The sequence below is a fragment of the Agrobacterium sp. 33MFTa1.1 genome (assembly GCF_004328495.1).
Lineage (GTDB): Bacteria > Pseudomonadota > Alphaproteobacteria > Rhizobiales > Rhizobiaceae > Agrobacterium > Agrobacterium pusense.
This window is the reverse complement of the sequence record NZ_CP036359.1, coordinates 857352-914651: the sequence shown is the minus strand read 5'-3', so window position 1 is coordinate 914651 and position 57300 is coordinate 857352. Positions and strand designations below refer to the sequence as shown.

The 57300-nt window shown below is 59.2% G+C and carries 53 protein-coding genes and 1 pseudogene (1 of these 54 cut by a window edge); 30 read left to right on the top strand and 24 right to left on the bottom strand.

From position 1 onward, the window contains the following. Nucleotides 1–366, top strand: partial view of an MFS transporter gene (locus tag EYD00_RS26190; RefSeq protein ID WP_286084888.1) — the 3' portion only. It extends 168 nt beyond the left edge of the window; 366 of the gene's 534 nt are visible here — the last part of the coding sequence; its start codon lies beyond the left edge, outside the window; its stop codon occupies nt 364–366. Nucleotides 367–455: 89 nt separating this feature from the next. On the opposite strand, the gene EYD00_RS18005 is transcribed toward EYD00_RS26190, so the two are convergent. Continuing rightward, nucleotides 456–1040: a pyridoxamine 5'-phosphate oxidase family protein gene (locus EYD00_RS18005; protein WP_004446044.1), complete on the bottom strand. Its 585-nt coding sequence runs from the start codon at nt 1038–1040 to the stop codon at nt 456–458. A 34-nt stretch (nt 1041–1074) separates the two neighbouring features. Continuing rightward, the gene (locus tag EYD00_RS18000) at nt 1075–2046 is read right to left on the bottom strand and encodes an MBL fold metallo-hydrolase (RefSeq protein ID WP_034497490.1); all 972 of its coding nucleotides are present in this window, start codon (nt 2044–2046) and stop codon (nt 1075–1077) included. A gap of 124 nt (nt 2047–2170) precedes the next feature. On the opposite strand from EYD00_RS18000, the gene EYD00_RS17995 reads away from it, so the two are divergent. Further along, complete coding sequence (locus EYD00_RS17995; RefSeq protein WP_022563188.1) at nt 2171–3067, top strand: LysR family transcriptional regulator; 897 nt, start codon at nt 2171–2173, stop codon at nt 3065–3067. A 64-nt stretch (nt 3068–3131) separates the two neighbouring features. On the opposite strand, the gene EYD00_RS17990 is transcribed toward EYD00_RS17995, so the two are convergent. Beyond that, nucleotides 3132–3506: a VOC family protein gene (locus EYD00_RS17990; RefSeq protein WP_022563187.1), complete on the bottom strand. Its 375-nt coding sequence runs from the start codon at nt 3504–3506 to the stop codon at nt 3132–3134. Nucleotides 3507–3545: 39 nt separating this feature from the next. Beyond that, nucleotides 3546–4352 (bottom strand): AraC family transcriptional regulator, encoded by an 807-nt coding sequence (locus EYD00_RS17985; RefSeq protein ID WP_022563186.1) that lies wholly within the window; start codon nt 4350–4352, stop codon nt 3546–3548. Nucleotides 4353–4407: 55 nt separating this feature from the next. On the opposite strand from EYD00_RS17985, the gene EYD00_RS17980 reads away from it, so the two are divergent. From EYD00_RS17980 to EYD00_RS17960, 5 genes are all read left to right on the top strand, one after another. Further along, nucleotides 4408–4797: a hypothetical protein gene (locus EYD00_RS17980; protein WP_223216964.1), complete on the top strand. Its 390-nt coding sequence runs from the start codon at nt 4408–4410 to the stop codon at nt 4795–4797. Further along, a complete protein-coding gene (locus tag EYD00_RS17975; protein ID WP_022563184.1) occupies nt 4794–6797 on the top strand; it encodes an FUSC family protein in 2004 nt (667 codons plus the stop codon). The genes EYD00_RS17980 and EYD00_RS17975 overlap by 4 nt, the downstream gene beginning before the upstream one ends. After that, nucleotides 6794–7000 carry a DUF1656 domain-containing protein gene (locus EYD00_RS17970; RefSeq protein ID WP_022563183.1) on the top strand — a complete coding sequence of 69 codons (207 nt, stop codon included), beginning with the start codon at nt 6794–6796 and terminating at the stop codon, nt 6998–7000. Before EYD00_RS17975 ends, EYD00_RS17970 begins: the two co-directional genes overlap by 4 nt. Before the next feature lie 2 nt (nt 7001–7002). Continuing rightward, nucleotides 7003–7923 carry an efflux RND transporter periplasmic adaptor subunit gene (locus EYD00_RS17965; protein WP_034497688.1) on the top strand — a complete coding sequence of 307 codons (921 nt, stop codon included), beginning with the start codon at nt 7003–7005 and terminating at the stop codon, nt 7921–7923. A gap of 109 nt (nt 7924–8032) precedes the next feature. Further along, the gene (locus EYD00_RS17960; RefSeq protein WP_022563181.1) at nt 8033–8893 is read left to right on the top strand and encodes an alpha/beta fold hydrolase; all 861 of its coding nucleotides are present in this window, start codon (nt 8033–8035) and stop codon (nt 8891–8893) included. Between the two features lie 111 nt (nt 8894–9004). On the opposite strand, the gene EYD00_RS17955 is transcribed toward EYD00_RS17960, so the two are convergent. The 3 genes from EYD00_RS17955 to EYD00_RS17945 are packed head-to-tail and all read right to left on the bottom strand — an operon-like array spanning nt 9005 to nt 12578. After that, the gene (locus EYD00_RS17955) at nt 9005–10921 is read right to left on the bottom strand and encodes an iron ABC transporter permease (RefSeq protein ID WP_245292698.1); all 1917 of its coding nucleotides are present in this window, start codon (nt 10919–10921) and stop codon (nt 9005–9007) included. A 56-nt stretch (nt 10922–10977) separates the two neighbouring features. Next, nucleotides 10978–11835 carry an ABC transporter ATP-binding protein gene (locus tag EYD00_RS17950; RefSeq protein ID WP_022563179.1) on the bottom strand — a complete coding sequence of 286 codons (858 nt, stop codon included), beginning with the start codon at nt 11833–11835 and terminating at the stop codon, nt 10978–10980. After that, nucleotides 11832–12578: an AraC family transcriptional regulator gene (locus EYD00_RS17945; RefSeq protein ID WP_022563178.1), complete on the bottom strand. Its 747-nt coding sequence runs from the start codon at nt 12576–12578 to the stop codon at nt 11832–11834. Before EYD00_RS17945 ends, EYD00_RS17950 begins: the two co-directional genes overlap by 4 nt. 285 nt (nt 12579–12863) lie before the next feature. Here EYD00_RS17945 and EYD00_RS17940 point away from each other — a divergent pair, with 285 nt between their 5' ends. From EYD00_RS17940 to EYD00_RS17915, 6 genes are all read left to right on the top strand, one after another. Next, the gene (locus EYD00_RS17940; RefSeq protein WP_022563177.1) at nt 12864–15059 is read left to right on the top strand and encodes a TonB-dependent siderophore receptor; all 2196 of its coding nucleotides are present in this window, start codon (nt 12864–12866) and stop codon (nt 15057–15059) included. Nucleotides 15060–15094: 35 nt separating this feature from the next. Beyond that, nucleotides 15095–15928: an ABC transporter substrate-binding protein gene (locus tag EYD00_RS17935; protein ID WP_234704082.1), complete on the top strand. Its 834-nt coding sequence runs from the start codon at nt 15095–15097 to the stop codon at nt 15926–15928. A 235-nt stretch (nt 15929–16163) separates the two neighbouring features. Further along, nucleotides 16164–16682: a siderophore-iron reductase FhuF gene (gene fhuF / locus EYD00_RS17930; RefSeq protein WP_234905445.1), complete on the top strand. Its 519-nt coding sequence runs from the start codon at nt 16164–16166 to the stop codon at nt 16680–16682. Nucleotides 16683–16990: 308 nt separating this feature from the next. Then, nucleotides 16991–17452, top strand: a complete 462-nt coding sequence (locus EYD00_RS17925; RefSeq protein ID WP_022563174.1) for a DUF4126 family protein — start codon at nt 16991–16993, stop codon at nt 17450–17452. After that, nucleotides 17449–18810 (top strand): FAD-containing oxidoreductase, encoded by a 1362-nt coding sequence (locus EYD00_RS17920; protein WP_022563173.1) that lies wholly within the window; start codon nt 17449–17451, stop codon nt 18808–18810. The genes EYD00_RS17925 and EYD00_RS17920 overlap by 4 nt, the downstream gene beginning before the upstream one ends. A gap of 345 nt (nt 18811–19155) precedes the next feature. Beyond that, nucleotides 19156–22074: an autotransporter outer membrane beta-barrel domain-containing protein gene (locus EYD00_RS17915; RefSeq protein ID WP_051674180.1), complete on the top strand. Its 2919-nt coding sequence runs from the start codon at nt 19156–19158 to the stop codon at nt 22072–22074. Nucleotides 22075–22132: 58 nt separating this feature from the next. Here the strand turns inward: EYD00_RS17915 and EYD00_RS17910 are convergent, their stop codons facing one another. The 5 genes and pseudogenes from EYD00_RS17910 to EYD00_RS17890 all read right to left on the bottom strand — a co-directional run bounded on the left by EYD00_RS17910 (nt 22133) and on the right by EYD00_RS17890 (nt 27786). Continuing rightward, complete coding sequence (locus EYD00_RS17910; protein ID WP_051674179.1) at nt 22133–22504, bottom strand: TetR/AcrR family transcriptional regulator C-terminal domain-containing protein; 372 nt, start codon at nt 22502–22504, stop codon at nt 22133–22135. Continuing rightward, a pseudogene (locus EYD00_RS26365) lies at nt 22476–22649 on the bottom strand (TetR family transcriptional regulator); the annotation flags it as partial. The pseudogene EYD00_RS26365 and the gene EYD00_RS17910, both read right to left, overlap by 29 nt. A 91-nt stretch (nt 22650–22740) precedes the next feature. After that, nucleotides 22741–24543, bottom strand: a complete 1803-nt coding sequence (locus tag EYD00_RS17900) for an NAD(P)/FAD-dependent oxidoreductase (RefSeq protein ID WP_034497486.1) — start codon at nt 24541–24543, stop codon at nt 22741–22743. Nucleotides 24544–24661: 118 nt separating this feature from the next. Then, complete coding sequence (locus EYD00_RS17895) at nt 24662–25735, bottom strand: 2,3-butanediol dehydrogenase (protein WP_034497485.1); 1074 nt, start codon at nt 25733–25735, stop codon at nt 24662–24664. 164 nt (nt 25736–25899) lie between these two features. Next, on the bottom strand, nt 25900–27786 hold the full coding sequence (locus EYD00_RS17890) for a sigma-54-dependent Fis family transcriptional regulator (protein ID WP_034497483.1): 1887 nt from the start codon (nt 27784–27786) through the stop codon (nt 25900–25902). A gap of 285 nt (nt 27787–28071) precedes the next feature. Here EYD00_RS17890 and EYD00_RS17885 point away from each other — a divergent pair, with 285 nt between their 5' ends. After that, nucleotides 28072–29838 carry a diguanylate cyclase gene (locus EYD00_RS17885; protein WP_034497481.1) on the top strand — a complete coding sequence of 589 codons (1767 nt, stop codon included), beginning with the start codon at nt 28072–28074 and terminating at the stop codon, nt 29836–29838. Between the two features lie 239 nt (nt 29839–30077). Here EYD00_RS17885 and EYD00_RS17880 read toward each other — a convergent pair whose 3' ends face one another. Continuing rightward, nucleotides 30078–31151 carry an NAD/NADP octopine/nopaline dehydrogenase family protein gene (locus tag EYD00_RS17880; RefSeq protein WP_034497479.1) on the bottom strand — a complete coding sequence of 358 codons (1074 nt, stop codon included), beginning with the start codon at nt 31149–31151 and terminating at the stop codon, nt 30078–30080. Between the two features lie 387 nt (nt 31152–31538). Here EYD00_RS17880 and EYD00_RS17875 point away from each other — a divergent pair, with 387 nt between their 5' ends. From EYD00_RS17875 to EYD00_RS17830, 10 genes are all read left to right on the top strand, one after another. Beyond that, nucleotides 31539–32519, top strand: a complete 981-nt coding sequence (locus EYD00_RS17875) for a LysR family transcriptional regulator (RefSeq protein ID WP_034497477.1) — start codon at nt 31539–31541, stop codon at nt 32517–32519. A 53-nt stretch (nt 32520–32572) separates the two neighbouring features. Then, nucleotides 32573–33673 carry an extracellular solute-binding protein gene (locus tag EYD00_RS17870; protein WP_034497474.1) on the top strand — a complete coding sequence of 367 codons (1101 nt, stop codon included), beginning with the start codon at nt 32573–32575 and terminating at the stop codon, nt 33671–33673. A 79-nt stretch (nt 33674–33752) separates the two neighbouring features. Further along, on the top strand, nt 33753–34736 hold the full coding sequence (locus EYD00_RS17865) for an ABC transporter permease (protein WP_004446007.1): 984 nt from the start codon (nt 33753–33755) through the stop codon (nt 34734–34736). A gap of 9 nt (nt 34737–34745) precedes the next feature. Continuing rightward, nucleotides 34746–35537, top strand: coding sequence for an ABC transporter permease (locus EYD00_RS17860; protein WP_034497471.1), 792 nt, complete (start codon nt 34746–34748; stop codon nt 35535–35537). A 3-nt stretch (nt 35538–35540) separates the two neighbouring features. Further along, entirely contained in the window at nt 35541–36611 is a 1071-nt protein-coding gene (locus tag EYD00_RS17855; RefSeq protein WP_034497468.1) for an ABC transporter ATP-binding protein, read from the top strand. Between the two features lie 53 nt (nt 36612–36664). Further along, a complete protein-coding gene (locus tag EYD00_RS17850; protein ID WP_034497465.1) occupies nt 36665–38146 on the top strand; it encodes an NAD(P)-binding domain-containing protein in 1482 nt (493 codons plus the stop codon). A 10-nt stretch (nt 38147–38156) separates the two neighbouring features. Beyond that, nucleotides 38157–38750, top strand: a complete 594-nt coding sequence (locus tag EYD00_RS17845; protein ID WP_004446002.1) for a 2-hydroxychromene-2-carboxylate isomerase — start codon at nt 38157–38159, stop codon at nt 38748–38750. Nucleotides 38751–38757: 7 nt separating this feature from the next. Beyond that, nucleotides 38758–39264 carry a CMD domain-containing protein gene (locus tag EYD00_RS17840; RefSeq protein WP_004446001.1) on the top strand — a complete coding sequence of 169 codons (507 nt, stop codon included), beginning with the start codon at nt 38758–38760 and terminating at the stop codon, nt 39262–39264. Nucleotide 39265: 1 nt separating this feature from the next. Next, on the top strand, nt 39266–39844 hold the full coding sequence (locus EYD00_RS17835) for a peroxidase-related enzyme (RefSeq protein ID WP_004445999.1): 579 nt from the start codon (nt 39266–39268) through the stop codon (nt 39842–39844). Then, nucleotides 39845–41182: an MATE family efflux transporter gene (locus tag EYD00_RS17830; protein WP_006697836.1), complete on the top strand. Its 1338-nt coding sequence runs from the start codon at nt 39845–39847 to the stop codon at nt 41180–41182. A 24-nt stretch (nt 41183–41206) separates the two neighbouring features. Here the strand turns inward: EYD00_RS17830 and EYD00_RS17825 are convergent, their stop codons facing one another. Continuing rightward, entirely contained in the window at nt 41207–41470 is a 264-nt protein-coding gene (locus tag EYD00_RS17825; protein ID WP_034497464.1) for a hypothetical protein, read from the bottom strand. Nucleotides 41471–41634: 164 nt separating this feature from the next. On the opposite strand from EYD00_RS17825, the gene EYD00_RS17820 reads away from it, so the two are divergent. Together EYD00_RS17820 and EYD00_RS17815 are read left to right on the top strand one after the other, a co-directional pair. Next, nucleotides 41635–42384, top strand: a complete 750-nt coding sequence (locus EYD00_RS17820; RefSeq protein ID WP_034497463.1) for a cytochrome c oxidase assembly protein — start codon at nt 41635–41637, stop codon at nt 42382–42384. Continuing rightward, the gene (locus EYD00_RS17815; RefSeq protein WP_034497460.1) at nt 42381–42881 is read left to right on the top strand and encodes a CopD family protein; all 501 of its coding nucleotides are present in this window, start codon (nt 42381–42383) and stop codon (nt 42879–42881) included. The genes EYD00_RS17820 and EYD00_RS17815 overlap by 4 nt, the downstream gene beginning before the upstream one ends. Here EYD00_RS17815 and EYD00_RS17810 read toward each other — a convergent pair. Next, entirely contained in the window at nt 42859–43356 is a 498-nt protein-coding gene (locus EYD00_RS17810) for a DUF2231 domain-containing protein (protein ID WP_004445991.1), read from the bottom strand. The two genes, EYD00_RS17815 and EYD00_RS17810, sit on opposite strands and share 23 nt — an antisense overlap. A 51-nt stretch (nt 43357–43407) precedes the next feature. Here EYD00_RS17810 and coxB point away from each other — a divergent pair, with 51 nt between their 5' ends. The 3 genes from coxB to EYD00_RS25955 are packed head-to-tail and all read left to right on the top strand — an operon-like array spanning nt 43408 to nt 46899. Next, nucleotides 43408–44076, top strand: a complete 669-nt coding sequence (gene coxB / locus EYD00_RS17805) for a cytochrome c oxidase subunit II (RefSeq protein ID WP_022563152.1) — start codon at nt 43408–43410, stop codon at nt 44074–44076. Beyond that, nucleotides 44076–46574: a cytochrome c oxidase subunit I gene (ctaD, locus tag EYD00_RS17800; protein ID WP_034497457.1), complete on the top strand. Its 2499-nt coding sequence runs from the start codon at nt 44076–44078 to the stop codon at nt 46572–46574. Before coxB ends, ctaD begins: the two co-directional genes overlap by 1 nt. Before the next feature lies 1 nt (nt 46575). Continuing rightward, nucleotides 46576–46899: a hypothetical protein gene (locus tag EYD00_RS25955; RefSeq protein WP_034497455.1), complete on the top strand. Its 324-nt coding sequence runs from the start codon at nt 46576–46578 to the stop codon at nt 46897–46899. A 77-nt stretch (nt 46900–46976) separates the two neighbouring features. On the opposite strand, the gene EYD00_RS17795 is transcribed toward EYD00_RS25955, so the two are convergent. The 7 genes from EYD00_RS17795 to EYD00_RS17765 form a co-directional block, all read right to left on the bottom strand. Continuing rightward, nucleotides 46977–48098: a DmpA family aminopeptidase gene (locus EYD00_RS17795; RefSeq protein WP_034497453.1), complete on the bottom strand. Its 1122-nt coding sequence runs from the start codon at nt 48096–48098 to the stop codon at nt 46977–46979. A 26-nt stretch (nt 48099–48124) separates the two neighbouring features. Next, complete coding sequence (locus EYD00_RS17790) at nt 48125–48886, bottom strand: DeoR/GlpR family DNA-binding transcription regulator (protein WP_004445980.1); 762 nt, start codon at nt 48884–48886, stop codon at nt 48125–48127. 141 nt (nt 48887–49027) lie between these two features. Continuing rightward, nucleotides 49028–49780: a cysteine hydrolase family protein gene (locus EYD00_RS17785; RefSeq protein ID WP_045531317.1), complete on the bottom strand. Its 753-nt coding sequence runs from the start codon at nt 49778–49780 to the stop codon at nt 49028–49030. Between the two features lie 10 nt (nt 49781–49790). Then, a complete protein-coding gene (locus EYD00_RS17780) occupies nt 49791–50597 on the bottom strand; it encodes an ABC transporter permease (protein ID WP_004445974.1) in 807 nt (268 codons plus the stop codon). 3 nt (nt 50598–50600) lie between these two features. Then, nucleotides 50601–51497, bottom strand: coding sequence for an ABC transporter permease (locus tag EYD00_RS17775; protein ID WP_034497450.1), 897 nt, complete (start codon nt 51495–51497; stop codon nt 50601–50603). A gap of 1 nt (nt 51498) precedes the next feature. Further along, the gene (locus EYD00_RS17770) at nt 51499–52629 is read right to left on the bottom strand and encodes an ABC transporter ATP-binding protein (protein WP_081859437.1); all 1131 of its coding nucleotides are present in this window, start codon (nt 52627–52629) and stop codon (nt 51499–51501) included. A gap of 29 nt (nt 52630–52658) precedes the next feature. Then, entirely contained in the window at nt 52659–53798 is a 1140-nt protein-coding gene (locus EYD00_RS17765; RefSeq protein WP_034497448.1) for an ABC transporter substrate-binding protein, read from the bottom strand. Between the two features lie 305 nt (nt 53799–54103). Here EYD00_RS17765 and fabG point away from each other — a divergent pair, with 305 nt between their 5' ends. Continuing rightward, nucleotides 54104–54877, top strand: a complete 774-nt coding sequence (fabG, locus tag EYD00_RS17760) for a 3-oxoacyl-ACP reductase FabG (RefSeq protein ID WP_004445966.1) — start codon at nt 54104–54106, stop codon at nt 54875–54877. Nucleotides 54878–54935: 58 nt separating this feature from the next. Here fabG and EYD00_RS17755 read toward each other — a convergent pair whose 3' ends face one another. Beyond that, on the bottom strand, nt 54936–56264 hold the full coding sequence (locus EYD00_RS17755) for an aspartate aminotransferase family protein (RefSeq protein WP_004445965.1): 1329 nt from the start codon (nt 56262–56264) through the stop codon (nt 54936–54938). 10 nt (nt 56265–56274) lie between these two features. Continuing rightward, nucleotides 56275–57264, bottom strand: a complete 990-nt coding sequence (locus tag EYD00_RS17750) for a phosphotransferase enzyme family protein (protein WP_004445964.1) — start codon at nt 57262–57264, stop codon at nt 56275–56277. Nucleotides 57265–57300: the final 36 nt, after the last annotated feature.

Sequence of the window (57300 nt, the reverse complement as noted above, 5' to 3'; positions counted from 1 at the left end):
CGCGAACTTGTGCTGGCAAGCATCATGCTCTTCGCTGGCGCCGCCTTGACCTTCGGCCTCGGAGGAAACGTGCCTGAATTCTTCTGGCTGGCAACCGGTGTATGGGGATTGGCTTTCGGTGGCGCAGCCACACTGTTTCAGACCGCTGCCGCCAAAACCTCGGGAAAGGCGTCGGAGGTAGCGCAAGCCATGATCGTGACCGCCTGGAACCTTGCGATTGCGGGCGGCGGCATCATTGGTGGCCTGTTGCTCGAACACTCCGGCATCAACTGGCTCGCCTGGTCGGTTTTGGCGCTGCTGTCTCTCGCTTTTGTTATTGCTTACCTGGAAAAGGAGAGGGCATTTCCGTCGAAGCAGTCTACTTGATGACAGACGTGAGCCGAATGCAAACATGATTTCCGCAAACGGCTCACATCGTTCATAAAAGCCGTCATCGCGGGCGCCTCGGACCAACTTCAAGGCGCCGCGCCTGGTGTCTGTCGCCATCGTTGCAGCTCAGCAAGTGTAAAGCGCGGCGTTATGTGCTGGGGGCAGTTCCAGTCGAAAGCCTCTACGCCGATGAGGACAAGACGTTCCACCCGAGCGGAATAGTCTGGCATGGTCAGCCTCTCCGCCAGCGACGGGTCATCTGCTGCGTCGATGATCCGGATGCGTCCAAAGATTTTCAGGCGTTGCCGGTGCGCGTAGTCCATCAGGAACAGTGACACACGGTCATTTGCCGTCACATTACCTGTCGTAATGTATTGCCGGTTGCCGCGAAAATCTCCAAAGCCCAGGAGTGCCGGCTCGAGAACGGTGAGAAAACCGGCTGGTCCGCCCCTGTACTGGACGTAAGGCCAGCCCGTTTCCGAGACACTGGCAAGATAAAAACCGTCACGCTCCCCAATGAAGCCTGCCTCTGCGGGGCCAAGGCGCTGGCCCCGGGTCGTTTCATCCACGCCACCGCGCGCGGCAATCCGCGCCCATTGCTCCGCGCTTCCATACTTATCCTGCGCGGCCGCGACGGAAGGAGTCGTGGCAATATCGAGATATCTGCTCATTTTCGATCTGCCTTTCCAGAGGCCTGAACCGGCCTCAGTCTTGCAAAGCCCAGTCCGCAACCTGCCAGCGGATTTGTCCCCGATCGGCAACGACGTGGCCCAGCCCCGGGAACGGCATGTGCGTCGCCGCTATGAGTGTGCCTTCCGAAGCGGCGCGGGGAAAGAAGCGGTCGCGCATTGCCTTGGCCGCTGCCCGGTCCTGTTCGAACAGAAAGAACACGTCAGTCGCTGCCGGGTGTACGACCGGGAAGATCATGTCTGAAACCATGATAAGGCTCTTTCCCTCATCTTCCACGCGAACACCGATATGGCCGGGTGTATGTCCGCTCAGGTCGACAATCGAGACGCCCCGCACGATTTCGCGCTCCCCGTCGATCGCCTGAAGTCTGGGGTAGAGACGCACGACCTCTTCCGCCATCTGAAAGCTGGTCTGAAGGTAATCCGGTGCGCCACTACGCTTGGCCGGGTCGGTCCAATGCTTGACGTCGCGCCGATCAATATAGACTTCCGCGTTCGGATAGTTGTTCCTGCCACCGGCGATCAGGCCGCCCATGTGGTCCTGATGCATGTGCGTCACGATCACCGCGTCAATCTGATCAAGCCGCAGACCGAGCCTGGCGAGGGACTGCGGCAGGTTGCCGGTTTGCCCGATGGAGCCCGCTGCGCCGGCATCAATCAGGATGCGGCGTTGGCCATCATCGACGAGATACTGATTGAACAGAAATCGCACTCCGCTTGGCCTGGCGGTGAACTGGGCGGCAGCCGCCTGTTCCACCTCGGCCGGATCCCGCCCCGGGAAGAAGTTATAAGGCATATCCGCATAACCATCCGTCAGCGCCGTCACCGTAAAGCGGCCGATGCGGATCTGCGCCAGCGGGGTTACGCTGGCCAGCGTCGCGACCGGTTCCGGCGTTGCGGCGATGGCCTGCGCACTATGGATCAGTCCTCCCCCGAGGAGGCCAAAAGGAAGGGCGCTGGCAAAGGCACGACGCGAAAGATCGGGCATGATGTCTTTCTCCTTATTGTGGCAATGGGGGAAGATCCCCGACGTCATGAAAGCTAGGATATCCAAAACCGATAGGGTATCCTGCGATTTCAGGAGATTACCTCTCAATTTATGGAAGGATGGAATGGATCGGTTCGAAGCGATGTCAGTGCTGCTCGCGGTGGTCGATGCCGGCAGCCTCTCGGCCGGCGCACGTCGACTGCAGGCCCCGCTCGCCACGGTCAGCCGCAAGGTCGCCGACCTCGAAAAGCATCTTGGTGCCCGTCTGGTACTGCGTACCCGCCGCGGGCTGACCTTGACGGAGGAAGGGCGAAATTACGTCGCCGCTTCCCGGCGTATTCTGGGGGAACTGGACGCGGCTGAGCGGCAGGCAAGCGGCGATTACGGCGCGCTGCGCGGAGGGCTGCATATGACGGCTCCGATCGCGTTCGGGGAGCGCCACGTTCTGCCCATAGTGCTCGGATTCCTGAGGGAACAACCCGAAATCGACATGCGGCTGACGCTGACGGACCGTCAGATAAGTCTGGCGGATGAACCCGTTGACGTAGCGCTGCGTATCGGCCATCTGGCCGATAGCGCGCTGATCGCAACCCGTGTCGGTTCGGTCCGTCGGGTCGTCTGCGCCAGTCCTGACTATATCGCGCGACGAGGCGTTCCGCTTGATCCCGATGACCTCGCCCGGCACGACGGTATAAGCTTCCAGGGCTTCGCGACCGCGCCCGAAGTTCGTTACCGCCGCGACGGGACGACCTTCAATGTCGAACCCCGCCCCAGGCTTGCGGTCAACACGACAGAGGCCGCAATTCAGGCAGCCATGTCCGGTATTGGCATCATCCGGGTGCTCTCCTACCAGGTCGCCGATCAACTGCGTTCCGGCGCCTTACAGGAAATTTTGACCGAGTTCGCACCTGAACCGCTGCCTGTTAATGTCATTCATGGGCCGGCCGAGCCCTTGTCGATGAAAGTGCGGTGCTTTCTCGACTGGCTCACACCCCGCCTGCGCGAGCGGATGGCTCAATGAGTTCCGCTCCGGAGCCACGACCGAGCTTCATTTCTGCAGCCAACCGAGCGCAAGGTTGCCTGCCTCATGTCGTCGGAGGCGTCCGAGCGGTCAGTTTATTTCCATCGGGATCGCGAAGATATGCGACGAACGCCCCGTTCGGACGCGCCGTCGGCGGGCTCTCGATTGCCGTGCCGCCATGCGCGACGCCGGCGGCATGCCAGGCTAAAACATGATCGGGGGTCGCCGCCGCAATACCGATCGTTCCGCCGTTGGCGGCAGTCGCCGGCTTGCCATCGATCGGTTTCGTGATCATGAGCCGCCCACCCTCATGGGCGTAAATCAGTCGGCCTCTTGCATCCATTTCGCCGGGCTTGCCGCCCAGTGCGACAAAGACGGCATCGTAGAATTTCCTGGCCCGCTCCAGGTCGTTGCTGCCGATCATGACGTGGGTGAACATGTTTTATCTCCTCTCAGATGTTGCGGTGTTTTCTGACGTTCAGCGGTCGAAATTTCCCAGATATCGGGCAGGTGATGTGCCAAGCGCTTTCTTGAACATGGTTATGAACGCAGACACGGATTGATATCCAAGATCGCCCGAAACCTGCTGCACCGTTGCCCCCGCGGCAAGGCTTCGGATCGCGACAATCACCTGCAATTGTTGTCGCCAGCGGCCGAAGGTCAGGCCCGTCTCGTTTTGGACGAGGCGGGCAAGCGAATTCTCGCTCATCGCCATTCGTTTTGCCCATTGTGCCATCGTACTACGGTCGGATGGATCTTCCGCCAGTTCCGATGCAATGCGTGCAAGCCGGGGCTCATCCGTCAGCGGCAGATGAAGATGCTCAACCGGCATCCGCGACAAGGCCGACAGAAGCAGCGTTGCCATGACTTCCGAGTCAGCAGTCGCCACAGCGGACTGGTCGGCCATCTCGATGATCAACTCCCTGACGAGCGGGGACAGGGAAAGCGTGCAACACCGGTTCGGCAGATCGGCGGCCCCCGGCTCGATGAACAGGAAGAACAAACGCGCGTTGGCGGTCGCCACGTTGCTGTGACGCATGCCTCCTGGAACCCAGACGCCACAATGAGGCGGAACCATCCACATGCCGCTTGGGACGCGACATGTCACGCCTCCCCGCAGGGGCATGACAAGCTGGCCTTTGCGGTGCTGGTGTTCCGGAGCCTCGCGTTCGTTCTGCGACACGTCGATCCTCACAGCGCGAACGCGCGACGAGGAGCTTTCGAGATCATGGTCGGCGAGGGCGCCGGACAGGGATATCGGCGTCTGGTGGTATTTAGTGATCATTAGAGAGAATATCTAAATTCTTCTTCTGGTTTTGTCGATAGGGTCATCCGGAAAGATGCTGGAGAAGAAGATTATGGCACTTCAAAAATACGACGACCGCTGGTGGTCGGATATTATCCGGACTGAAATTCGTCTTCCCCTGAAAGGACCTCGCAGGTTCTGCGTCCTTCTCCCGTTACGACCGGGAGCAAGGTTGGCCCGCGCTACGGTGCTGAAAAAGATGACAGACGGGCTCGTTTCGAAAGCCCGAGCGCTCGTTGCCCGCCATCTACCGGCCATGTCGCCCGGTGAGTCCGCCGACCCGGCCGAAGCCTATCTGCACGCCTGCCTCGCCATACCCTTCTTTTGTTATGTGTCGCCAGCGACTTATGGCCTCGCAGACGAGATCACCAGCAATAAACAAGGCATTGAGCGCAGCGCCCCCGCGCCGGAGGATGCGGTGTGAGCAGCCGGCCAGTTGTCACCAGCGGGAACGTCATCTTTTCGCTAAAATCATTCCTTGCGGCCATGCTGGCATATCTTGTTGCCATCAGCTTCGATTTGAACCGACCGTCCTGGGCAGTTGCAACCGTCTATATTGTCGCTCATCCCCTCTCCGGTGCGATATCGTCGAAATCGGTATATCGGCTTCTGGGCACGGTCATCGGCGGCGGTGCGACGATCCTCATGGTCCCGAACCTTGTGAACGAACCGATATTGCTTTCCGGCGCGATCATCGTATGGGTCTCCGGGTGCACCTTTGTCAGTCTTCTTGATCGCACACCACGCAGTTATGTTTTCCTGTTAGCCGGCTATACCGTTCTTCTCGCAGGACTGCCGCTCGTCAACGCCCCGGCAAACACCTTCGATATTGTCGTTTCCCGCACCGAAGAGATCGGGCTCGCGATCATATGCGCGTCGATTGTCAGTCACGTTGTTTTTCCGGTTCACGTGGGGACAGCGCTTCTCAACCGGATCGATGGATGGATGGCCAGGGCGCAGAAGCTTTTCGAAGTCACAGCAACCGGCAAAATGGACGAAACCCAAAATCGGATGGAACGCCACGCCCTGGCGGGGGAGGCGGCCGATCTGCGGTCGTTCGCGGTGCATCTTCAGTATGACGGATCCAGATACCGAAGCAGAGTGGCGCTGGTGAAGTCGCTGCAGCACCGGATGGTTTCCTTCCTGCCCCTACTGAGCGAACTGGAGGATTTGCGACGATCGCTGGGAAGGTTGGACCCTGCCGGCCGGGACAAGGCATTGGCGATAGTCGCGGAGGCGGATTCGCGTCCGGGAGGCTCCTTCTCCACGATCGATGCGCTTGCCTTCCCCGCCTCGCTGCCGACATGGGAAAAACTCCTCCTTGTCAATTTCGCCCGAGACTTGCGGACTGTTTCTCGGCTCTCTGACGAGTGCCTTACTCTTCGAAAATCCATTGAAGATGAAAACGGAGCAAGAGGCGCCCGCGCGCCCGACAGAGCGCCCGCACCGCATCGCGATATCGGAATGGCGTGGCTGTCGTCGGTGGCGGTTGCAGTATGCCTCGTAACATCGCTCTTCTTCTGGATCGCCACCGGCTGGTCCGACGGAGTTACCTTCGCCCAGATATCTGGCGTCCTTTGCTGCCTCCTTGCCACCATGGACGACCCGGTTCCTGCCATGCGCAAGTTTGTTAATGTGACGATCGGTGCAGCCATTGCGGCATTCGTCTACGGCTTTGCAGTCCTTCCGGTAATCGACGGGTTTGCATCGCTCTCTGCTGCTTTGGGGTTGTTTCTGATACCGGCGGGCATATGTCTTGCAGTGCCTTCACTCGCCATTGTCGGCATGGGGCTTTGCATAAACTTTCCCCTTCTTCTCACCCTTCAGGCATATCCCGCGACAGACTTCGGCACATTCGTGAATGCCGCGGGGGCGACCATACTCGCAATGGTCTGGACGATCACGGTTTGCGGTCTCTTTCGATCCGTGCGAGTTGAGACAAATGCGAGAAGGCTTCTTTCTGTTGTCCGGAAACACGTCGCGAACATCGCCGTTGGTAAACAGACCGACGTTCTCGCCGCCCATTATCGCATGATTGACGTTGCCGGCCTGTTCGCCTCAAGACTGGCGAAACTGCCTCCGGTGTCGGAGGTCGGCGGCTATGACCCGTTAAGGGATATCCGGGCAGGGCTGCATCTGATTGCAATGCAGGAGCTTTTACCCAAGGTTTCGAACGGTATTCACCTTGCTGCACAACCGGTCTTTCAGGCGGTCACAATTCTATACCGCGGCCGTGCCGGTAAAGGTGGAAAAATCCTGGAAAGCGCCGTCCGGGCGCTGGATGATCTGATCCTTTCCCCTGCGGCCATCACCGTGATGGATAACGAACTTCTGCTGCGCGCCGCTGCTCTTCGCCTGTGCATTGCTCCGGACGCTGACGCGCCCGTTCCCCAGATACCCGGGTCTTGGAGGAAAGCCGCTTGAAGGAACAGCTCGATCTCTATGGCATTTTTCTGCCCTCGTTCGCAGCGCTCGCATTGTTTGCGTATGCAGGATTTCGTCTTCTCACATCACTTCTCGAAAAGATGGGGTTTTACCGGATGGTATGGCACCGCTCCCTGTTCAACCTTGCGCTTTACATTACCCTTGTCGGCGGATTTTCTGCCGCTATCGACTGGTTTCCATGATCATGAAAAATCTGATGTTTACCGCGGGTCGAGTGCTTCTCACCTTCTCCATGACGGGATGCGCTGCGGTGCTGGGCTGGCACCTATGGTCTTTCTACATGGAGGCACCATGGACGCGTGATGCCCATGTCCGGGCGGATATCATCCGATTGGCACCAGATGTTTCCGGGCCTGTCGCCGAGGTTCTGGTGTCGGACAATGCACAGGTGGAGAAAGGAACGCCGCTGTTTCGCATCGAAACAGATCGCTTCGAGCTCGCGCTGCGCGAGGCAGAAGCGCAGGTTACAGCGACAAGGGCGGCGGCGGAGCTGGCGAAAACCGATTTCGAACGGTATCAACTGCTTGCATCAAAGGAGGCGGCAAGCCTCAAGGAGCGTCAGTACGCGGAAAGCCGGATGTATCAGGCAGAGGCCGCCTATCAATCTGCGCTGGTTGCCCGGGATCTGGCAAGGCTCAACCTGGAGCGCACAACGGTCAGGGCACCGGCATCCGGTGCAATCACCAACTTTTCCCTGCGCAGGGGTAACTATGTCGTTTCCGGCAACGCCGTGGGAGCCCTGGTGGAAGAAGAATCCGTCTATGTCGCAGGATATTTTGAAGAAACGAAGCTCCCCCGGATCCACATTGGCGATCCGGTAACGATCAGTATCATGGGCGAAGCTCAGTCGGTCACCGGACGTGTCGCAGGCATTGCCGCGGGCATTGAGGATCGGGAGCGAAGCGATAATGCGGGTTCTCTGGCAAGCGTCGCCCCGACATTCTCATGGGTCCGACTTGCCCAGAGAATCCCGGTGCGGATCGAGATCGATGACGCCCCAAAGACGGTTCGGCTCGTTGCGGGAAGGACCGCAACCGTTTCGATCGAGCAGAGGAGTAACCGGGTGGCACTTCGTCATCCGTTACCCTCCGCCATCACACCCTGATCGCTACCGAAGCAGAGTTTTGAGCGGACCCACGGTTCCAAGCCACGGCAGGCCGAGATGGAACCGCTGGTGGCAGAGACCGTTCGTTCCATGATCCAAGGGGAGCGCGATGTTTGAAAATTTCAGGCTGGAAATGATCAATGTCCCGGAAACGACACTTCGGGTTCGCCATGGCGGCAAGGGCCCGCCGCTTCTTCTGCTTCACGGACATCCGAGAACACACACAACCTGGTACAAGGTGGCTCCCATTCTGGCCGAAAAGTTCACGGTTGTTTGCCCCGATCTGCGAGGTTTTGGCAAGTCTGGCAAGCCGTCCGACCCCTATGATCATGAGGCGTCGTCAAAGCGGGCCAAGGCTCGTGACTGTGTCGCGCTCATGGAACATCTCGGTTTCGACCGGTTCTTTCTGGCCGGCCACGACCGTGGAAGTTACACGGCATTTCGCACCGCGATGGACCACCCGGCAAGAGTTGAGAAGCTCGCGATCCTCGACGGTGTTCCGATCCTCGAAGCGCTGGAGCGATGCAATCTTCGCTTTGCACAGCAATGGTGGCACTGGTTCTTTTTTGCTCAACACGACAAACCCGAGCGGGCCATCCTTTCCGATCCCTTGGCATGGTATGGCGGGAGCGAGGCTTCGATGGGAAAAGAAAACTTCGCGGACTTCCGCTCGTCCGTCGAAGACCCCAGGACTGTTCAGGGCATGCTGGGTGATTATCGCGCGGGTATGCACATAGACCATCTCCACGATCTTGATGATCGAAATTGCGGAAGAAAGCTGACATGCCCACTTCATGTCCTTTGGTCGCTGCAGGACGATCTGGAAATGTTGTACGGAGATGTCCTGTCGGTATGGCAGCCCTGGTCAACCCTTCCCGTTTCGGGTCTGGGAATAGACAGCGGACATCACATGGCAGAAGAGGCTCCAGCGGAACTGGCGCATGAGCTCATCTCGTTTTTCACCGCATGAGGCTATCGATTTCGTCCGCCCCTTGCTGTGTAGGCGATGGGCGTTGTCGCCGGATTTTACCGCCCCGCAGTCGAACACCCGAGACCATAGAGTTGCACCTCTTCCATTCGATCAGGACCGCGACCTCAATCCGGAACGGAGCAGCAGCATAAAGGCGGGCGCACCTATAATTGCGGTGATGATGCCCGCCGGAAGTTCAAGTGGCGCTATAATGCTGCGACCGATCGTGTCGGCGAAAGCGAGCATCACAGCGCCGAGCGCCATCGCGACAGGAAGGCTTTTGGCATGGCGCGCTCCGGCAAGGAGCCGAGCCGCGTGGGGCGCGAGCAAGCCAACGAAACTGACGGCTCCGATGGAAGAAACGGCGATTGCCACCGCGACGGCGGCATAGAGCATCGCGTATTTGCTCGCATTTTCCGTCGCGAGGCCCAGTGAGCGGGCTTTTTCGTCCCCAAGCAAAAACGCATCAAGATGACGGCTGAACAACAGGCCGATGGCCGACAGGGCGAAGACCCATGGCATCAATACGACTGCGTCGGCGTAACCACGGGCGTGCGTGGAGCCGATGAGCCATGAAAGTGCCTGAGCCGTTTGCAGGCGAGCCTCCACGACGATGATCGTTGCGGCCGCGCCCAGGCTTGCTGCGATTGCGACACCGGCCAGAACGAATTTCTCGGGAGAATATTTTGGCGCCAGCAACCGGAGCAGCAAGAGCACGGTAATGGCCCCGACCAGAGCGACCGCCTGGAAAGTTGGCGTTGCGGGCGCAAATCCCAACAGGAGCGCGACGAGGCTAAACAGCGCTGCTCCCTGTGTAAGGCCCAGCGTCTCCGGCCCGCACAGCGGATTGCGCGCCACCGCCTGAAGGACGGTGCCGGCAGTAGCCAGCAATGCACCACAGCCAAGTGCCACAAGAAGGCGAGGCGCGCGCAGGTCGAGGTTTCCCGTCACCTCGGCAATCGTCAGTGAAAGTCCGTCGCCTGTCGCGAGACTTGCCGCGATGACTATCAGGCCCAAGGCGGCAAGTGCTGTCGCGGCAAGGGGCAGGGGCGGGGGCGCTATCCCTACGGGCAAGCCGATTCGGCGCTCTCCCCCGATCTTTGCCTTCCGGAGCAGGAGCAGCATGGCCGGTGCACCAAGGCAGGCAACCGTAACGCCTGTGGGTATGCTCGTGCCATTGCGCGCGAGGGACTGCGTGACGATATCTGCGAGGAGCAGGGTGTTTGCTCCCCAAACCATCGAAAGCGGCAGATGGCGATGATGCCGCATTATACCCAATGCGCGCAAAACATTCGGGACTGCAAGGCCGATGAAGCCAATCGGCCCTGCGAGGGTAACGGCGGCGCCGCAGAGAAGAACGCCGACGAGCAGACCGAAAAGTGTGACGGCCCGCGTCACCCCGAGACTAGCCGAGGCCTGATCTCCCAGTCCCAGCAAGTCAAGGGCGCGCGCCATCACCATCAGCATCAGGAAAGACAGGAGCACCAAGGGGATCGCCGTGGCGACCCTGGCCCATCCGGTCTGGTCCAGGATACCGGAGGACCAGAGCAACAGACCGGACGCCCGTTCGTCGGCGAGAAGCACGATGGCCGATGATATGGCGGAAAAACAAAGTGATACGGCGATACCCGAAAGAGCCAGCCGGCCGGGCGCGGCTTGAAAGCCGCCTGCCAGCGCGAGACATGCAGCTGCGCCGGCGAGACCGCCCGCGCTTGTCGCGATGATGGGTGGCAGAGCCAAGGGCAGCAACAAGGTTGATATGACTAGGAAAAGCTGCGCGCCGCTGGTAACGGACAGTATATCCGGAGCCGCCAAAGGGTTTCGCAAGACGGTCTGGAGAACCGAACCTGCCAGCGCGAGGGCGGCGCCAGTTGATATTGCTGCGACCATACGGGGCGCCCGGGTCGTTTCCAGAATTGCCTGCGCGAGTGTTTCCGGGGCTGTCGGAAAAAGAAACACGTCCCTCCAGCCGACCAGCCTGCTCCCCACTCTGAGTTCCAGCGCCGCCAGGAGCAGCAAAAGGATCACGCCAACGGGCCAGACAAGGGATGGAGCCAATCGATGAAGGGCGAGGCGAGACAAAGTCATGGTTGAGCCGAAGCCGGGCGGTTTTGCCGATTGCCGGTGCCGACCCAGTCGACCATGCAATAGGTTCGCCCGCTTCCGTCGGGATGTGGGACGAGATCGACGTGGCACTCAAAGGCCTGCCGCAGCAGGTCAGCCCGAAGCACCTTGTGTGTCGGCCCAGCCGCGAGAACCTCACCCTTCTGCATCAGGACGACGTCATCGGCGACATCCATAACCTGATTGAGATCGTGAAGCACCGCGATGATCGTGAGCCCTTCCTCCGAGTTGAGTTTGCGCAGGAGTGTCAGCAGCTCGGCCTGATGTCTGATGTCGAGAAAGCTCGTGGGTTCGTCAAGAAAGAGGACACGCGGTTCCTGCGCCAGAGCCATGGCCAGCCAGGCGCGCTGCCTTTCACCGCCGGAGAGGGTCGTGAGTTGACGCGCACGTAAGTCCTGGAGGCCGACGCGAAAGATGGCGCTTTCGATAATTCCGCGGTCCCGTGTCGACAGGCGTCCCAGCCAGGGGCGATGAGGATAACGGCCTTGTTCAACGAGTTCCTCGACGCTCAGACCGATCGGAACCTCCGGCGTCTGGCTCATGACGGCAACCTGACGGGCGACGGTGCGCCGTGACAAAGCGTTGAGTTGCTGCCCGGACAGGTGGACCTCGCCCTCCGTCGGTTGTTCGAGCCCGGCGAGGCATTTGAGCAGCGTGCTTTTCCCGGAACCGTTCGCGCCGCATATGACGGTAATACGGCCTTCGAATGCGATCGAATCGACCTGCCGAAGCGCTTGAGTCTGATCATAGATGACGCTGAGACCAATCGCCTGAGCGGCGATTGTCTGCGTCTTCTGTCTGCTTGCGAGCCCCGTCATCCGGCAGCCTCGCGCATGGCTTTGCGCAGAGAGGACAGGCTGCGATAACCGACGTCTGCGGCCGCCTCTTCCAGGCGCGCTCCCTCCGCCTGCCGGCGCATGACATGCGCCATGCGCAAGCGACGCCGCCATTCGGCGAAACTCATGCCCGTCTGGATTCGGAATTTCCGGGTCATGGTGCGCCGGCTCATGCCGAGATTGTCTGCCCAGCGGTCAATATCAAGATCGAGCGATGGGGTTTCGGAAAGATCCCGGCACAGCCGCTGCAATCGCCTGTCACTTGGCGTTGGAAGCGCAAACGGGCCTTCCTCCGCATTGGCAATTTCTTCGAGTATCAGAGCTGCCAGATGTCCGCCGCGCCCATTTTCGTCATAAAGAGTTGGTTCCTTCAGGAACGCTCCAACCGTGGCCGAAAGGAGCGTCGAGGTCGAGATGACACGTGGCGGCTCCCACGGCATGGCGATCCCCGGGTCCGGCTCGATATAGACCGACTGCATGGAAACCCGCCCGTGTGAATGGACGGCATGTGGTATCTCCGGCGTTATCAGCAAACCGTAACCACAGGGGATGATGAACGAGGTGTCGGGGGTGCGGGCGGTCATGAAGCCGTCGATGATCTGGAGCAATTGCCCTCGGCGATGGCTGTGCCAGCCAAAATCGACGCTTTGCTCGTAGGTCCGCGCCATGGCAGCGACAGGCCGCGGCACATTTTGAAGATCGGCTGCCCTTTGCGGCTGTTTCATCGTGTTTCCAGGCAATGGGATTCCTCACGGGGGCCTTGCCGCCGCATCCAACGGGAAGAGCCATAGTCGCGTCGCGTCCGTATTTCAAAAGGAAAAATTGGCCCGATGGAGCAGAATAATATCATCTAACAGGATCGGGCCACAAAATGGCCCGCAAGAGCTCGATTTTGACCTGACAATGCTGATAAAAAAAGTCTAGTTAAGCGGCCAAGCGTGCGGGAAAAGAAAATCACTGCGGACAGTCCGGAGTAGCCCTTACGCAGTATTCCTATCACAGGTCCTCGAATGCAGAACACCCACCTTCGCCTTCGCACATCAACCTGCCACGTCACCAGACAGCAGCTCCTGTTTCTGGTGTCAGGCGTTGCGTTGGGGGCGCTTGTCCTCCAGCCGGGAAGGGTTGAGGCGCAAGAGGCAAATGGGTCCACCGTGCTTGAGCCAATCGTCGTACAGGGAAAGACGGGCGCCAAAGGGGCGCGTGTCGAACAGCGTGGCTACGTTGCGACGCAATCGGCTTCGGCCACCAAGACGACGACGGCGATTGCCGAGACGCCGCAATCCGTCTCCGTGATTACCCGTGGCGCGATGACGGATCGAGCCGTGCAGACGGTGGCGGACAGCCTGCTCTATAGCGCGAACGTCAACGGCCAACGCTACGGTAACGACCCCCGTTCGGATTACTTCAGCATCCGCGGCTTTAGCGCCGATCTCTATCTCGACGGCTTGCGCGTGCCGCAGATTGCAAACCAGACCGGTGGCTATGCCGGCTTTCGAGTGGAACCCTACTTCCTTAATCGCGTGGAAGTGCTGCGCGGACCAAGTTCGGCGCTTTTTGGACAAACGAATGTCGGCGGCGTCGTCAACATGATCAGCAAGGATCCGTCAGAGACCGCTGGCGGAGAAGTCTACGCGCGCTTCGGAAGTTATAATCAGAAGGAAGCAGGGTTTGACGTCACGGGCCCTGTCGGTGCGGATTCAAATCTTACCTATCGCCTGGAAGGCATTATCCGCGACAGCGAAACAATGAACGATTTCGGCAAGAACGACCGTTTCGCCATCAGCCCGACAGTCAGGTGGTCGCCGGATGAAGATACCAGTCTCACGGTTTATGGCGCCTATATGAAGGATGACGCCGGCCAGGTGCCCTCGCTTATTCCAGCACTCGGGAGCATCTATTTCAATAGTCTCGGTTTGACGATACCGCGCAGCTTTTCGGACGGCGATCGCTCGTTGGCGATTTACGACAAGGAAACGGCCTATATTGGATATCGGCTCGAACACGCAATTAACGACGATCTCGTTCTACGCCAGAATTTCCGGTACTCATATCTGGACGTCAATTATCAAAACCTTTTCGGCAACGGCCTTTCCGCCAACCAGCGCACGCTTTCACGCCTCGTTTACAATGCGCAGCCAACGCTCAACGCCGTGGCGCTGGATACCAATCTTGAGTACAAGTTTGACAGTGGGCCAATCAGCCATACGCTTCTCGGCGGTATCGACGTGCAGTGGCAAAACCTTGTGAACAGGACAGGATCACGCAGTGGCCCCACACTCGACCTGTTCAATCCGGTCTACGGCATTGGCGTACAGCCGGCAGCACTGACGACACGTCTTGATCAGACGCAGCGTCAGGTCGGTTTTTATCTCCAGGATCAAATGGAACTCGGCGGGCTTCGACTGACGGTTGGCGGCCGCCAGGACCATGTCAGCAACGATTCCGACAGCACCACGCTTGCCAGCGGTCTTACCACCCGATACCGGCAGGACGATAGAGCCTTCACCGGCAGGGTCGGTGCCGCTTATGTCCTTGATAACGGCCTTGTGCCCTACGCGCTTTATTCCACGTCCTTCTCCCCGGTGCTGACATTGGCGCCAACGCCGCTGAAGCCAACCAAGGGCGAGCTGAAGGAAATCGGCGTGAAATTTGCGCCACAGGGCGAGGACTTCAGCCTTACTCTTTCCGGCTTCGAGGCGACGCAGCAGAATGTCGTCAACCGTGTTGCAGGCGTTTATTACCAGACTGACGAGGTGCGCGTCCGCGGGATCGAACTGGAGGCCAACGCCACCCTTTGGGACAGTCTCAATGTTACTGCGGCGGCGAGCTGGCAGGATCCTGTGGTAACCGAGAGCCAGACGCCCACCCAGATCGGGAAAATGCCGTATACCGTTCCAAAGCAGCAGCAGTCGCTGTTCGTGAGTTATGATCTGCCGATGCCGGACAGCTGGAACGGCAAGCTGACAGTCGGTGGTGGTGTCCGACGCATCGGCAAGACTGCCGGGGATACCGCGAACTCACTCTTCGTTCCCGGTTATACGCTGGTCGATGCCTTTGCCCGTTACGAACATGATCGCTATTCGTTCCAGCTCAACGGCTACAATCTCGGAGACAAGACCTACGTCGCCGGTTGCAACACCACCACGCAGTGCTATTACGGGCAGGGTTTGACCGTTGTCGGAACAGTGAGCGTGAAGTGGTAGCGGGTATAGGCAGACGATCGTTCTTGAGTGGCGCGGTGGCTTTGATCGCGGCGCCAGGGTCGCTTGCCGCCTCAGGAACCTCACGCCTGGTCACGCTGGATTGGACTGCTACCGAGATTGCGCTTTCCCTTGGAATATCGCCGGCTGGATGCGCGGAAATCTCCGGGTACAGAACATGGGTCGATGTCGCAAATGAAGGCCTCTCCGATGCCGTCGACGTCGGACGACGACAGCAGCCCAGCCTCGAGGCAGTCCGCAAACTTCAGCCTGACCTCATCTTGACGTCGCGGTATCGGCACGCGTCCATCGCTCATGCGCTCGGTGAGATCGCTCCGGTTCATCTGATCGATGATCAGGAAAATGGCGGTGACATGCTGGCGAGCGTCTGTCAGAGCGCCCGTCAGGCGGGCGCAGCGCTTTCGCGATCGGATGACGTCGCAAGGCTCCTCGGACGTTTTGATGATGAGATCGAAAACCTGAAATCGCGCCATGCCGGGCAGGTGGCAGGCCGCAAGCTGGTCGTGGCGCAACCGTTGCCGGGCGTTCCGCGGTTGCGCGTCTTTGCGCCCAACGCCGCAATTTCCGGCCTTCTCAGGAAGATCGGCTTTGCCGATGGCATTGAAATGTCAGCGCAACCTTTCGGTTTTACGACAATCGATCTTGAAGGACTTGCCTCCCTTGGAAGCGACAGCACCTTGTTCATCCTTGGCGAGACCGTTCCGGCTGATCTTCTCAATGCTTCGCTCTGGCCCATGTTGCCGGTCGTAGCGCAAGGAAATGTCCGTTTGACCGGCATGCCATCCTGGCCATTCGGTTCCACGGCCTCACTGCAGCATCTGGCTCGCCAGATTGTCACCCGGCTCGTTTAGGCCGCGGGAGCGTATGCGAAGGTCGGAGGTTCTTGGCGAATTGCTGCGGCAGTCGGCACATTCGCAGTGGCGGGATTGCTTCCGGCGCAGGCGGCCCACTGATCTGGCTTTCACTGAATTGCTGGAGCCCGATTGTCTTTTGGCTGTCCTCAACAGTTACGGTCGCCGCCACGGGGCGAACGCGCCCATTGCCGCCGTTGCCGGGGAGTGGTCAAAGCGGTACTTCGCAAGGGTGATGAGACCGATTGCCACCGCAGCCATGTTACTGGATTGGCGGGTAACTCTGACGCCGGCGGACTTGAGCATCGAAATAAGCGGTGAAGGGGAGGTCGTTTCGCTCGGCCTGACTGATTTCGGCCACCCGGTCCGAGCGAAGTCCGCAGAGGACCGTTTTGATTTTCTGATCAGGGGCAATATCGAAGCAGTTATCCGAGCTGTGTCCGAGGTGAGCGGGCTGTCTCGCAACGTCCTTTGGTCAAATGCGGGCAACCTATTCGAAGGTATCGCCCGCGGTTACGCCGTGGATAATGATTGCCCTGGTGCAGGCGTCGTGGATGCACTGGCATTGCTTGAACTGCCTCAGATGGCAGATGGCTCACGTAACCCGCTTTTCAGACCTATCCTTTACCCTGAAAGCGATGGCCAGCCGGAGCGGCTCCGCCGCGTCTGTTGTATCCGATATCTGATCGACGGACTGGATTACTGCAAGACGTGCCCGTGCCCGGGGCGGCACTGTTCTTCGGGAAAAAATTAAGGGCCTGCCGAAAGCAGATAGCGTGCCCCCTTTCAACAAATTTGCAGGACCTCAAACAACCGAAACGACGGGGCGCTGGCTCACGGCACCACGCAGCGGCCCTGTCGACCAAACTGGCGCGCCATGGTACGGTTGCGATCTGTCCGGTAGGTAACGGCAAGTTGAGGATCAATCCGGGACGCCGTCGCGGCCGATCTTCCGGCTTTCCTTCGGACGTGTCGACCGAGGACGGCCCAGACGGGCAAGGGAACTGTCAACTGCGCATCAGCCGGGCGCCGCGGCATGCCGATTTAGCTTAGGGGATCTGAATGCTCATTCTTCTCGCAATGCTGATAGGGCTTGTCGCCGGTCTGCGCACCATGACTGCCCCGGCCGCAGTCTCCTGGGGCGCTTATCTCGGGTGGTTCGATATTTCTCCAAGCGTTCTCTCCTTCATGGGCTCGCTCTGGGCTGCGGCGATTTCGTCTGTGCTTGCCATCGTGGAACTGATTGCCGACCAGCTTCCCGGCACGCCCTCACGCAAGGTACCCGTTCAATTCGGAGCAAGGGTTATAATGGGCGCTCTCAGCGCTGCGACGGTCGCCGCAACTGCAGGAATGGTGGTTCCCGGGCTTCTCGCGGGGGTCATCGGCGCTGTCGTCGGAACCTTCGGCGGTGCATCCGGCCGCGCTTATCTCGCCAGGCATTTCGGCCGCGACCTTCCCGCCGCCCTGATCGAGGATGCGGTAGCCATCCTGCTCGCGCTGATCGTCGTGGTGTCCGTGTCATGAGGGAGTATGACGCGATCTTCATCGGGGCCGGTCAGGCCGGACCATTCCTTGCCGCCCGCATGGCGGCGATGGGCCGCAAGGTGGTCCTGATCGAACGCAAATATCTTGGCGGCACCTGTGTCAACGCCGGGTGCATGCCGACCAAGGCATTGGTCGCCAGCGCCAAGACCGCGGAGGTTGCGCGGCGCGCATCCGAATTCGGCGTCACCATCAGCGGTGAGCCGATAGTGAACATGCCGGCCGTAGCGGCCCGCGCCAGGAAGGTGACCCTTGATGCGAGAAACGGTTTGGCATCCTGGTTTGACAGTCTCGAGACGATGGATGTGATCCACGGCCAGGCCAAATTCGTCGGTGCGAAGGCCGTGTCCGTGGACGGGACAGACTATACTGCGCCGCAGATTTTTATAAATGTCGGCGCGCGGCCACACATCCCCGACATTCCTGGCCTTGAGGACGTGCCATACCTCACGAGCACGTCGGTGATCGCGCTCGAGAAATTGCCGAAACATCTGATTGTTCTTGGTGGCAGTTACATCGGACTGGAATTCGCCCAGATGTATCGGCGCTTCGGCGCCGAGGTTACGGTCATTGAGCGTGGGCAGCAACTGGCGCCCAGGGAGGATACCGATATCTCGCAAGCCATTGCGGAGATTCTGAGTAGGGATGGCATCGAGGTTCTTTTGAACCGCAGACTCCTGTCCTTCACCAAGGAAGATGTGGGCGTCGTCGTGCGGACCGATCAGGGCGAAGTCAGTGGGAGCCATGTCCTGGTCGCCCTCGGACGGCGGCCGAACACCGATGATCTCGGTCTCGATCTTGCTGGCATCGAGGCTGATCAACGCGGCTTCATCACGGTGGATGAGCGCTTGCAGACCACCGCAGAAGGCATTTGGGCCCTTGGTGACTGCAACGGGCGAGGCGCATTCACGCATACGTCCTACAATGATTTCGAGATCGTCGCGGCGAACCTCCTTGATGGCGGCAACCGAAAAGTGTCAGACCGCACCCTCGGTTACGGCCTCTACATTGATCCGCCGCTCGGACGCGTTGGCATGACGGAGCGTCAGGCGAAGGAGGCCGGTCACCGGATCAAGGTCTCGACCCGACCGATGAGCCGCGTCGGCCGGGCCGTTGAGAAAGGTGAAACGCTTGGCCTCATGAAACTCGTCGCCGACGCCGAAACCGACCGGATACTCGGTGCCGCTTTCCTGGGGGTCGGAGGTGACGAGGCGGTCTATGGGGTGCTCGACGCCATCAACCTGGGGGCCACAACTGAAGAACTGCGCTGGGCGGTGCCAATCCATCCAACGGTCGGAGAGCTGGTGCCGACACTGATTGGCGACCTCAGGGAAACCTGACATCCAGCCGGCCCGGCGAGGAGCGCAAAGGCTTTTCCGGATCGATGAGGCGACTGTCGCTCGTTTCGTTGGTTCAACGTCGGCCTTACGCTCCACACGTGTCCGGCTGAGCTGCTCACTCGATTTCGGGAATGGCTTCTGCAGTATCCATAAACCGCAATCAGGAGCTGATATTTTCAGAAATAGCGATTTCTTTGCAACTTGCCAATCGGCGAGAAGTGAAGTTAGTGATTTGTTAAGCATAATCCTCCCACCATCGCAGTTGCTTGGTTCAATTTTTCAACTAGGTCTGCGATGCAGAACAGCCGTTTCCTCCATAACGTTCTTGCATCCCGCCAATGCCTCATGTCGACGGCACTGTTGGTCGTGGCGCAGGCGACGCTTTCGCCCGCCTGGGCACAGGTATCGATTGGCGGCGACAGCACACCATCGGATCCCGCGCTCGTCGATGGCAGTGTCGACCTGGACATCGGTTTTACCAGTTTCGGCAGCTTGACCGTTTTCAATGGCAGCATATTGACGAACAACGCAGGCTACGTCGGCGGCGATGCGGGAGGATTTGGCGTCGTAACGGTCTCGGGCCAGGATTCGCGATGGGACAATCTGGAGAATGTCGTCATCGGGCAATATGGCCGAGGAACCCTCGACATCCTGGCAGGTGGGCTCGTGACCGGGGAAACCGGCTACATCGGCGCCAGCACCGGCGGCATCGGCATCGTGACGGTTTCGGGCGATGACGGTTCCGGCACTGCATCCAGCTGGTCTCTCCGGCAGGACCTGAATATCGGAGAGGAGGGGGCCGGTACTCTGAACGTCACGCAGGGTGGTCATGTTTCTATCGCCGGGCGGGTCAGCGTCGGTTCCTGGGGGCAAGGCAATGTTGAGCTTTCCGATAGTGCCACAATCTCAAGCTATGACGCCATTATCGGTATCAGCGGATACGGAGAGGCCCTTCTAACGTCGGGCTCGTCCTGGATCGTCACGGATCAGTTCACGGTGGGGTTGTTCAGCCAAGGCGATCTGCGGATCGAAGACGGCGCCAGCCTGACCAGCAGCCAGGGCTATGTGGGCGCCAATTCCGGCGGCAATGGCAACGTCACCGTCACCGGCGCGGGATCGAACTGGGAAATGACCAGCTTCAACCTTAACCTGGGCAATTACGGAACCGGCGTCATGACCATCGACGATGGCGCGAGGGTCTACGCGAACAGCGGCGTCTATCTTGGCATATCGGACACCACGGCCAGCGGCACGCTGAATGTGCTGGGTGCGCCGGGCGCGCGCGGGGTTCTGGAAACCAGCGGTTTCCGAGGCGGGCTGGGCACGGCGAACGTAACGGTCGATGGCGGCATTGTCCGCGCCATCCGAGGCAATACGAATTTTTTCAGCAATTATGGCACGCAGCAGGTCACCCTGGGTTCTGGCGGCGGTATCATCGATACCAACGGTCACAACATCCGCGTCGCTCCGGTAATGACCGGACCGGGTAGTCTTACGAAGGACGGCCCAGGCACGCTGACGCTCACGGGTGCCAATAGTTATGGTGGCGGTACGACGATTGCAGCCGGCGTCCTGCAGCTGGGCGATGGCGGGACGCGCGGCAGCATCCTCGGAAATGTCGACAACAGCGGCGTCCTGGCTTTCAATCGCTCCGACATAGTGACCTTCGGCGGGACGATTACCGGGACGGGTGGCGTTTGGCAGGTGGGTCCCGGGCAGACCATTCTCAGTGCCGATAGTTCAGGCCTCTCGGGTGTCTCTAGGGTGTATGGTGGCATCCTTTCGGTTAATGGTGTGCTTGGTGGGTCGATCGAAGTCATAGGCGGACGGTTGCAGGGCGTTGGTCAGGTAGGGACGACGACGAATTTTGCCGGCGGAACCATCGCGCCGGGCAATTCGATCGGCACCCTTACAGTCGCCGGCGATTATGCCGGCAATGGCGGCGTGCTGGAAATCGAAACGGTTCTGGGCGGCGACAATTCGGCCACGGATTTGCTGGTGGTAACCGGTGGTACGTCGGGCAGCACAAATGTTCGCGTCATCAATCTCGGCGGCGTCGGTGCGCAGACCAGCGAAGGCATCAAAATCGTCGATGTCGGCGGCGTATCCACGGGCGATTTCCACCTGCTTGGGAACTATACCTTCGAGGGGGACGCTGCCGTCGTTGCCGGAGCCTATGCCTATCGTCTCTACCAGGAGGGCATAAGCTCACCCGCCGACGGTGACTGGTATCTGCGGTCGGCATTGCTCAATGGCAGCGTTCCGACTGGTCCGCTATACCAGGCGGGAGCCCCGGTCTACGAGGTCTACGCCGCGGCGCTGCAGGGGCTCAACGAGCCTGAAACATTGCAGCAGCGCGTCGGCAACCGTTCATGGATGACCGGCACGAGCGAGACAGGCGCGTTGACCGAAGCAGCTGAGGACAAAACCGGCATATGGGGCCGCATTGTCGGCCGCCACGCCAGCATGGATTCCCGGTTCTCCACCACCGGCGCCAACCTCGACATCGACACATGGCAATTGCAGGCCGGCCTCGACCAGCAGCTGTTTTCAGGCGAGGCAGGCAATCTTTTCGGAGGGCTATCGGTACGGTATGGCACCATTGCAGGTGACGTGACGTCGATTTTCGGGAACGGTTCAATCAGCAGCGACGGCTATGGTGTGGGTGGATCGTTGACTTGGTACGGGTCTGGCGGCTTTTACCTTGATGCCCAGGCCAGCCTGACCTGGTATGACAGCAGACTTAATTCCTCAACTGCGGCAACCCGTCTGGCATCGGACAATGGCGGCTTTGGCTATGCGATTGGCGTCGAGGCCGGCCAGCAGATCGCACTTGCCGACAATTGGTCGATGACTCCGCAGGCGCAACTTACTTATTCCAACGTTACGTATGATCGTTTTACCGACGTCTATGGCGCCGCCGTTTCGCTGGACGAGGGTGACGATCTTACTATCCGGCTGGGCCTTTCGACCGACTACCAGAACAGCTGGAAGGATGAGGGCGGCGACACCAGCCGTATTCATGCTTATGGCATTGCCAATTTCTACTACAACAGTCTGCCGGATAGCAGGACCGAGGTCGCCGGCACGGCGCTCGTCAACACCCAGGACAACCTTTGGGGTGGTCTCGGGATCGGCGGGACATATGCCTGGGGTAACGAAAAATACGCCATCCACGGGCAAGTGGGCGTCAACACAAGTCTCGTCAGTTTCGGCAGCAGCTACAATCTTGTCGGCACGGCAGGACTGACCGTCAGGTTTTAAGACGGGCCAGGGAATTGCCGACACTCGGTTCAATTTTCCGGGAGTGACTTGGTCTTGCTCAGCGTGAAACCGTGTCTGAAGGTCCGTAGATCTTGAGAAAGAGGTCCACGCCCCTTGCATCCTTGTGCTGGATCTCGGCGTCCGTCAGAGGCTGGCGGGCTCCGAGCTTTATCTCCAGATTGACAAAACCCAGCCACAATCCGGTCAGGTCTTCCGCAGCGACGCCGGGATCAAGAGCACACAGTTCATCTTTGGACAAAGCCTTTGCGATAATCTCGGTGAGCATTTTTTGGCCGCGGCCGGGGCCAGCGTCGAAAAATTTGCGCGGTAGATCGGGATGGGCCGTTGATGCCGATGCGATCAATCTGTCCCATCCGTGCAGTTCACGTCCATTGATGAAATTAAGATAGCGCGTGCCGAAAGCGATCAAAGCTTCCTTGATCGACAGTGACTCGGACGCTCGAAACTGCCCGCCGGTGATCGTGAGGTCGGATTACCGCTTCGATGAGTTCTTCCTTGTTTGCAACGCGCGAATAGATTGTCGCCCTTGATACGTTTGCATGGCGGGCAATTTCTTCAAGCGTGAAGGATGGGGCCGGCCATTTAACTCAACAACGGAGGATGCTTACAAAAAGAGCGCCAGTAAAGCCGACGCTCTTTTTGTGCTTAGGCCAGGTGATGCGGCTTGGTCATTCCGTATATGGGTGTCTCGATGCCCACTTGGCGGGCTTTCAACTGCAGCGACAGATATTGGGAGTAATGGCGTGACTGATGCAGGTTGCCGCCGTGAAACCACAGCGCTTCCTGCTGTGTCGGTTTCCACATGTTGCGCTGCTCGCCTTCCCAGGGGCCTGGATCCTTGGTGGTGTTGGAGCCGAGGCCCCAGCATTTTCCGACCTTGTCCGCCACGTCGCGCGAGATGAGATCGGCGGCCCAGCCGTTCATTGAACCGTAGCCGGTGGCGTAGACCACGAGGTCAGCCGGCAGCTCCGTCCCATCCTTCAGGACGACTGCGTTCTCTGTCAGATGCGAGACGTCGACGCCAGACTTCAGTTTGATCGAACCGTCGATGACCAGATCGCAGGCCCCCACGTCGATGTAATATCCCGATCCCCTCCGGAGGTATTTCATGAACAGGCCCGAATCGTCGTCGCCGAAGTCGAGCATGAAACCGGCCTTTTCGAGCGCTTGGTAAAACTCGGCATCCCTTTCCCGAATCCTGTTGTAGATCGGGATCTGGAACTCATGCATGATCCGGTAGGGCAGCGACGCAAAGATCAGGTCGGCCTTGCGCGTCGTCATGCCGCCCTGAACCGCCCGCTCGGAATAAAGATCGCCAAGGCCGATCTCCATCAGCGAGTCCGACTTGACGATATGGGTAGACGAGCGCTGCAGCATGGTGACATCGGCGCCGGCTTCCCAGAGCGCTGCGCAGATATCGTGGGCCGAGTTGTTGGAGCCGATGACGACCACCTTCTTGCCGGCATAGGCATCCGGACCCGGATGCTGGGAAGAATGCTGCTGCTCGCCCTTGAAAATGTCCTGACCGGGGATTTTCGGCACATTGGCCTTGCCCGACATGCCGGTTGCCAGCACGAGCTGCTTCGGCTTGAGGACGACCTCTCTGCCGTCGCGATCGACGACGACGGTCCATTCGCCGGTCTTCTCGTCGTATTGGGCGGATTTGCAGGTCGTGGAGCCCCAGTAATTCAGTTCCATCACCTTGGTGTACATTTCCAGCCAGTCGCCCACCTTGTCTTTTGGGGTGAATACCGGCCAGTTTTCCGGGAAGGGAATGTAAGGAAGGTGGTCGTACCACACAGGGTCGTGCAGGCAGAGTGACTTGTAGCGTTTGCGCCAGCTGTCACCGGGCCGCTCGTTCTTCTCTATGATGATCGTCGGAACGCCGAGCTGGCGAAGGCGTGCGCCGAGCGCGATGCCGCCTTGGCCGCCACCGATGATGACGACATAGGGCTGGGACGTGTAACCGAGTTCCGCCGCCTCGCTTTCGCGCTTTTCCTTCCAGGTCGTGCGGTTTCTGTCATGGCCGTGCTCCGCCCCCCTCGGGCGGCGGAAGCCCTTCGGCTCCTCATGGCCCTTCAGTTCGGTCATGGTGGTCAAGAGGGTCCAGATCAGACCATCCTTCAAACGGATATGGCCATAGCCGCGGGCAACCCCCGTTTCGAATTCGAACCAGCCTTCGGTAACGCCGCCCGCTTCGGAGGCGGCCTCCCTGGTGTCCTGCACAAAGTTGGACGGTTTGGTTGCGGCAAGCTGGCTGGAAAGCATGTCGCGGACCTGCTCGCGGCCTTCGAGGGTCTTCAGGTTCCAGGTAAAGGTCACCAGATCTCGCCAGTAGCAATCCGCCTGAAACAGGTTGGCGGCGGCGTCCACGTCGCCTTTCGCCAGCGCTCCTTCGAGCTTCGCAAGGGCCGTGTCGATCTTGGTTCCGGGGCTGATATCGAGCATTTATTCTCCTCCATGATTGCTTGGTGAGGGTCACGGAACGCCGCTGCCGGGCGTTCCGTCAAAGCCTCCAAACCGCCGCCTTCAGGGCTCCTCTCCCTTCAGGCCTTGGCCGAGATGCTTATTTCGAGAGATCGATCAGGATCTTCAGGTGGGTGCCAGCCGGATCGAGGAGGGCGTCGAAGCCCTCTTTCACGGCCGTTTCAAGCGTGACGCGCTTGGTGACAATCTTCGTTGCCGGCAGGAGGCCGGATGAGATCAGGCTGATGACACGCGGCCAGTAATGGGTCGGATAGGCCCACGAGCCTTTGACCTCGAGATCGCGGAACGTGACCTGGAACCAGTCGATCGGATTCTCATGCGGATGCAGACCTGTCTGAACGACGACGCCCTGCTTGCGCACAGCATCCACGCATGCCTTCAGGGCGTGTTCGTTGCCGACGCATTCGATCGCAACGTCGCATCCCACCTGGCCCTCGGTCTGGGCGCGGACGACATCGCCAACCTTCTCGCGCTTCGGATTGATGGCGACAAGGTCGGGCAGGACTTTCTTGGCAAGCTCGAGGCGGGCATCGTTCAGGTCCGAGACGAACAGCTTGGTGGCACCGGCCGCTCGGGCCGCCAGCAGCGTCAGCATGCCGATCGGGCCGGCACCCGTAACGAGAACGCTGTTACCGGCGGTGACGCCGCCACGGTCGCAGGCATAGACGGCAACCGCCGTCGGCTCGACGAGTGCGGCCTCTTCATCGGTCATCTCGTCTGGGATCTTCTGGACATTATATTCGTGAACCAGCGCGGCTTCAGCCATGCCTCCGCTATTCCAGCTGAGACCCACGAGTGCGAGTTGCGGGCTGAGATGGAAAAGGCCGCGGTCCGCGAAGTAGTCGCCGGAGCGCGGCATGACGAGAGGCTGGATCGAGACGCGGTCGCCGATGGCGACCGAGGTCACGCCTTCACCGATGGCTTCGACAACGCCACCGAACTCGTGGCCGAGGACCTGCGGGCCGTGGGCGCCGGTAAACGGATGCGGCTCGGTCGGGATGAAGATCGGGCCATAGCTGTATTCGTGAAGATCCGTTCCGCAAATTCCGACGAAGCGGTTGCGGACGATGACCTGGCCCGGTCCCGCCTGTTTCGGCTCGGGAATGTCCTCGAGCCGCAAGTCCTTTGCGGCGTGAAATCTGAGGGCGCGCATGTTTCCTCCTTAAGGCTGCTTTTCATGCCATCAGGAGGAGCAACCGCCGTGCCAGCCGAGCCGACCGTCGAGAGGGCTGGAAATCACAGCGTTTTCAGGGAAGGTGACGACGATTGCGCCACAGCTGTGGCGCAACAGGTGTGGCGGATGCCGCAATGAATGGCTCAGTGCGGACGCTCTATACCGAACCGCCTCATCCGGCGATGGAGCGTTGTGCGATCGATACCAAGACGGCGGGCGGCTTCGGAGACGTTGCCCTTGCAACTCGTGAGGACGGCACGCAGGTCTGCTTCGACGCTGTCGCCGATGCGCACGCTGGCAGGCTGCGACAAATGATCCGGCAGGTCCGTGATCTCGATCACACCATCGTCGCACAGTGCTGCGGCAAAGGCGATGGCATTGTCGAGTTCGCGGATATTGCCTGGCCAGCGATGGTTGAGAAGCAGCAGCCTCGCTGCGCCCGATAACGTCAGGTGGCCGTCCTTCGTATTGTGTTTATGGAGCAGCTGCTCGAGGAGCCACGGCAGATCCTCGCGTTCATGGAGCGGCTGTAGCGACAGGACGGCGGCGTTGAGCCGATAATAGAGGTCTTCGCGGAACCCGCCTGCCGCGACCATGTTGGCCAGCGATCGATGCGAAGCGGAGACGACACGGAAACCGACCTTGCGCGCGACCGAGCCGCCGACGGGAAGCACCTCGCCCTCGGCGAGAACCCTGAGCAACCGGCTCTGGGCGGCATAGGACATGTCGCCGATCTCGTCGAGGAACAGCGTTCCGCCCTTGGCCTCCTCAATCAAGCCCTTTTTCCCCTTGGCCAGCGCCCCGGTAAAAGCCCCCGGGACGTAACCGAAAAGTTCACTCTCGATCAGCTGCTCCGGAATGGCCGCGCAATTGACTGCCACGAAGCGGCCAGAAAGCCCACTCATCTCATGAATGATGCGGGCAAGATATTCCTTGCCCGTCCCGGTCTCTCCCTGCAGCAATATCGGCAGTCTGCTGGGTGCAAGTTTGACTACCTTGCGCCTGAGGTCGTCGATCGCCGGCACATTGCCGCCGAGCCTGTTGATCGCCGGCGATCGGCCGGAAGTGCGGGCAGAGGGCACGTTGCCTGTGCGTTGCTGCGGTTCTATGGCATGGGCAAAGAGCAGCGAGCCGTCTCGAACGGCGATCCGCCGTTCCTGGGGCAGGCTGGCCCGGGTCAGCGAGGCTAACTCGTCGAGCCCCGCATGGAAGAAGTCCGTAACGGGCTGGCCGATCAGAAGCTCGGGCGTGCGCCAGTCGAGACCGCGCGACGCGGCAAGAAGCCGGGCGCCGCCGTGGGTCATGCCGGTGATGCGCCCCGCACCGTCTACGGATATCGCCGCTTCCGGATCGACGTCGAGAAACTCCGGCGCTCCCGCAAAGCGCAGGACCAGATCGTGACGGCTGTTTGCCATGAGATTGGCAAGCTCAATCCGCCGCACCGTCGACGAGACGAGATGACGCGCCATGTTCTGGCTGGCTTTCAGGATTGGCGAACTGAGGAGTGAAATGTCGAGAACGGCCGCCAATGATCCTTGCGTATCATAGATAGGGGCTGCCGTGCAGGACAGGGGTGTGTGGGTGATGTCAAAATGGTCGGTCTGGTGGATCGTCAGGGCCTCGCCCGTGGCAATGCAGGCGCCCACCGCGCAGGTGCCGGCCCGGGGCTCGGACCACTCGGAACCGAGATAGAGCCCCGCTTTGCGCAGATTGTTGTTGAAGGAGGGGTCACCCAGGAATTCAACGGTGACACCAAGCCGATCCGACAACAGCAACACATAATTCTGTTCGGCAACCTGCCGGTAGAGCCGCTCCAGGCCGGAGCGGGCGATGTGTACCAGATCTTCCGCCTGCTGACGGTGTTCCCGCAGCCGTGTTTCCGAAACGATCACTGCCTCGCGCGCCTGCGCCGGATCGAGCTGGTAGGCGTCCAGACAGCGCCGCCAGGACTCCAGGACAACGGCGTCGCGGCCCGTGTTGGTTCCCTGTCCGACCCGCTCGATTTCCTTAACGTGGTCCGTAAAACCCATCAATCACCGGCCCTCGAAGGCCGCCTCCCGTGATCTGCCACAATAACATAGCCGCAATTGTTCAGTGTGACCAATGCTTCGGCGAATGCCGGACATCATTTGGAACCTCGATCTCCGCGCGGGACGGAATGAATGATTTCCGTGGCGCTCTCGTTGACTGTCCAGTCAACTTCAGCCAGCTTGCTGAACTCTGGGCCTGCCGGCGCCGGCAATGTCGAGCAGGCACCATGCAATCGCAACCGGCGTCTTAATCCTCCCGCAAGCAGCGGTGTGTAGTATTAGAGAATGAGAATAAGCGCGATCACCAACTGGGCTTACGGAGTGACAGTCGTCTTGACGGCTTTGTCTGGCGCGGCCTTCATCATGTCGTCTCGCAGCGCCGTCGAAGAGCGTGTCGCGGTGGAAGAGCATCTGACGCTGGATAGTCTGGCGGAAGACCTCGCACTTGGCGCAGAGGTCCGGTCCGACGAGGCTAGGCTGTTTGTTATGCGTGGCGAAGAACGTCATCTCAACGCGTTCCGGGCCGAAGATGGAAGCGAGCGAAGCCGGGAAGCCGCAGTTGACCAGCTCTTGTCGAAGGCGCTGCCGAAGGCCGAGGTCGATGCGCTGCGAAAGATCGAAACGGATGCGGACGCACTCGACAAGTTCGAGATCGCGGCGGTCGAAGCATTTCAGCGCGGTGAGAGGAGCGCTGCCCAGTCCACGTTGTTCGGCCCCGAGCATGAAAGACTGCAAGAGGATCTTCTGGCGACTGTCGCGCATTTTCGCGATTTGACAGCCGCAAGAACCGGATCGCAGTTGGCCGCGGCGCGAGCGCGTAGCGACTGGTGGAGCGTGATCGCCAAGATCATGCTGGGGCTGACGGGGGGGCTATTCTTGGCGGTGCTCTATTTCATCCTGAGACGCCGGATCGCCATGCCATTGGTGCGAATGAGCGGGATCATCGATCGGCTTGCAAAGCAGGATTATTCCGTCGAGGTGCTGCCCGACAGTCGCCGGGACGAGATCGGCGAGATGAACACCGCGATTGAAATCTTCCGGGCGAGCGGCATCGAGCGCGATCGGCTCGACGCGGAACGACGGGCAGACCAACAGACCAAGGACCTCATCCTGCAGATGATGCACCGCCTGCAGGCCTGCCAGAACCAGGGGGAGCTCGCCAGCATCGTCGCGCGCTTTGCGCCGCAAATCTTTCCCGGCATTGCCGGCGGCCTTTATATCCTGAACGAAAGCAAGAATATCCTCAACCGCAGTTCGGACTGGCTAGCGCCTGACAATGCCGGAGACAGTTTTCCTGCGTCTGCGTGCTGGGGGATGCGCCGCGGGCGGGCGCACGCCAACGGGTTCTCCGACACCGATGTGCCGTGTCAGCATCTGGATGATCCGGATGCTATCGCTCTTTGCGTCCCGTTGACCGCGCAAGGCGACATGATCGGGCTTTTTTACCTGGAAGAAAAAGAAGGGCAGGCGCTGCACCTCGATGCGTCACGGCTTTATCTCGAACTGATTGCCGAAAATGTCGGGCTTGCTATCGCCAATCTGCAGCTGCGTGAGAAGTTGACGCTGATGGCTATCGAAGACCCTTTGACCGGGTTGTTCAATCGCCGGCATCTGGATGAAAGGGTGCAACGTTTCGCGAGCGACGAATTAAAGACACCACTTGCCTGCCTGATGATCGATATCGACCACTTCAAGCGCTTTAATGACGAATATGGTCATGATGCCGGCGACAAGGTCATGCAGTATGTGGGCCGAACGCTTCGTGACACGCTGGGCGATCACGGTGAGGCTTACCGTTATGGGGGAGAGGAATTTACCGCGCTCTTGCCGGGGATGCTCAAGGGCGACGCTGCTGGCTTGGCCGAAAAAGTCAGAACGGCAGTAAGTGCTACAGCCATCTCCCATGCTGGGAAACTTCTTGGAACCGTAACAATTTCCGTGGGTGTGGCAACCTCGCCGGAGGCCGGGCCGCTGGACACGCTGCTGGCACGGGCCGATGCGGCCCTTCTGCTCGCCAAGGCACAAGGACGCAATAGAGTTGTGGCCTCGTGAATAACCGGCAACATCCGCGTCGGGCCAATTACAGCCATGACGGAAAGCGCTCACTTAGCTATGCCGTAACGATGACTGAGCCTGCCCAGCTGCTCATGTAATCGATCCAGGACTGCGGTTCGCGTGCCAGCCCGCCGTTGCAGGAAGCCGATCTCTCTCAGGATCTGTGGATTGCCAAAGGCCCGCTGAAAGGCCCTCGGCTCCTGCCGCTCGGGATCACGGGCGGCTCCTCTGCTCCGTTAAAATCCGCTCTCGCAAAGCTCCCGCAGCTCGCTCGGACCGAGATGATCAAGTGAAAGCTCCGGCAGCAGGTCATTGTCTGCCTCCAGATTGTGTGCGACCGATGCGGTAAAGATGCGAACGCCTGCTTCGTGCAGGATCGCAGGCCGGTTGACTATGCGGCCGAGAAGCACGGTTGGCAGTAGACCGAACGGCACATCTTCGAAAATGTAGCGGCTTTCGATGGAGGAAGGGCCCATTCCGCCTCGTCCTTCACGATGCATCTGCTGGTTCATTTCGGAAACAGAGGCGAGGGGCACGTGGAAGGAGAGAGAAAAGTGTTCGCGAACTGTTTTAACCTCCAGCCCGAAGCTCTCGGCAATTGACAGTCGCTCGGCGTCGAGCGCCTCAATCAACTGACCGACCGCCGGTGTGACATGTTCGCCCTGTCCCCAGCTCTCCGCCTTTTCCATCCGTGTCAGGTTGAGCAATGCGATCCCGAGATGATTTTGAGGATTGAGGTTTGAGAGCGCGATGGCAAGCAAACCGTCACGTTCGACGAAGCGATCACCGAAGAGTTCAGTGCACAGGCCCCGACCCTCAGCGGCTGCCGACTTCGGCAGGGTGGCAAAGTCCACCTTCTGGCGGATGGTGTTGACGACGACGCTGCGCCCGTCGGTTTGGCGGCGGGCCGTCAGAAGCGTGGTCCCCCAAGCAATGATCGGCAGACGGAGCTGTCGTTCGGAAAGCCGCTTCGACAGATAGAGCGCTCCAAAGGAGCTATGGGAGCTGATGATGACGGGCAGTCCCGACCGCAAATGCGGCAGCGCCGCGTCGATGGCGGCACGATGACCGTTTGCGGGCATTGCAATGATGACCGCATCTGCATCCGCAATGGCGGTCTCGCAGGTTGCCGCGACCTCGACCGGACCGACGAAGTCCAACGCACCGGTAGCGACGAGCGGTTCGCCTTCCGACAACGGCTTGGCACTGCGGCCGGAGGGCGACCATAGGCACGGATGATGCCCCGCATTGGCGAGGAAAGCCGCCATGCCATAAGCAATCGAACCCGCACCGAGAATGGCTATCCGCATGTCATCTGTCCTTTCGGTTGTAGGAGTGGACATGGCGCCACCCTCTGGTCTCTATCTTTCGCGTAGAACACAAACCGGTTCTGTACATTGCCTGCCGATCGTTGCGCAAATGCATCATTTTTTCTGGCGCGCCAGAGGCTGTGTTTGCGGTTCCCCTGCCTCATTTATCCGCGCGCCTGCCTACGCCCTCAGCAAATTCTGGCTCCTTCCAGTAAATGCATGTGCTGCACGAGCAATAGCCACGCCCCGAGGCTTAATTTTCTGCACAGTTCGAAGTCAGCAAGCCATCTTTTTCATCTTCCGCGTCCCAAACGAAAAATTCTCTTTTGTCACTAGCAGACATCATGCGTTTAATGCACATTAAATTTGTCATAATGCAAAGGATGCATGATAGCGATGGAGATACGCGAACTGGAGGCATTTCTTGCCGTTATGTCCGCAGGCAGCATCACCGGTGCTGCGCGCCTGCTTGACCGTTCGCAATCCCAGGTCACACGTCTTATCCAGGACCTTGAAACGTCGCTTGGATTTCCGCTGTTTGATCGCAATGGCCCGCGCATAACGCCGAGTGACAAGGGGATCGCTTTTCATTCTGAAGCGGAGCGCTTCATCAGCGGCATCGAGCATCTGCGCAACCGCGCCCAACGCATCAGTCTCAAGGAACCGGAGCCGGTGGAGATCGCGGCGACCCCTGCGTTTGCAACCGGAATGGTGCCGCTCGCGCTTGCGGAGTTGCCCGAAGCGCTTCTGCCGCACACTGTTTTTTTAAGAAGCATGCCGGCCGAGGCTGCGGTCCAGGCGGTGCTGGGACGGACTGCGGATTTCTGTGTGACATCGCTTCCGGCCGAGCAACCGGGTCTCGAAGCGCATGGCTATTTCCAGGGCCGCTGTGCAGCCGTTCTGTCCGTTCACGATCCGCTGGCCGTCAAGGATGTCATTTCCGTTGCCGACCTGGCCGGCCAGACAGTCATTACGCTTGCAAATCCGTTCCGTCTGCGTCGCCGGGTGGACAAGGCTCTGCAAGAGGCAAATGTTCGTGCACGACGGATCATAGCGACGAGCGCGGCGATGAGTGCGGTGCAGATCGCTTCGACCGGGATGGGGATCGCGATTGTCGAACCGGCAACCGCTTACGGTCCCCTGACCGCGGGCGTGACTGTGCGACCGCTCGACGTCGACATCCCGTTCCTTTGGGGCATCTTCTCGGCAACAGCGCGCCCGCTGTCGGCCACTGCCCAGGAGCTGATCCAGCTCATCATCCGTGTTGCTTCCGCACGCATGCCCGATTTCACCGCTCACGATCCTGGCGCATCAGGACGTGTTGCGGATGTCACCTATGGGGGAACCGTCGAAGGCGACGTTCCCTAAAAATGCAAGTGCTCTGCCCATCAAACCGGTCAAACAAAAACAAGGAGATTGCCATGAAAGAGTTTAAAGCGACCCGTCGTTCCGCCCTCAAGCTGCTCGCTGCCGGCTCTGGCATCCTGGCGGCGCCCAGCCTGATGCGCTCCGCCCACGCGCAGGGCAAGGTCGTCAATATCACGACCTACGACAAGTTCGTGCCGCAATCTTTCATCGACCAGTTTCAGAAGGACACGGGGATCGAGATCCGCATCCGTCTGACGGACGATCAGGGCAAGCAATATAACATCCTGACGGCTGAAGGCGCCACACCGTCGACCGATATCGTGACGGTAACCGGCCACCGGCTCTCCCAGTTCATCGGTTCCAACCTCCTTTCGCCGCTTGATACCAGCCGACTGAAGAATTGGGACAAGCTGGCAGCAGCCTACAAAGGCGCACCGCAGCTCACCATCAACGGCTCCACCTACGGCGTTCCGCTTCTGGCGGGCTTTGAAGGTCTGGCTCGCAATACGGACTATACCAAGCCTTCCGACAGCTGGGGCATGATGTTCGATGACGAATACAAGGGGCTGACATCTTACATCATTTCGGACTTCCTTTCGCTCACCATGCTGTATCAAGGCAATGACGGCGATTATGTCACCTATGAAGGCAAAGAAGCCGTTGCCCAGGAAGCCACCAACAAGGCGCGCGACTTCCTGATCAGCCAAAAGGACAAGGTTCGCAAATACTACGATGCGGGCTCCGAGGTGCAGCAGATGTTCCTGAATGAAGACATCTACGTCGCGCAGGCCTGGTCCGGTCCGACGTCCAAGCTGATCATGGACGGTCACCCCATCGAGCTATCCGTTCCGAAGGAAGGCACTTACGGGTTCCTCTACTCCTTCAACGTGGTGAAGAACGGTCCGAATGCGGACGCTGCCTATGCCTTCCTGGACGCCATTCTCGCCTCACCGGAAATCGGGGCTGCCATGGTTCGGCAGTCGGGCTTCGCCTCGGCCTTTGATGGCGTCGACAAGCTGCTCAACGACCGCGAACGGGCCGCCATGGCGCTTCCACAGGACCAGATGGAGCGCATCAAGTTCTTCAGCTCGGTCAACCGGGCCATGAAGAACGCGATGATCGACAAGGCAGCTGCCGAAATCAAGGCTGCCTGAGTTACGGCTGCGATGCGAACCCGACCTCGGCCGGGTTCGCAGGACCCCAATAAAAGCTTGTCCAGAGCTGGGAACGATCATGGTGAACACGACAATGACTGAACTGCGAGAGGAAGGCGCGCCAGCCCCGGCGCATTATTCCGGATGGATTGGCAAGGTGACAGGCTCAGCCCTTTACCGAACCACGATAGGCCGGCTGGCAGACAGTCGCCATGCGCGCCTTGCACTCCTTGCCGGGATACCCGTGATATGGCTTTTCGTCCTGCATGTCGGGCCGATCCTGCAAATGGCCAATATCAGCTTCACGGACAACTATCCGCCTCAACCGAACGAGGCCACGCGCTATACGCTCGCCAACTATGCCCTGTTCTTCTCGGATTCGATTTACGTGCTGCCCTTCATACGCAGCCTCGTATTTGCCGCCGTCGTTACCGTGTCGACCCTGGTGATCGTTTATCCGGTTGCCTATTACGTGGCGAAGGTGCTTCAGCCGAAGCAGCGTATGCGGGCGCTGCTGCTCCTGCTCATCCCGTTCTGGGCCGGAGAACTGATCCGTACCTTCTCGGTCATCATGCTTCTGGCCAATCGGGGAGCCGTCAACGTCCTGTTGCGCGAGATCGGCGTCATCGATCGGCCCATCCCGATGCTCTACACGTCCTTTTCATTGAGCTTCGGCGTCATTTACCTCCTGGCGCTCTACATGCTGCTCCCACTCTATTCAGCCATAGAAAAAATCCCGGTACAGCTGGTGCACGCCGCTGCCGATCTTGGCGCAAGCCCTTTCCAACGCTTTCGTCGCGTTATCCTGCCGCTGTCGAAAGACGGTATCGTGTCCGGCTGCAGCCTGGTTTACCTCACCGCCGTCGGTGTCTTCGCCGCTCCGCTGCTGCTAGGTGGCCCGAACGCCGTCATCTTTCCGGAGGTGATCGCAACGCTCTTCCACTCCTCCAACGACAAATGGCCTGAAGGCGCTGCCTTCGCCATGCTGATGCTCGCCGTGTCGCTGACAACGGTTGGTCTCTTCATGCGCGTCGTTGGCGGTCGCTCTGTCCGGCTGATGTAGGAGATGATGATGCGGTCTCCCTTAAACGACCTTCCGAAGACGGCACTTGGCGCCTGTTATGCCGTTTTCGTTATCTATCTGCTTTTGCCGCTGGCCCTGATGATGGCGATGAGCTTCAAGGATGCAAACTTCATCGCCTTTCCGATCAGTAACTGGACCCTGGACTGGTATGGCAAGGTACTTCAGGACAAGCAGTTCATCGAAGCCTCGCTTTATTCGGTCGGAATAGCGTTTGCCACCACGATCGGAGCGACCGTCATCGGTGTGTGGATTGCCCTGCTGATTTCGACCGAGGGCATCCGCGGCAAGGCCATTCTCTTTGCGCTCGCCTGCCTGCCTGCCGTCGTTCCCGGTCTCATCAACGCCATCTCAATGCGGATATTCATCCGGATGGTCGATATCCCCACGGGCACCTTCGCGATTATCCTCTCCCATACCGTCCATGCGGTGCCGTTTGTCGTGATCATGGTGCTGACGCGCCTGCGTTCCATGCCCGCCAATCTCGTGGATGCGGCAAGAGACCTCGGGGCTGACGCATTTATCGCCTTCATGCGCGTTACGGTCCCCTACATCCTGCCGGCCCTGATCGGCGGCATGATTTTCTGTGTTTTGACCAGCATCGACGATTTCGTGCGCACCTTCTTCCTGGGTGGATACAAGCCGACGCTACCGATGCTCATCTTCGCCAAAGTCCAGGGCGGTATGTCGCCAGAGATCAATGCGATGGCGACCATCGTCCTCATCGTCACCGCCGCCGTCGGCCTTTATGCCGAGCACTTTACCCGCCGTTCGAGGAGCTGAGTTATGCAGCCGGTTGTTCATTTTAAAAACGTCAACAAGTCTTACGGCGCTTCTCTTGCTGTCGATGATCTGGACCTGGCGGTCGCGCCGGGCCAATTCGTTACCCTGCTTGGCCCCTCCGGTTGCGGCAAATCCACGACGCTGAGAATGCTCGGAGGGTTCGAGACGCCATCTTCCGGCGAAATCTACCTCGACGGGCAGCCGATCTCGCATCTGCCGCCCAACAGGCGAAACGTCAATATCGTCTTTCAGGACTATGCCCTGTTTCCGCACCTGTCAGTCCAGCGCAACATTGCCTTTGGACTTGAACTGAAGGGGCTGGATTCGGCGTCCATCCACCGCCGGGTCATGGAACTCCTCGGTCTCGTCAAGCTGCAGGATTTTGCCGGGCGGATGCCTGAGCAACTGTCGGGCGGTCAGCGCCAGCGCGTGGCCCTCATGCGGGCGCTGGCGCCGGACCCGAACGTCTTGCTGCTCGACGAGCCGCTATCGGCACTCGACGCCAAGCTGCGCCATGAGATGCAGATCGAGTTGAAGTCGATCCAGCAGACGACCGGCAAGACCTTCATCTTCGTCACCCATGATCAGGAAGAGGCCCTGACCATGTCTGACGTCGTGGTGGTGATGAACAAGGGGCGGATCGAGCAGATGGGAGCGCCTGATGATCTCTATGCCCGCCCCCGTAGCCGCTTCGTCGCCGACTTCATCGGTCAGAGCAACTTTCTCGAAGGCCGATTGGTGTCTGCCGAGGGCGATGTTGCAACAATTGAATGGCAGGGCAGTCTGATCCGGGCCGATCTTAACGGCCACCATCACGCGGTTGGCAGCCACGTCACGATCGCGCTGCGTCCGGAAGCCCTGTTCTGTCTTCCCGAGCAGCCGAGTGATCGTTTTGCCCTCAAGGGCCAGATCGAGCGGCGCGTGTTCAAGGGCGCTCATACGACGTTGACGATCCGCCTCGACAACGGCGCACTCCTGTCGGCCCAGCTCGATCCGGTGGCGCTCTCGCATCTTGATGGCGAGACGGTCTGGGTGGGTTGGCGCGATCGCGACGCCGTAGTGCTCGCCGATTAATCCTCATGCCCGTCGGTGCCGATGGGCAATAGTGAATTTCAGGAGATCACCTGATGACTTTAGAACAGCAAGACCGGACCGAGCAGCAGAGACTAGCTGCGCTCAACGCCCGGGTGAGGCAGGATTTGTCCTACCTCAATTATCCCGCAGCAAACTGGTCGAAACCGGTCTCGACCTCAGACGGTCAGCTTGCCAGCGATGTCGTGATCATCGGCGGCGGCATGTGCGGCCTCGTCGCCTGGCATGCCCTGACAAGGGCAGGGATCGCCAATATCCGGATTGTGGACCGCGCCGCAAAAGGTGAAGAGGGGCCCTGGGTGACTTACGCGCGCATGGAAACCCTGCGCTCGCCGAAGAACCTGCTCGGGCCAGCGCTCGGTATGGCATCGCTCACCTTCAGGGCTTGGTACACCGCCCGCTTTGGCGAAGAGGCCTGGGAAGAACTCTTCCGCATTCCGCGACCGATGTGGATGGAATATCTGAGCTGGTACCGGCAGGTGATGGAGATCCCGGTTGAAAACAACATCCACGTCACCCGCGTCATACCACGGCCCGATGGGCTTCTGGAGCTTGAGATCGACGGCGGGAAGGCTGACCCGATCATCACGCGGAAACTGGTGATGGCAACAGGCCGTGATGGCCTGGGAGAACCGACGATCCCGGATTTTGTGAAGGGCATGCAACGTCACGTCAGCTGGGCGCATTCCGCCGACATGATTGATTTTCAGCGTCTGAAGGGAAAACGCGTTGTTGTCATCGGGGTAGGGGCGTCCGCTGTGGACAATGCAGCGGAAGCGCTCGAGCAGGGGGCCGGTGAAGTGCGTCTCCTTGCCAGACGCAAGACAATGCCGACGATCAACAAGTTGATGGGCATCGGATCATACGGTGTCACCGCCGGCTTCGCGAAAATTGACCCTGAGTGGCGCTGGCGTCTCATGGATTATTCCGTCAAGCAGCAGACCCCCGCGCCACACAATTCAACGCTGAGGGTGAGCCGACATCCCAACGCCTATTTCCATTTCGGCTGCGGTATCCAATCGATGAAGGAAGAGGGCGGCGAGGTTGTGATCACCACAATCAACGGCCGCGTTTTTCGGACCGATTTCGTGATTTTGGGAACGGGATTCTCAATCGACCCCGTCAGTCGTCCCGAACTCGAAATGTTCAACGGGCAGATCGCCTGCTGGGAGGACCGCTACACGCCGCCACCAGGTGAGGAAAACCCTGGGCTTGGGCGATTCCCCTGGCTGCAAGACGACTTCTCTTTCACCGAGAAAGAGCCGGGTACCGCCCCTTGGCTGCAGCAGATCCATTGTTTCAATTACGGTTCATCGGTCAGTCTGGGCAAAGTCAGCGGCGATATTCCGGCCATCAGCGAAGGTGCGCTCTGGCTTGCGCGAGGTATCGCCGCTTCGCTGTTCATCGCCGAAATCGATCATCACTGGGAGGCGCTGAAGGCTTACGAAAAGCCTGAACTCGATGGGTCCGAATGGACCGATGCGGATGCCGACCCCACCATGCAGAAGACAGCCTGAGGTTAAGGCGATGAGCAGAAAAACCGTTTATTATTACCATGCGCTCAGTTCGCCCTGGGCCTATCTGGGCTGGCCACAGTTCAAGGCGCTGATTGAAAAGCACGATCTCGATGTCGTCGTCCGCCCTACCCGCATCGTCACCGAAAACGGTGGTGTTCCACTTCGTTCCAGACCTCAGCCGCGGCAGGACTACCACGCCGTCGAACTGGAGCGCTGGCGCAAGCGTCTCAGTATGCCGTTGGTGCTGAAGCCCAGATATTATCCCACCAACAACGAGTTTTCCGCGCGCATGGTGATTGCGGCCGACAGGCAGGGTTTGCCTGCACTGGAACTCAGTCATGCGCTTCTGCGGGCACTGTGGGCGGAGGAGCAGGACGTGACCGATCCGGACGTTCGCATCGCCGTGGCAAACGGCCTGGGTCTTGATGGTCGTGCGCTGCGTGCGCTCGAAGACACGCCCGAGATCATGGCGGCCTGGCATGACAGCCACGCCGAAGCACAGGCGCGCGGTGTCTTTGGAACCCCCACCTGGATTTACCGCGACACGCTCTATTGGGGGCAGGACCGCCTGACCTTTCTGGATGACGCTCTTTCCGAGGATTGAAAAAACAATGACAGCTACACCTCCAGAAGACGTGATCGACCGCGTCCTCGGCCTTGATGAAAGCTCCGATCTGCTGAAACTCCGCGAGCGGCGGTCTAAGCTCAAACACCTGACGCAGACCAGCTATCTTGCGGCTTTGCGGCCGGCAGAGCCACGCAACTTTTCCTACGCCCTGCGGGCGGCACTTGCCGCGCGTATGTCCGCTTTGTGGAAGGCGAAAGAACTTCATGCGCACTACATCGAGCGGCTTGCCGAGGAGGAGGGAGGCTCCGACCACGCATCAGTCGCTGATCCGTCATCGGTCCTTCAGCACGCGGATTCCCGCCTGCAAGCCATCCTGAACCACGTCGATCTCGTGACCCTTACGCCGAAGAACGCGACCCGGGAAAACATTGAGAAACTCTATGCCGTTGGTCTCGACGACCGCGATATCGTCACGCTCGCCGGCCTGATTGCCTATGTGAATTATCAGGTGCTGGTCGTTGCCGGCCTCAAGATGATGAGGGACAATTGATATGTCACAGCCCGTCCATGAATTCACCCTCGATGCGCTTGACTGGCATCCTTACGTCCAGCCTGTGGACCTTGCAAACGCGACCCCCGAGCAATTGTCGGCCCTGAAGGTCACCCCTTCGAATACCAAGGTATCGGCCTATGTCCTCGTACTCGCTAACGAGGCGGAGGCGCTGAACGAGCGCACCCCGCTCTTCAACGATATCATGTATAGTGAAGGTGGATTGTCACGCGGTGGGCGCGAGATCGGCGCGCTGGCGGCATCCTTCGTCAATCACTGCATTTACTGCGCCGCTGTTCACGCCAACCGTTATATCCAGCTGGAGAAACGGCCCGAGGTCGTGGACGAAATATACAAGAACGGGCTGGATGCGGACCTTCCTGATTTCGAGCAGGCGCTGTTCAATTTCGGTGTCGATCTGACCGCCCATCCAGACAATGTGGGGGTCTACCAATTTTATCACTTGCGGGAAATCGGTCTGGATGATCTTGAAATTCTCGACCTCATCCATTCCATCGCCATCTTCGGCTGGGCGAACCGGCTGATGCATACGTTGGGTGAACCACATCGGAAAGAATAAGTGAAGGCAACGGCAATCACTGGGACCGAGGCAGCTGTCCGCCCGTTCGGCGTCGCGCATCGCGATGTCCTCAAAATCGCGATACCAATGATGATCGCCTATCTGTCGACCCCGCTTGTGGGTCTTGTGGCGACGGGCGTCATCGCGCATATGCGAAACGAGGCGCTGGTGGGCGGGGTGGCGCTGGCCTCCGTGATCTTCGATGTCATCTTCGTGACCTTCAATTTTCTGCGCGGTGCCACCACCGGCTTTACGGCACAGGCAATGGGTGCCGGCGACCGGGTAGGTGAACAGCGGATGTTGCTGAGCGGCCTTATCATCGCACTGGTGGCCGGTCTGTTGTTGCTGCTGCTCCAGGGCCCGATCGGTGCGCTCGGCATGAGCGTTATGGGCGCGAACGGGATTGTCGCCGAAGCCGCCTCGACCTATTTCCACTGGCGAATCTGGTCGGCCCCCTTCGTTCTCTTCAATTTTGTCGCCTTCGGCTGGCTCATTGGCCGCGGTGAGGCCATGTGGAGCATGATCCTCCAGACGCTGCTGAATGGCCTGAATGCCGCCCTCAGCGTTCATTGGGTCATAGGGCTCGGCTGGGGAGTGGAAGGTGTTGCGATCGCCACTTTGGTTGCAGAAGCCGTGACCGCCGTGGCAGGCGCAGCTTTGATCCTGGCCAAGACCGATCGCTCCTCCTGGCGGCTTCCTGATATACCGGCGATCAGACGATCCTTTGCGGTCAACGGCGACATGATGATCCGCTCGTTCGCATTGCTGATCGGCCTGTCCTTCTTCACACGCCAGAGCGGCTTCCTCGGGATCGACGTGCTTGCCGCCAACACCATTCTGCTGCGTTTTTATTTCTTCGGGGTCGCCTTCCTTGACGGTGTTGCTACGGCGGCGGAACAGCTTGCCGGCCGCGCTGTCGGTGCACGTTATCGGCCGGCCTTTGACCGCACGATCAAGCTGACGACATTCTGGGGCCTGATTTTTGCAGCGCTGGTTTCCTTGGCCTTCCTGGCTGCGGGGGATTGGGTGATTGCGCTGACGGCGCCCTCCGACGCCGTTGCGAGACTGGCCGATACCTACCTGATTTACGTGGTGGTTTTGCCTGTTGTCGGCATCATCGCGTTTCAGATGGACGGCGTCTATATCGGGTCCACCTGGTCTCGGCAAATGCGCAACCTCATGGTGGCATCCCTGATCATCTATTTCGCCGCCTGGGCAGTCCTGCAGCCGCTTTATGGCAATGACGGCCTGTGGATTTCGCTTCTCTTGTTTCAGGGCGCCCGCAGCATCGCCTTCCGGTTCATGCTTCCGAAACTTGCGGCGGCGACGTTCCGGTAAAGATGAGACAAAATGAGTTCCCCATCACGGCTGTTTCTTCCTTGCCAGATTGAGGAAGGCTTCCGACGCCCCCACCAGATGCTTATGTGAAACGTCGGCGCGGACAATCAAGCCCTGCTCAATTCCGCCTTTGTCGATATTTTCAGGGGTATGGCCGGCGTTTTCCTCCGATCCCTGATCGTAGGTTTTGACCTTAATGATGCGGCGATCCACGCCGATGTTCTCGAGATATTGGACGGCGCGCTTGGCGCCTTCTTCGTCTTCAAATAGTCCCGTAACGATTGGCATTGTTTCCTCCTTCCTCGCGTCCCGGCTGATGGTGAACCACGGGCGTGCCTCATCGTTCCTTCACATTGATCACGGGTTGTTGTCCCGATCGTGAGCAAAGAGGGGAACGCATCTCCGCAAGCGGAGTTGGGTGAGGGGTAGAATTGACATGGGGGCTCGAGACTTTGAGCGAAACAACTGTTCCGTACTGCGGACCAGCACCTGATTTCACCGACCTTGCATATGCATGGAACCTCGATCCGGTTCTCATCGCGATGATAGCGCTCGCAACCGTTCTGCTGTTTGGGACAGCGACCCGCCAGGGGTCCTTCTTGCAGCGTGCCGCCATAATGTGCATTCTTGTCGTTGCGTTCGTATCGCCGCTTTGTGCGCTGACGACGGCCCTTTTCTCCGCACGGGTTTTCCATCATTTCATATTGATTGCTGTCCTTGCGCCATTGCTTGCGCTAAACCTTGAAGGACGCCTGCCGCGCTTACCCTGGCGGCTCCCAGCCCTGCCGGAAATTCCGTTTCTCGCGCATACCATCGTCTATTGGGCCTGGCATCTGCCGCCGGGTTATTCATTCGCGCTTTCAAACTCCCTTGCTTACTGGGGCATGCAGCTCGCCTTGATTGTAACCGCTGTCTGGCTATGGAGGACGATGCTCGTCTCTGCCGGACCGGGAAGGAGAATTGCGCTCGCACTTGCAACGATGGCGCAGATGGGCTTCCTCGCAGCCATCCTGACATTTGCTCCTTATCCGCTTTTTGCAGAGCATCTGCTCACGACCGAGTCGTATGGGATGACAGCGCTCGAAGATCAGCAGCTTTCGGGCCTCATCATGTGGACATTCGGTCTTGTCCCCTATCTCGTCGTTGCGCTTTCCTCCGTCGGGACCATGCTGCACATGACTGCATGGCGGGGGGTGGAATGATCGCGCTCTTCAAGTTTGTCCATTTTTTAGCGATCTCTGTCTGGATCGCAGGCCTTGTCAGTCTTCCCGGTCTCTACGTGCAACGTGCGCATGTCCAAAACGATGACGATCGTTTCCGCCTGCAAAAGATCGTGCGGTTTTCCTATGTAAAGGTATTGTCGCCAGCCGCTTTTTTTGCGGTCGCGTCCGGAACCACGCTTATTTTCCTGCAATCCACATATTTATCATGGTTCAGCGCAAAGCTCGCCCTTGTGGCTATTCTCGTGTTTCTACACGTGCTTACGGGGCTGGTCATTCTCCGTCTCTTTAACGACGGCGAGATCTATCCTGTGTGGCGTTTCATTGTCGTCACGGCGTTCACCAGCATCATAGCCCTTGGCATCGTCTATCTGGCGCTCGCAAAACCGGAGATACCCGCACTGCTGCCTGACTGGTTCCATGAGCCTGGGGCACTAAAGCGTAACATCGCCCCCCTCATTCCTTGGGAGACACCATGAGGCCGATGCCGTGATCGAATATCAGCTTTCCGCCGTGCCAGCCCGCGAGCGCAGTAAGGACCGAAGCAAGGAGGGACAGGCCGAGCCCATGCGGCAAAATCTCGATCATGCCGAATGTCCGCCCTCCCCAATTGGCGCCTGCCACGGAGATCAGCGCTATTGCGGCCACACCATGCGCCCAGCTGGCAACCCGGGCGCGAATTCCCGCGACAAGAAGCAGTTCCGCCGTGCCGATGATGCCGGCTGCGACGCCGCTGAAAAAAGCGCCTCCCGATGCCCAGACACCGGCGCGAACCCAGAACTCGTCTGCGGACCACCAGTAAAGGAGGTCGCAAGCCAATGTCGTGATGACAAGGGCAATAGGGAAATGAACGGTCATTGCGTGCAGTGGATGGCCGGCAACGGCGATTGCGGAGTCGGTCGTCTTCTCCTCCACCTTGGAGATGACCGGGTTGGGTGCGTCGCTTTTTTCCATCTGATAGTTCCTTTTCGACCGCTAACCCGCGGGAGAAGCGCGGGGTTCCGTTTGATAGCGCTCATTCCTCTGCTTTTGCTGGTTTCCGCTTGCTCCGGTGACCTCTCGACACTGGCGCCGGCAGGCCCGGCCAGTCGCAAGGTCGCGCTGCTGTGGTGGATAATGTTGGGCGGCGCCTGCGCAATCTTCATGCTGATTGCCGTTCTGTTGGCGTTGGTCTTTTTCAGCCCGGCTTCCCTTGCTCGGGTGAAAACGCACCATTGGCTGGTCGGCGGCGGCATCGGGTTCCCCATACCGGTCCTGACGGCCCTGGTGGCTTTTTCATTCATGCAAGGAGAATCCCTGCTGCCACAGTCCGGGAGCGATCCGCTTCGCATATATGCGGTTTCGCGCATGTGGAAATGGGAGTTTGCTTACGAAACACCGACCGGAGAAGTCCGCATTTCCGACGTGATGCATATGCCGGTGGGCCGTGATGTCATTGTAGAGGTCACCAGTGACGATGTCATTCACAGCTTCTGGGTTCCAAGGCTTGGCGGAAAGATCGACGCCATCCCCGGACTTTCCAACAAGATTGCCCTCAGGGCGGATCAGACCGGCACCTTCGGCGGCATCTGCGCGGAATATTGCGGTACCGGCCATGCCGGCATGAGTTTCCGCGTTGTTGCTCACACGGAGAGCGAGTTTTCAAAGGTGATCGGGGGTTTGGGACAACGCTGATGAATGATGTGCGCACACCGAAGAAACACTCGTCATTAAGGCTTCACCGGGAACTCAATGAGGTCTGGAGTTCGGGCACCGGATTTCGGCGTCTCGCAGCGGTCAACCACACCGTCATAGGCAAACGCTTCATGGTGACCGCGCTTGTTTTCTTCGCCATCGGCGGGTTCCTGGGCATGCTCATCCGGACACAACTGGCCACGTCATCAAACGCCTTCATGGATGCCGAGCAATATGCGCAGGTCTTCACGATGCACGGCACGATCATGATGTTTCTGTTCGCAATTCCTTTTTTTGAAGGACTTTCGATCTACGTCCTGCCGAAGCTCATCGGCGCCAGGGACCTCGCTTTTCCCCGCCTGTCCGCCTATGGCTACTGGTGTTACCTCTTCGGCGGCGGAATGCTGATTTTCGCCCTTATTGGCGGGGCTGCCCCTGCGGGGGGCTGGTTCATGTACACGCCGCTGTCGTCATCGCAATACAGTCCCGGGATCAATGCCGACATCTGGCTTCTTGGCATTACCTTCGTGGAGATTTCCGCTATCAGCGCGGCGATCGAAATCATCGTGACGATCCTGAGGTTGCGTGCACCCGGCATGTCCCTCGACAGGATGCCGGTCTTCGCCTGGTACATGCTCGTTGTCGCCGCGATGATGCTGATCGGTTTTCCGCCGCTGATCCTCGGTTCGATATTGCTGGAAGCTGAACGGGCCTTCGATATCCCGTTTTTCGACCCGCAACGCGGCGGTAGCCCGCTTCTGTGGCAACACCTCTTTTGGCTGTTCGGCCACCCCGAGGTCTACATCATCTTTCTGCCGGCGGCCGGAGCCCTGTCGACAATTATCCCCGTTCTGGCACGAACGCGCCTGATCGGTTACAACATCATCGTTGCGGCGTTGATCGCCATGGCTTTCCTGTCCTTCGGACTGTGGGTGCACCACATGTACACGGTGGGCATCCCCCATGTGGCGCTGTCGTTTTTTTCTGCCGCGAGCGCGCTTGTCACCATCCCGACAGCGATCCAGATATTCGCCTGGCTTGGGACCATCGCAAGCGGCAAGCCGACGATGAGCGTCCCCATGCTCCACATCCTCGGGTTTTTCTGCGTATTCCTCATCGGCGGCCTGACCGGCGTCATGCTGGCCATGGTGCCCTTCGATCAGCAGGCGCATGATACACATTTTGTGGTGGCGCATCTTCATTATGTCCTGGTCGGGGGATTTCTCTTTCCCATGCTCGCCGGGCTTTATTACTGGGTGCCGCATATCAGCGGGCGCCAGCCCGTCCAGCACCTTTCCAGGGCCGCGTTCTGGATGATCTTCATCGGCTTCAATCTCACATTCTTCATGATGCACCTGACCGGGCTGCTCGGCATGCCGAGGCGTGTTTTTTCCTATCCAGAGGCTTCCCCCTGGGAGTGGCTCAATCTTCTCTCCTCAATTGGCAGCTTCATAATGGCCGCGGGCTTCATGCTGGTGGTGCTGGACTTCGCGCTGCTGTTTCGCTACGGGCGCGCCTTCAGGCGCAATCCGTGGGATGCCGGTACCCTTGAATGGGCCATGCCGACCCCGCCAGCGGCCTATGCCTTTGCGTCACAGCCGGAAGTGACTGCTAGAGCGGACAGCCTTCCGATCAACCGGATCGCGGCGACGCTCGCCGCGGGTAAAGGGTACCTCGGCTTTGTGAGATCCAGGAAAATGGAGACCATGGGGACGGATGCCGTAACTGGTGCGCCGCTGCAGATCGTCGTGTTGCCGGGGCCGAGCTTTCTTCCCTTGCTGACTGCCATGTCCACGGCCGCCTTTTTCATCGCATTGCTTCTCAAGGCGTATCCGGTGGCGGTTTTCGCTCTCGTCATTATTGCTTTGCTCTTCTTGGCGTGGACGCCGAACGATGATGCCAGACAGGAACGCGGACCCGTCGTCGCGCGTGGAGAAGAACGTTTTCCGCTTCATTACGAATGCGCCGATGCTCCGTCCGTCATGGCGGTGAAACTTGCCCTGATTGCGGATACGACGCTTTTTTCCTCATTGCTTTTCGGCGGGCTTTTCCTCTGGATTTCCGCTGGTGGCGAAAAGATCGTCTGGCCGCAGTCGATACCACTGCAGACGGTTTTTCTGTTGAGCGCCGCTGTAGCCGCCATCTTTGGCGCACTGGCGAGACATCTGAGAGCGGCTGTGACGATGTCGATCATCAGCACGATTGCCTACGTGGCGGCGATCGTCTGTGGTGCAATGGTGCTGCGGGCGGAATATACGGCGGTAAGCCATGCAATCCACGGCGTTTCGGTTGCGGTCAACGTTTATCTCCTTTTGCACGGATTCGTCGGCCTGATCCTTGTGGCATTCGGGTGTTGGCGTCTGTCGAATGGCTACGTCTCGGACCGTCGCCGAAACGACCTTCGCATAGGCACCCTCTGGCATGTTCACTTGCTTTTCGCGACAGGCATATCGTTTCTTTTCCTGCAGACACTACGGTCATTAACGGAGGGAGGCTGAGATGCGCTACCGAACAGGCTTCAGTCTTGCCGGGCCCTTCATCACCTGGGCCCTGTGCTTTCTCACATTATATGCTGTGCAATTCGTCGGCTGTGCCTGGGGGTGGGATACGCGCTCCTGGGCCGGTGTTTCGATTCTTCGATCCGTACTGCTTGCTCTGTTCGGCTTATCGCTTTTCCTGCTTGTGCTGTGGATGAGGAAATTGCGGAGCAATCAAAAGTTGGGGAGCGATATCCTTTCGGTAATCTCTCATGCGGCAGCGCTCGCGGCGTTTGCTTCCACCGCTTTGGTTTTTCCCGGCGTGTTTTGGCTTAGCCTGTGTTAAGGCGATAACATCCGTCGCCGCATGTTCAAAGCTGCATCTGCGCTTCCAGCGGGCGGGAGGGAAGCGGCGCGATGGGGTCAGCGGGGTGAACTCTGAGCCAGAAGTCTGGCAACCGCGTCGGCGTCTATTGCCTCGATGCGGTATCGATCGTGGGGTGTGCCACCTGTTGTTTCCGCGGCGACCATCGCATTGATCACCGCCTCTTCCACGCTCTGCACCACGGCCTGATAGACCGGATCAAGCACATCGTCATTGACCATGTCGATGCTCAACAACGGCGCGGCCTTATGGCGCATCGGGTATGGATTGGCCGTCGAAAAAGCGAGAAAAATGTCGCCGGAACTATTGCCGCCGACTGTGCCGTTGCGGCCGATGCCTATCGCGCCGCGCCGCGCCAGCTTCCGCAGCTGGTGCGGCGCAAGTGGCAGGTCCGTGGCAATCACAACGATGATCGAGCCTCGTTCGGACAGCCCCGGGTTTTCTTGTTGCAGCAGTTTGCCAACGGGTAGACCGCCAATTGTCAGCCAGTCCCGCTGGCCGTGATTGGCCTGCACCAACGCCGCGACGGTGAACTCCTTGTCGTCAATTGCGATCAGGCGCGAGGCAGTGCCCGTGCCGCCCTTGAAACCGTAGGCAATCATGCCCGTGCCGCCGCCGACATTGCCCTCAGCGACCGGACCGCTTCTGGCAGCGTTCAACGCCTCCAGGACGTGCTCGACCGCGACGTGTTGGCCGTTGATGTCATTGAGCATGCCGTCATAGGTTTCTGCCACCACGGGCATGATCCATAGGTGGTCGTCTCCCTCGTAGGTCGATGCAAATCGGTCAATCATCCATCGCACGGCGCTTTGATGGGCGATACCTACGCTGTGCGTGTTGGTAATCAGGACAGGCCCGACAAAGTAGCCCCCGTCCTCGATCCAGTGAGATCCCGTCATCTCACCATTGCCATTGAAACGATGAATGCCAGCGAATACCGGTACTGGTTCGCCCGCTGCGGCGTGCGGCAGTATCGCGGTCACGCCGGTACGCACCGGCAACTTGCGACCGGGGCGGGGTGTTTCTTCACGGATCGTCGAAAAGCCGACATGGATACCGGCGATGTCGGTGATGGCGTTGAGTGGGCCGGGCGTGCCGTCGAAGGCAATACCGAAGTCACGCGCGCGTTTTTTGCCTGCTGAGGTCGTCTCGCTGATCATTGGTCCCTCCGATTTTCAGGCAGCTTTCAACAAATGGTCAGTTTCACGTCGTTGTTGTCCAGGCTTTCTGTCAAATCTTCGCCCAGCGCCTTATCGGTAACGACGTGCGTGATGTCCCGCCAAGCGGCATAGCGCGCGGGGAAGAGGCGGTCGTGCTTGGAATGATCGGCGACCACGACGGTGCGCGCTGCGCGCGAGACCATCGCGCTGTAGACCGCGCCACACTCCAGGAGGGCGTCCGAAGGGCCGTCTGGACCCAGACCGCTTGCGCCAAGAATGGCGAAATCGGCGTAGAAGGAATTGAGGAATGACACCGCATAAGCACCGACCGTCGCGCCCTCGGTGGCGTGATAGTCGCCGGGGAGCATGACCACCTTGATTGTCGGGTTGATGGCAAGCACGGTCGCCACACCAAAGGAATGAGTGAGTACAGTGATGTTCTTCATCTCGACTGCTACGCGTCGCGCGGTGTGCACTGTCGTCGAGCCCGAGCCGATCATAAGCACCTGAGCGCCTTTAAGTATCTGGACGGCCGCCTTGGCGATCCTTTCGCGCTCGCCGACAAAGAGCGCATGGCGCTCGGTCACCGAAGGCTCGGTGGAAAGCGAGCGCACGGCTCCACCATAAGTGCGATTGAGCAGACCCTGTTCGGTCATCTCGTCCAGATCGCGCCGGATTGTCTCTGTCGAGACGTCTAGGCGCCGGGCAAGTTCAGCAACGCGCAGGCTCGGTGCCTGGTTAAGTTCAGTCAGGATGCGCGACTGGCGCACGCTTTTTGGTTTTTTCATCGCGCCTCACTCCCAATTGCTTTCCAGCGCAAAACTCGGCCGCGTGAGGAACAGCTCAGTGCGCCGTGTTCAACTGCAGCAGAGACGGAGGAATTCTTGTCGGCATAAAGGGCTTCGAGTGCTTTCATCGACCAAGTTGTGTCAGGAACACTCTGGGCGAACAAGCCCGGGGCGACTTTCGTCCCCGATTGTTTCATGCTTTGGCTGCGGCAGATAGCCGATCAACTCTTCCGTGGTCATCACGTTGGCATAGATCATGTGCAGTCTGGTCAGTTCACTGACGTGGAGTTCCATGGAGCCTGCTGCACACGCGTCATCGACGACGATGACGTCGAAGCTCTCGTCAGCGAGGCTGCGGACGGTGGAAGATACACACTGGTCGGTAAAAATCCCGGCGCAAACAACGTGGGTGATGCCCATATTGGTCAGCAAAAGCCTGAGATTCGTGCCCGTCAGCGCACTGTCTGTGGTCTTGGTGACAACGATCTCGCCGTCCTGCGGGGCAATTTTCGACAGGATCTGCGAAGCTTGCTCATCCTTCGGAAGCAAAAGATTGTTCCATCCCGGCTTCTTCTGGCTGAGCGAACGATCCCGGCCATCGGTGCGCAGACAAGCAATTCGCGCGAAAAACACGTCGAGGCCGAGTGCGCGAAACCGTTCCATGAGACGCCGGGTATTGGGGATGACGGTGTCATGCATGCGCTCGTGAAACGGCGTCCAGGCGTGATAGCGGACAAGATCATCACCAGAGAGCATGTCGGGAGCTGGGCGATCGAGATACGTGTTCTGCATGTCGATGACGAGAAGCGCCACCTTGCCCTTTTCAAGCATCGGATCGTCGGGTTCCGGAGCGCCCTGATAATAGAAGGAACGGCGGTCGGTTTTCCAGTTCATCGAGGCGTCCTCATGTATCCGCCTGACGACGGCGGACCAGCATGATGGCGAGACCGCCAGCCAGCAACAATATGGCAGCCGATACAGTGCTCATCGTGCCGAGCGCCGGCACCATTGGCGAATACCCGGCGACCATCTTCGAATAGAGCCATTTCGGGATCGTAGAGTCGACGCCGGCTGTATAAAGCGACAACGGAAAATTGCCCCAGGAAAGCAGGAACGCGAAGAGCGCGCCGGACCAGATGCCCGGCCACAGAATAGGCAGGGTCACCTCGCGCAGAATGAACCAGCGGCCCGCTCCGAGGTCACGCGCAGCCTCTTCCAGTGTTGGATCAAAGGAATAGACCTGGATGGCAATGACGAGCGTCACCACCGGAACGATCCAGACGAGATGCGCAATAACGGCCGTCTGCCAGCTCGGGTTGATGCCAAGCGCGTTGAACCACAGGAGGAGAGCGAGCCCCAGCACTGGCTGCGGAAAGAAGACTGGCAGAAGGATCGCCTTCTGGAAAAGCTTGCGCCCCTTCCAGTCGTAGCGGGCGAAGGCGAGCGCGCCGAAGAAGGCGAATATCACGGAGACAAGCGTGACGATGAAAGCGATCAGGAGGGAGTTCTGCACGAGAGCCTGAATCTCGAGCGAGCCAAGGGTCTTGCCCCACCATTCGGTCGAAAAAGCGTTAATCGGGAAGCCGAAATAGCGTCCCCTGGACAGGCCGGCCATCGCTCCGCAGAGGATAGGAAGGTAAACGGCAAGGACGACAAAGGATGTCCAGACCTTGACGAAGGCTCGGGCGCGGATTTGCGAGCGGGTTTCCATGTCTTACTTCTTTCCCAGAATGCGGTCGAGATCGAGCTTGGACAGAACGTAGAGGGCAAGCCCGCTGACGATGGCAACGAGCAGGAGGGCGAGCGCCGAGCCAAGCGGCCAGTTCTGTGCATACGTGAAAGCAACCTCGATATCCTGCGCGACGGTAATGACCGACTGGCCGCCGAGAATCTTGGATTCGGCGATCGCGCCGGCGCCGAGCACGAAGGTGAGCAACATGCCGATCAGGATACCGGGCATGGCGAGTGGCAGCTCGATCTCTCGCCAGATCGTCAGCCTGTTAGCCCCAAGGTCGCGGGCCGCATCGACAAGGTCCCGGGGGATCATGGCAATGCCAAGCGACATCGGGAACAGCATGAAAGGCAGATAGACATATGTCATGCCGAAGAGGATGGCGCCGGGTGTGTAAAGTATCTCGGGTCCGCCCGAGAAGCCGAGCCACTTCAGGCCGCCGTCGAGCACCCCGTTCTTGATAAAGAACAGCACCCAACCGTAGAGGCGTACGTTTTCCGAGACGAACAGCGGAAAGACGAACAGCACGCCGACCAGGCCAGACCATTTGCCGAACATACGATTGAGACCGTAGGCGATGGGATAGGCGATCATCGCAAGCAATATGACTGTCGCAAAGGCATAGGCGATCGACCAGGCAAACGACATCCAAACGGTATTGGAAGGATCAAGGATCACCGTGAAGTTGGCGAGGGTAAAAGAGCGAAACACGTCGAAGCTCTTGGGCGTGGCGAAGGCATAGGCAGCTACCGTAAGAAGCGGTGCCAGAAAGCCAAGCAGCAGCAGGATCGTGACAGGAGCGGCCGCGCGCAGTCCTGCAGGGATAGACGGAAAATGCCTTTGTTCACCGGCCACTTCAGCATGGGTCATGGTTACCATATCAGTCTCCCACCACGATCGCGTTGCGGGCGTCCCAGCCGATAGTGACTGTGTCGCCCGACGTGATGCCGGTCGCGGCGGCGCGTCCGGCCTCGACCAGATAGATCCGGTCGCCGGAATGAATCTGATACTGCATGCGCGAGCCGAGAGAATATTCGTTGTAGATCGTGCCGGAGATCAGATTGTCAGCGCTCGAGGAGCCGGTGACGAAGCGCATGGTTTCGGGCCGAACGATGACAGTTGCCGTCTCGCCAATCGTTTGTGCTACCGGGGCTACAGTGATCGGCCTGCCGTCGGCGAGCGTCCACACGCCTTGGTGGCCGCGCCTGACTTCAAAACTGTTCACCTCACCAAAAAATTCCGCGACGAAGCGCGTTGCCGGCTTGGTGTAGATTTCCTCAGGTGTGCCAATCTGAACGAGGCGGCCAAGACTCATCACCCCGACGCGATCAGACATGACCATGGCTTCCTCGAGCGAATGGGTAATGTAGACAAAGGTCTTCCCGCTTTCGCGGTGCAGGTCCTTGAGCTCCTTTTCCAGAACTTTCTTCAGTTTGTAGTCGAGCGCCGATAGCGGTTCGTCGAAAAACAAGACGTCGGGGTCATAAGCAAACGCGCGGGCGAGCGCCACGCGCTGTTTTTCACCACCCGAGCAGCGCATCACGTTCTTGGAATAGTAACTCTCAGGCAGGCGCACCATGCGCATGAGTTCGAGAGCGCGCGCTTTGCGTTCTGCGGCCGGCATTTTGCGAACTTTTAGCGGGAACTCGATGTTCTCGCCGACGCTCTTGTGCGGGAAAAGCGCAAGCGACTGGAAGACGAGACATGTCGGACGCCTGTCGGACGGCACGTTATTGATCGTTTCGCCGCGCAGCGTGATATAGCCTTCTGATGGTGACTCCATGCCGGCCAGCATGCGCAGAAGTGTGGTCTTGCCGGACCCGGAGGGTCCGACAATGGTGACGAATTCGCCTTCTCTGATATCGACACTTATGCCATCTACCGCGGCAAAATCGCCGAAAATCTTTCGAACGTCGACAAGTTGCAGCACCGGTTTCGGCGTTGGATGGATCGGATCCTCGATTTTCGGCAAGACGTCGGATAGGGTGGGCGAGATCATCGCAAGGCTCATGTTCTGTTCTCCGTCGGGACAGGCTTTGCTCAGCCGCGCAGGCGCCTGGCGGCGGTCATCAGTTCCAGTGCCTTGTCATAGTCAGGCACGATGTCGTATTGCGCCGAACGCGCCATATCCTCCTCGAGGCTGTCCCATTGGATGGCTTCCATCTCGTCCTTGGTGAAGAGTTCGTAGCACTTCGGGTTGCCCATCTGGCTGACCGGGTTGAATGTGCCTTCAGCAAAGGCGACGGTGTGGGCGACGTGCGGATCCTGGACGTATTTCAGAAATTCCAGGGCGAGTGGCGAAAGTTCGGGATTGTTGACCGTCGAGGTGATCTCGATCCAGGAAATACCGCCCTTGCCATCCATCGGGCCCTTGAGTGGCGTAATGGCGCGCAAGTTCGTATAGCCGTCGGCACGCGCCGGAGAGACGGAATAAGTGCCACCGGTCATATAAAGGTCGATCTCGCCCGAGACGAGAGCCTGATTGAGTGACGCCATGTCCCCGACCATCTTGGCGCCCTTGAAAACTTTTTCTGCGGTTTCGGCAAAGGCCTTGAACTCCTCCTCCGTGTGCTCCCTGAAGGGGTCAATTCCGGCGATGAGGAAGATGTTGAAGACGTTCCAGTCGTCGGATTCCTGTATGCCGTACTTGCCGGCGATCGAGGCGTCGTTGAACAGGTCCCAGCCCTGTTCCTCCGCCGTTGCTTTGCTGACCTTGTCGGTGTTGACAACAAAGCTGTAGGGCCCGAAGCGCTGCGCCATGCCGAGCAGGTCCTTGCCGTCGTCGCTCATTGCCCAGCGATAAGGCGCCTTGAAGTTGGGGAGCATGGTCTCGAAATAGGGCTCGAACTCGGCGCGCGGCAGCGGCTTTATCAGCCCGGCCGGCCCCATCACCTTTCGGGCCCAGGGATTGTTGACGTTGATCAGGTCCCAGATTTTGGTCTCGCCCGCGCGCAGGCGGTTGATCATGGTCGGGTCGTTGGTCAGGCTTTCAGCCTTGACGGTCGCTGACTGGCTGGATCGGAAGGGATCCAGGACCTGTGCGGAATTGTAGCCTTCCCAGCACAGGATATTGAGCTCTTTTTGTCGACCCGCAAAAGCGCGGGTCGCGCTTGCCATTGGGCCGGTAAAAGCGGCCGCACCCATCATCTGCATCATGTTGCGTCTGGAGATTTTCATCATAATTGTTCCCCTTTTTCTTGGCCGCTTCCGTGGCTCGTGGATCGCTTATGTTGGAACCTTGTCGTAAAAATGTGTGATTTACAACATCTATTTTCTGCTTCATGGTGCGGAGTGTGATTGGAGCGGTAGCACCTGGAGGCGAACGCAACTTCTGCAAAAATGGAGTGCTAAAGGACTAATATTACTGTGCATTTGTTTTGTGCAGGCAGCGCCGGTCGTGTGCCGATGTTTTAATCTGACGCCTCAAATTAAAGCAGCAGCGGCACGTGAATTTGTGGAAATTACAACAAAAAAGTGAGTGGAACATGTTGAAGTCACTGCAAGGGAAAACGGTCATTGTCACCGGCGCAAGCCGGGGGATTGGCAAGGGCATAGCATTGCGTTTCGGGGAGGCCGGCCTGAACGTCCTCGTTGTCTCGCGCAGCCAGGTCGACGCCGACAGGGTTGCATCCGAAATCGGAGCCAATGGCTCGGGATTTGCCGCGGATGTGAGTACAGAGGAGGGCTGCAGGGCGATGGTCGATGCAGCCATAACCCGCTATGGCGGCGTCGCGATCCTCTGCGCCAATGCCGGCATCTTTCCGGCGGCTAAGCTGGGCGAAATGACGGCAGCCGACTTCGACCAGGTGATTTCGACCAATCTTAAAAGCACCTTTTTCAGTGTTTCCGCCGTTTTGCCAGCAATGACGAAGGCTGGCTCAGGCCGTATCATCATAACCTCATCAATTACCGGCCCGATCACTGGATATCCCGGCTGGTCGCATTATGGGGCGAGCAAGGCGGGCCAACTCGGTTTCATGCGGACGGCTGCGATCGAACTGGCGCCGAAGAACATCACGATCAATGCGGTCATGCCGGGCAATATCATGACCGAGGGGCTTGAGGACAACGGCCCAGACTATATCGCCGCGATGGCGGCCTCTGTTCCGTTGCGTCGTCTTGGCGCGCCGGCGGATATTGCGAACGCCGCTCTGTTCTTCGCATCTGAAGAGGCTGCCTACATCACCGGTCAGTCAATTGTTGTCGATGGCGGCCAAACCCTTCCGGAATCGCTCGGAGCGCTCGACGCGATGGGCTGAAACCGGAAGAAGTCCGGGCGACATCGTCGCCCGGTGTACCTGAAAGATTTCAGGCGGCTCAACGCGCGTTCAGGATGCTGTCCAGCGTAGCCGAAAAAAGATCGGCATCCTCATTCGAAAAACACAGTGGCGGGCGGATCTTCAGCGTTGCGCCATACTTGCCTGCTGCCCCGATCAGGATACCGTTTTGTTTCAATTTATTGATCACTGTCGTTGCGAACGCCGTGTCCGGCTCCCCCGTGGCGGGGTCGACAAAATCGAGGCCGATAAAGAGGCCGGCCCCCCGCACGCCGCCGATGACCGGATGTCGGGTTTGTAAAGCCTGGAGCGATTGCTGGAAATGACCACCGACAGCTGCCGAACGTTCGATCAGATTTTCTTCCTCGATCACCCTGAGTACGGCATGGCCAGCGGCGGCCGCCACAGGATTGCCGCCGAAAGTATTGAAGTATCCGGTTTCCTCGCAAAATCTCTGGAGTAAGTCAGGACGCGTTACGACGCCACCCATCGGGAAACCGTTCCCCATTGGCTTGCCCATCGTGACGATATCGGGCGTCACGCCGTGGCGCTCGAAGCCCCAAAGACTGCCTCCCGTCCGGCCAAAACCCGGCTGGACCTCATCGGCGATCAACAGGCCGCCAGCACGGTGCACCACATCTGTCGCCTCCCTGAGAAAGCCGGCAGGATCGGCGTAGATACCGTCGCTTGAGAAGATCGTATCAACGATCAAGGCGGCGAACTTGATGCCGCGCGATTTGAGTTCGTTAATCGCCTGTTCCACAGATGCGGCAAAGCTTGCAGCAACGCTCATGCCGTCACGGGGCGCCGGCGCCGGAATGACCGCCACAAAGGGTGCGGGCTTGCGCTTGCGTAAGGACGAGGGGGAAATCTCGGTCACCAGCGCAGTATTTCCGTGATAGGCTGCTTCGGTGACGACGAAACCTTCGGCGCCAGTTCCGATGCGGGCGATGCGCATGGCAAGATCATTGCTTTCGCTGCCGGTGCAGGTCAGAACCACATTGCTGAGCGCCGCCGGGAATTTTGACAGAAGCTCTTCGCTATAGGACTCGACGACGCGGCTGAGGTAGCGCGTGTGGATGTTGAGTTCGCCAATCTGGCGCGCAACGGCCTCGACCACCCGCGGATGGCAGTGGCCGACCGACGGTACATTGTTGTAGACGTCGAGATATCTGCGTCCGCCGGCGTCATACAGGTAGGCGCCCTGTGCACGCACCATCTCGATCGGCTGCTCGTAAAAGAGCACGGATGACGCTCCAAACGTTGCCTGGCGCTTGGCGACGCGCTGCGCAAGTTCAGCCGGGAAGCCCTCGGCACGGCTTGCATCGAAACGGTTGAGATCTAGAATTTCCTTGGTGGCGACGCTCATCGGGCTCTCCTCAACGGTGTTCGGCCAGATAGCGCTCCGCGAGCGCCACGGTACCATCGGTATAGCCTGTGCCCATGGATTGGGCCGTCGGCGTTTCAGCATGGGAAGCGATCCACGCGGTGAGTTGCATGCGGCGAAGCATGATGAACATCGGCAGGGCCGCCTCATGTTGCTCATCAAGAGCGGTGACGCGCCGATAACCTTCGAGCCAGGCGGCTTTGAGATCGGGGATGAAAGGCTCATGTTCCATGAAGCTGATCGAGGCTGCAAAATCGTAGGCGTACCAGGACAGACCGCAATCATCGAAATCGATCACTCCCAGTCTGCCATTATCGACCAGAAGGTTGGCGGCGCGCATGTCGCAATGAACGAGGCCGAAGCGGTCCTCACCATAGCCGTAGGCGGAGGTCTGGGCTTCGAGCAGCTTGTGCGTTCTCTCTAAAACGGACTTGCCGCCGAGCGTCAGTCCGAGGGCGTCACGCCAGTCACCCCAATAGGCACCGTCCCCCAGAATCCGGTTGAAGCTCCATGTCTTGCGGACGAAGTTCTCCGGTCGCGTCCATCTGCGGCTGTGGGCGTGCAGTTTCGCATTGATCTCCCCGAGTGTCCTGTACCAGTGGACGAGGTCGGACTCAGCATCTGGCTCCTTGCCCGCCATATATTCGAAAGCGACAGCATGGCGCATGGTTTCGCCGTCCGAGAAGACTTGAAGGAGGCTGCCGTCGTTTGCCGTGACTGGCCGCGGTGTAACAACCACCCCATCTTGCCGTAGCGCATCAATCCATGCGAGCTCGGACAGTATCTCCGCTTGGGTATGGTAGTCAGGGCGATGCACACGCACGATCAGATCGCTTCCAGTGGTCTCGTCAGCGATACGGAAGGTCGCGTTCTCGGAAATCGTCAGGAGCGTCAGGGTTGCATCCGGCGAGACGCCCCATACTGGTGAGAGGTCCTTGAGGCCTTGTCCCAACCTGGAAAGAAAATCTGTATGATACAACATTTATCGCGCCTGTTTTGATCATGATTGGCAAATCCA

Bases quoted from the DNA above. Each gene is read 5' to 3' on its own strand.
- EYD00_RS18005 (WP_004446044.1), bottom strand. From the start codon at position 1,040: ATGAGCAGATATCTCGATATTGCCACGACTCCTTCCGTCGCGGCCGCG.
- EYD00_RS18000 (WP_034497490.1), bottom strand. From the start codon at position 2,046: ATGCCCGATCTTTCGCGTCGTGCCTTTGCCAGCGCCCTTCCTTTTGGC.
- EYD00_RS17995 (WP_022563188.1), top strand. From the start codon at position 2,171: ATGGATCGGTTCGAAGCGATGTCAGTGCTGCTCGCGGTGGTCGATGCC.
- EYD00_RS17990 (WP_022563187.1), bottom strand. From the start codon at position 3,506: ATGTTCACCCACGTCATGATCGGCAGCAACGACCTGGAGCGGGCCAGG.
- EYD00_RS17985 (WP_022563186.1), bottom strand. From the start codon at position 4,352: ATGATCACTAAATACCACCAGACGCCGATATCCCTGTCCGGCGCCCTC.
- EYD00_RS17980 (WP_223216964.1), top strand. From the start codon at position 4,408: ATGCTGGAGAAGAAGATTATGGCACTTCAAAAATACGACGACCGCTGG.
- EYD00_RS17965 (WP_034497688.1), top strand. From the start codon at position 7,003: ATGAAAAATCTGATGTTTACCGCGGGTCGAGTGCTTCTCACCTTCTCC.
- EYD00_RS17960 (WP_022563181.1), top strand. From the start codon at position 8,033: ATGTTTGAAAATTTCAGGCTGGAAATGATCAATGTCCCGGAAACGACA.
- EYD00_RS17950 (WP_022563179.1), bottom strand. From the start codon at position 11,835: ATGACGGGGCTCGCAAGCAGACAGAAGACGCAGACAATCGCCGCTCAG.
- EYD00_RS17945 (WP_022563178.1), bottom strand. From the start codon at position 12,578: ATGAAACAGCCGCAAAGGGCAGCCGATCTTCAAAATGTGCCGCGGCCT.
- EYD00_RS17940 (WP_022563177.1), top strand. From the start codon at position 12,864: ATGCAGAACACCCACCTTCGCCTTCGCACATCAACCTGCCACGTCACC.
- fhuF (WP_234905445.1), top strand. From the start codon at position 16,164: ATGAGACCGATTGCCACCGCAGCCATGTTACTGGATTGGCGGGTAACT.
- EYD00_RS17925 (WP_022563174.1), top strand. From the start codon at position 16,991: ATGCTCATTCTTCTCGCAATGCTGATAGGGCTTGTCGCCGGTCTGCGC.
- EYD00_RS17920 (WP_022563173.1), top strand. From the start codon at position 17,449: ATGAGGGAGTATGACGCGATCTTCATCGGGGCCGGTCAGGCCGGACCA.
- EYD00_RS17915 (WP_051674180.1), top strand. From the start codon at position 19,156: ATGTCGACGGCACTGTTGGTCGTGGCGCAGGCGACGCTTTCGCCCGCC.
- EYD00_RS17900 (WP_034497486.1), bottom strand. From the start codon at position 24,543: ATGCTCGATATCAGCCCCGGAACCAAGATCGACACGGCCCTTGCGAAG.
- EYD00_RS17895 (WP_034497485.1), bottom strand. From the start codon at position 25,735: ATGCGCGCCCTCAGATTTCACGCCGCAAAGGACTTGCGGCTCGAGGAC.
- EYD00_RS17890 (WP_034497483.1), bottom strand. From the start codon at position 27,786: ATGGGTTTTACGGACCACGTTAAGGAAATCGAGCGGGTCGGACAGGGA.
- EYD00_RS17885 (WP_034497481.1), top strand. From the start codon at position 28,072: ATGAGAATAAGCGCGATCACCAACTGGGCTTACGGAGTGACAGTCGTC.
- EYD00_RS17880 (WP_034497479.1), bottom strand. From the start codon at position 31,151: ATGCGGATAGCCATTCTCGGTGCGGGTTCGATTGCTTATGGCATGGCG.
- EYD00_RS17875 (WP_034497477.1), top strand. From the start codon at position 31,539: ATGATAGCGATGGAGATACGCGAACTGGAGGCATTTCTTGCCGTTATG.
- EYD00_RS17870 (WP_034497474.1), top strand. From the start codon at position 32,573: ATGAAAGAGTTTAAAGCGACCCGTCGTTCCGCCCTCAAGCTGCTCGCT.
- EYD00_RS17865 (WP_004446007.1), top strand. From the start codon at position 33,753: ATGGTGAACACGACAATGACTGAACTGCGAGAGGAAGGCGCGCCAGCC.
- EYD00_RS17860 (WP_034497471.1), top strand. From the start codon at position 34,746: ATGCGGTCTCCCTTAAACGACCTTCCGAAGACGGCACTTGGCGCCTGT.
- EYD00_RS17855 (WP_034497468.1), top strand. From the start codon at position 35,541: ATGCAGCCGGTTGTTCATTTTAAAAACGTCAACAAGTCTTACGGCGCT.
- EYD00_RS17850 (WP_034497465.1), top strand. From the start codon at position 36,665: ATGACTTTAGAACAGCAAGACCGGACCGAGCAGCAGAGACTAGCTGCG.
- EYD00_RS17845 (WP_004446002.1), top strand. From the start codon at position 38,157: ATGAGCAGAAAAACCGTTTATTATTACCATGCGCTCAGTTCGCCCTGG.
- EYD00_RS17840 (WP_004446001.1), top strand. From the start codon at position 38,758: ATGACAGCTACACCTCCAGAAGACGTGATCGACCGCGTCCTCGGCCTT.
- EYD00_RS17835 (WP_004445999.1), top strand. From the start codon at position 39,266: ATGTCACAGCCCGTCCATGAATTCACCCTCGATGCGCTTGACTGGCAT.
- EYD00_RS17825 (WP_034497464.1), bottom strand. From the start codon at position 41,470: ATGCCAATCGTTACGGGACTATTTGAAGACGAAGAAGGCGCCAAGCGC.
- EYD00_RS17815 (WP_034497460.1), top strand. From the start codon at position 42,381: ATGATCGCGCTCTTCAAGTTTGTCCATTTTTTAGCGATCTCTGTCTGG.
- EYD00_RS17810 (WP_004445991.1), bottom strand. From the start codon at position 43,356: ATGGAAAAAAGCGACGCACCCAACCCGGTCATCTCCAAGGTGGAGGAG.
- ctaD (WP_034497457.1), top strand. From the start codon at position 44,076: ATGAATGATGTGCGCACACCGAAGAAACACTCGTCATTAAGGCTTCAC.
- EYD00_RS25955 (WP_034497455.1), top strand. From the start codon at position 46,576: ATGCGCTACCGAACAGGCTTCAGTCTTGCCGGGCCCTTCATCACCTGG.
- EYD00_RS17795 (WP_034497453.1), bottom strand. From the start codon at position 48,098: ATGATCAGCGAGACGACCTCAGCAGGCAAAAAACGCGCGCGTGACTTC.
- EYD00_RS17790 (WP_004445980.1), bottom strand. From the start codon at position 48,886: ATGAAAAAACCAAAAAGCGTGCGCCAGTCGCGCATCCTGACTGAACTT.
- EYD00_RS17785 (WP_045531317.1), bottom strand. From the start codon at position 49,780: ATGAACTGGAAAACCGACCGCCGTTCCTTCTATTATCAGGGCGCTCCG.
- EYD00_RS17780 (WP_004445974.1), bottom strand. From the start codon at position 50,597: ATGGAAACCCGCTCGCAAATCCGCGCCCGAGCCTTCGTCAAGGTCTGG.
- EYD00_RS17775 (WP_034497450.1), bottom strand. From the start codon at position 51,497: ATGGTAACCATGACCCATGCTGAAGTGGCCGGTGAACAAAGGCATTTT.
- EYD00_RS17770 (WP_081859437.1), bottom strand. From the start codon at position 52,629: ATGAGCCTTGCGATGATCTCGCCCACCCTATCCGACGTCTTGCCGAAA.
- EYD00_RS17765 (WP_034497448.1), bottom strand. From the start codon at position 53,798: ATGATGAAAATCTCCAGACGCAACATGATGCAGATGATGGGTGCGGCC.
- fabG (WP_004445966.1), top strand. From the start codon at position 54,104: ATGTTGAAGTCACTGCAAGGGAAAACGGTCATTGTCACCGGCGCAAGC.
- EYD00_RS17755 (WP_004445965.1), bottom strand. From the start codon at position 56,264: ATGAGCGTCGCCACCAAGGAAATTCTAGATCTCAACCGTTTCGATGCA.
- EYD00_RS17750 (WP_004445964.1), bottom strand. From the start codon at position 57,264: ATGTTGTATCATACAGATTTTCTTTCCAGGTTGGGACAAGGCCTCAAG.